Source organism: Paenibacillus sabuli (assembly GCF_014705605.1).
Taxonomy (GTDB): domain Bacteria; phylum Bacillota; class Bacilli; order Paenibacillales; family Paenibacillaceae; genus Paenibacillus_D; species Paenibacillus_D sabuli.
In genome coordinates this window covers 54,285-111,955 of sequence record NZ_JACXIZ010000012.1, presented here as the reverse complement: position 1 = coordinate 111,955, position 57,671 = coordinate 54,285, and the positions used below count along the sequence as shown (strand labels likewise).

At 60.7% G+C, this 57,671-nt stretch carries 51 protein-coding genes (2 of these 51 cut by a window edge); 34 read left to right on the top strand and 17 right to left on the bottom strand.

Annotated features, from left to right (window positions below; all coding sequences use genetic code 11):
- The 5 genes from IDH44_RS06330 to IDH44_RS06310 form a co-directional block, all read right to left on the bottom strand.
- On the bottom strand, positions 1-4,266 hold the 5' portion of the coding sequence (locus IDH44_RS06330; protein WP_190915808.1) for a family 16 glycoside hydrolase. 897 nt of this gene lie to the left of the window's left edge; 4,266 of the gene's 5,163 nt are visible here — the first part of the coding sequence; the start codon lies at positions 4,264-4,266; its stop codon lies off the left edge, out of view.
- A 311-nt stretch (positions 4,267-4,577) separates the two neighbouring features.
- The gene (glpK, locus tag IDH44_RS06325) at positions 4,578-6,068 is read right to left on the bottom strand and encodes a glycerol kinase GlpK (RefSeq protein ID WP_190915807.1); all 1,491 of its coding nucleotides are present in this window, start codon (positions 6,066-6,068) and stop codon (positions 4,578-4,580) included.
- Between the two features lie 22 nt (positions 6,069-6,090).
- Entirely contained in the window at positions 6,091-6,651 is a 561-nt protein-coding gene (locus tag IDH44_RS06320) for a glycerol-3-phosphate responsive antiterminator (protein ID WP_190915966.1), read from the bottom strand.
- Positions 6,652-6,785: 134 nt separating this feature from the next.
- Positions 6,786-7,484, bottom strand: a complete 699-nt coding sequence (locus IDH44_RS06315) for a cytochrome c biogenesis CcdA family protein (RefSeq protein ID WP_190915805.1) — start codon at positions 7,482-7,484, stop codon at positions 6,786-6,788.
- Positions 7,481-8,029 carry a TlpA family protein disulfide reductase gene (locus tag IDH44_RS06310; RefSeq protein ID WP_190915803.1) on the bottom strand — a complete coding sequence of 183 codons (549 nt, stop codon included), beginning with the start codon at positions 8,027-8,029 and terminating at the stop codon, positions 7,481-7,483. Before IDH44_RS06310 ends, IDH44_RS06315 begins: the two co-directional genes overlap by 4 nt.
- A gap of 280 nt (positions 8,030-8,309) precedes the next feature.
- Between IDH44_RS06310 and IDH44_RS26945 the strand changes: the two genes are divergently transcribed.
- From IDH44_RS26945 to IDH44_RS06300, 3 genes are all read left to right on the top strand, one after another.
- Positions 8,310-8,432 carry a hypothetical protein gene (locus IDH44_RS26945; protein WP_263364364.1) on the top strand — a complete coding sequence of 41 codons (123 nt, stop codon included), beginning with the start codon at positions 8,310-8,312 and terminating at the stop codon, positions 8,430-8,432.
- A gap of 145 nt (positions 8,433-8,577) precedes the next feature.
- Positions 8,578-8,865, top strand: a complete 288-nt coding sequence (locus IDH44_RS06305; protein WP_190915801.1) for a GNAT family N-acetyltransferase — start codon at positions 8,578-8,580, stop codon at positions 8,863-8,865.
- Positions 8,866-9,026: 161 nt separating this feature from the next.
- Positions 9,027-9,227 carry a cold-shock protein gene (locus IDH44_RS06300; protein ID WP_190915800.1) on the top strand — a complete coding sequence of 67 codons (201 nt, stop codon included), beginning with the start codon at positions 9,027-9,029 and terminating at the stop codon, positions 9,225-9,227.
- 192 nt (positions 9,228-9,419) lie between these two features.
- On the opposite strand, the gene IDH44_RS06295 is transcribed toward IDH44_RS06300, so the two are convergent.
- Positions 9,420-10,400 carry a J domain-containing protein gene (locus tag IDH44_RS06295; RefSeq protein ID WP_190915799.1) on the bottom strand — a complete coding sequence of 327 codons (981 nt, stop codon included), beginning with the start codon at positions 10,398-10,400 and terminating at the stop codon, positions 9,420-9,422.
- 269 nt (positions 10,401-10,669) lie between these two features.
- On the opposite strand from IDH44_RS06295, the gene hprK reads away from it, so the two are divergent.
- Positions 10,670-11,587, top strand: coding sequence for an HPr(Ser) kinase/phosphatase (gene hprK, locus IDH44_RS06290; protein ID WP_190915798.1), 918 nt, complete (start codon positions 10,670-10,672; stop codon positions 11,585-11,587).
- Positions 11,588-12,463: 876 nt separating this feature from the next.
- Here hprK and IDH44_RS06285 read toward each other — a convergent pair.
- Positions 12,464-13,159 carry a hypothetical protein gene (locus IDH44_RS06285; protein WP_190915797.1) on the bottom strand — a complete coding sequence of 232 codons (696 nt, stop codon included), beginning with the start codon at positions 13,157-13,159 and terminating at the stop codon, positions 12,464-12,466.
- 565 nt (positions 13,160-13,724) lie between these two features.
- On the opposite strand from IDH44_RS06285, the gene IDH44_RS06280 reads away from it, so the two are divergent.
- The 6 genes from IDH44_RS06280 to IDH44_RS06255 all read left to right on the top strand — a co-directional run bounded on the left by IDH44_RS06280 (position 13,725) and on the right by IDH44_RS06255 (position 18,891).
- On the top strand, positions 13,725-15,224 hold the full coding sequence (locus tag IDH44_RS06280) for an IMP dehydrogenase (protein ID WP_190915796.1): 1,500 nt from the start codon (positions 13,725-13,727) through the stop codon (positions 15,222-15,224).
- 174 nt (positions 15,225-15,398) lie between these two features.
- Positions 15,399-15,584, top strand: a complete 186-nt coding sequence (locus tag IDH44_RS06275) for a cold-shock protein (protein WP_190915795.1) — start codon at positions 15,399-15,401, stop codon at positions 15,582-15,584.
- 107 nt (positions 15,585-15,691) lie between these two features.
- Positions 15,692-16,180: a translation initiation factor IF-3 gene (infC, locus tag IDH44_RS06270; RefSeq protein ID WP_190915794.1), complete on the top strand. Its 489-nt coding sequence runs from the start codon at positions 15,692-15,694 to the stop codon at positions 16,178-16,180.
- A gap of 169 nt (positions 16,181-16,349) precedes the next feature.
- Positions 16,350-17,096: a glycerophosphodiester phosphodiesterase gene (locus IDH44_RS06265; RefSeq protein WP_190915792.1), complete on the top strand. Its 747-nt coding sequence runs from the start codon at positions 16,350-16,352 to the stop codon at positions 17,094-17,096.
- Positions 17,097-17,107: 11 nt separating this feature from the next.
- Positions 17,108-18,301 carry an SLC45 family MFS transporter gene (locus IDH44_RS06260; protein WP_190915790.1) on the top strand — a complete coding sequence of 398 codons (1,194 nt, stop codon included), beginning with the start codon at positions 17,108-17,110 and terminating at the stop codon, positions 18,299-18,301.
- Positions 18,302-18,513: 212 nt separating this feature from the next.
- A complete protein-coding gene (locus IDH44_RS06255) occupies positions 18,514-18,891 on the top strand; it encodes a hypothetical protein (RefSeq protein ID WP_190915788.1) in 378 nt (125 codons plus the stop codon).
- 230 nt (positions 18,892-19,121) lie between these two features.
- On the opposite strand, the gene IDH44_RS06250 is transcribed toward IDH44_RS06255, so the two are convergent.
- Both IDH44_RS06250 and IDH44_RS06245 read right to left on the bottom strand, forming a co-directional pair.
- Positions 19,122-19,550 carry a VOC family protein gene (locus IDH44_RS06250; RefSeq protein WP_190915786.1) on the bottom strand — a complete coding sequence of 143 codons (429 nt, stop codon included), beginning with the start codon at positions 19,548-19,550 and terminating at the stop codon, positions 19,122-19,124.
- A gap of 38 nt (positions 19,551-19,588) precedes the next feature.
- Complete coding sequence (locus IDH44_RS06245) at positions 19,589-20,521, bottom strand: EamA family transporter (RefSeq protein WP_190915784.1); 933 nt, start codon at positions 20,519-20,521, stop codon at positions 19,589-19,591.
- A gap of 346 nt (positions 20,522-20,867) precedes the next feature.
- Here IDH44_RS06245 and IDH44_RS06240 point away from each other — a divergent pair, with 346 nt between their 5' ends.
- The 6 genes from IDH44_RS06240 (at position 20,868) to queF (ending at position 25,227) form a co-directional block, all read left to right on the top strand.
- Entirely contained in the window at positions 20,868-21,275 is a 408-nt protein-coding gene (locus tag IDH44_RS06240; protein ID WP_190915783.1) for a GntR family transcriptional regulator, read from the top strand.
- Positions 21,268-22,359: a DUF5808 domain-containing protein gene (locus IDH44_RS06235; RefSeq protein WP_190915781.1), complete on the top strand. Its 1,092-nt coding sequence runs from the start codon at positions 21,268-21,270 to the stop codon at positions 22,357-22,359. The genes IDH44_RS06240 and IDH44_RS06235 overlap by 8 nt, the downstream gene beginning before the upstream one ends.
- 257 nt (positions 22,360-22,616) lie before the next feature.
- Complete coding sequence (gene queC / locus IDH44_RS06230; protein ID WP_190915778.1) at positions 22,617-23,309, top strand: 7-cyano-7-deazaguanine synthase QueC; 693 nt, start codon at positions 22,617-22,619, stop codon at positions 23,307-23,309.
- Entirely contained in the window at positions 23,306-23,752 is a 447-nt protein-coding gene (gene queD, locus IDH44_RS06225) for a 6-carboxytetrahydropterin synthase QueD (protein WP_190915776.1), read from the top strand. Before queC ends, queD begins: the two co-directional genes overlap by 4 nt.
- On the top strand, positions 23,749-24,636 hold the full coding sequence (gene queE / locus IDH44_RS06220; RefSeq protein ID WP_223869422.1) for a 7-carboxy-7-deazaguanine synthase QueE: 888 nt from the start codon (positions 23,749-23,751) through the stop codon (positions 24,634-24,636). Before queD ends, queE begins: the two co-directional genes overlap by 4 nt.
- Positions 24,637-24,729: 93 nt before the next feature.
- The gene (gene queF, locus IDH44_RS06215; protein WP_190915774.1) at positions 24,730-25,227 is read left to right on the top strand and encodes a preQ(1) synthase; all 498 of its coding nucleotides are present in this window, start codon (positions 24,730-24,732) and stop codon (positions 25,225-25,227) included.
- 670 nt (positions 25,228-25,897) lie between these two features.
- Here queF and IDH44_RS06210 read toward each other — a convergent pair.
- Entirely contained in the window at positions 25,898-26,878 is a 981-nt protein-coding gene (locus tag IDH44_RS06210; protein WP_190915772.1) for an aldo/keto reductase, read from the bottom strand.
- A 27-nt stretch (positions 26,879-26,905) separates the two neighbouring features.
- The gene (locus IDH44_RS06205) at positions 26,906-27,802 is read right to left on the bottom strand and encodes an aldo/keto reductase (RefSeq protein ID WP_190915770.1); all 897 of its coding nucleotides are present in this window, start codon (positions 27,800-27,802) and stop codon (positions 26,906-26,908) included.
- Positions 27,803-27,988: 186 nt separating this feature from the next.
- On the opposite strand from IDH44_RS06205, the gene IDH44_RS06200 reads away from it, so the two are divergent.
- Positions 27,989-28,939 carry an aldo/keto reductase gene (locus IDH44_RS06200; protein WP_190915749.1) on the top strand — a complete coding sequence of 317 codons (951 nt, stop codon included), beginning with the start codon at positions 27,989-27,991 and terminating at the stop codon, positions 28,937-28,939.
- A gap of 482 nt (positions 28,940-29,421) precedes the next feature.
- Here the strand turns inward: IDH44_RS06200 and IDH44_RS06195 are convergent, their stop codons facing one another.
- The 4 genes from IDH44_RS06195 to IDH44_RS06180 all read right to left on the bottom strand — a co-directional run bounded on the left by IDH44_RS06195 (position 29,422) and on the right by IDH44_RS06180 (position 33,182).
- Positions 29,422-30,336 (bottom strand): AraC family transcriptional regulator, encoded by a 915-nt coding sequence (locus IDH44_RS06195; protein WP_317890124.1) that lies wholly within the window; start codon positions 30,334-30,336, stop codon positions 29,422-29,424.
- Positions 30,297-31,367, bottom strand: coding sequence for a Gfo/Idh/MocA family protein (locus IDH44_RS06190; protein WP_190915747.1), 1,071 nt, complete (start codon positions 31,365-31,367; stop codon positions 30,297-30,299). Before IDH44_RS06190 ends, IDH44_RS06195 begins: the two co-directional genes overlap by 40 nt.
- An 87-nt stretch (positions 31,368-31,454) precedes the next feature.
- The gene (locus IDH44_RS06185) at positions 31,455-32,618 is read right to left on the bottom strand and encodes a Gfo/Idh/MocA family protein (protein ID WP_190915744.1); all 1,164 of its coding nucleotides are present in this window, start codon (positions 32,616-32,618) and stop codon (positions 31,455-31,457) included.
- 240 nt (positions 32,619-32,858) lie between these two features.
- Positions 32,859-33,182, bottom strand: coding sequence for a LytTR family transcriptional regulator DNA-binding domain-containing protein (locus IDH44_RS06180; RefSeq protein WP_190915743.1), 324 nt, complete (start codon positions 33,180-33,182; stop codon positions 32,859-32,861).
- 198 nt (positions 33,183-33,380) lie between these two features.
- On the opposite strand from IDH44_RS06180, the gene IDH44_RS06175 reads away from it, so the two are divergent.
- The 8 genes from IDH44_RS06175 (at position 33,381) to IDH44_RS06140 (ending at position 45,044) form a co-directional block, all read left to right on the top strand.
- Positions 33,381-34,817, top strand: coding sequence for a PDZ domain-containing protein (locus tag IDH44_RS06175; RefSeq protein ID WP_190915741.1), 1,437 nt, complete (start codon positions 33,381-33,383; stop codon positions 34,815-34,817).
- 65 nt (positions 34,818-34,882) lie between these two features.
- A complete protein-coding gene (locus IDH44_RS06170) occupies positions 34,883-36,730 on the top strand; it encodes an LTA synthase family protein (RefSeq protein ID WP_190915739.1) in 1,848 nt (615 codons plus the stop codon).
- A gap of 246 nt (positions 36,731-36,976) precedes the next feature.
- Entirely contained in the window at positions 36,977-38,845 is a 1,869-nt protein-coding gene (locus IDH44_RS06165) for an LTA synthase family protein (protein ID WP_397326748.1), read from the top strand.
- A gap of 402 nt (positions 38,846-39,247) precedes the next feature.
- Complete coding sequence (ftsE, locus tag IDH44_RS06160; RefSeq protein WP_317890123.1) at positions 39,248-39,934, top strand: cell division ATP-binding protein FtsE; 687 nt, start codon at positions 39,248-39,250, stop codon at positions 39,932-39,934.
- Positions 39,924-40,838, top strand: a complete 915-nt coding sequence (gene ftsX, locus IDH44_RS06155; RefSeq protein ID WP_190915735.1) for a permease-like cell division protein FtsX — start codon at positions 39,924-39,926, stop codon at positions 40,836-40,838. Before ftsE ends, ftsX begins: the two co-directional genes overlap by 11 nt.
- Positions 40,839-40,849: 11 nt before the next feature.
- The gene (locus IDH44_RS06150) at positions 40,850-42,028 is read left to right on the top strand and encodes a murein hydrolase activator EnvC family protein (protein ID WP_190915733.1); all 1,179 of its coding nucleotides are present in this window, start codon (positions 40,850-40,852) and stop codon (positions 42,026-42,028) included.
- A gap of 101 nt (positions 42,029-42,129) precedes the next feature.
- Entirely contained in the window at positions 42,130-43,599 is a 1,470-nt protein-coding gene (locus IDH44_RS06145) for a S41 family peptidase (protein WP_190915732.1), read from the top strand.
- A 170-nt stretch (positions 43,600-43,769) separates the two neighbouring features.
- Complete coding sequence (locus IDH44_RS06140) at positions 43,770-45,044, top strand: PDZ domain-containing protein (protein WP_223869433.1); 1,275 nt, start codon at positions 43,770-43,772, stop codon at positions 45,042-45,044.
- Between the two features lies 1 nt (position 45,045).
- Here IDH44_RS06140 and IDH44_RS06135 read toward each other — a convergent pair whose 3' ends face one another.
- Positions 45,046-45,909, bottom strand: a complete 864-nt coding sequence (locus IDH44_RS06135) for an aldose epimerase family protein (protein ID WP_190915728.1) — start codon at positions 45,907-45,909, stop codon at positions 45,046-45,048.
- A 15-nt stretch (positions 45,910-45,924) separates the two neighbouring features.
- The gene (locus IDH44_RS06130; protein WP_190915726.1) at positions 45,925-46,821 is read right to left on the bottom strand and encodes a helix-turn-helix domain-containing protein; all 897 of its coding nucleotides are present in this window, start codon (positions 46,819-46,821) and stop codon (positions 45,925-45,927) included.
- A gap of 149 nt (positions 46,822-46,970) precedes the next feature.
- Here IDH44_RS06130 and IDH44_RS06125 point away from each other — a divergent pair, with 149 nt between their 5' ends.
- The 9 genes from IDH44_RS06125 to radA form a co-directional block, all read left to right on the top strand.
- On the top strand, positions 46,971-47,831 hold the full coding sequence (locus IDH44_RS06125; RefSeq protein ID WP_190915724.1) for a sugar phosphate isomerase/epimerase family protein: 861 nt from the start codon (positions 46,971-46,973) through the stop codon (positions 47,829-47,831).
- Complete coding sequence (locus tag IDH44_RS06120) at positions 47,824-48,837, top strand: Gfo/Idh/MocA family protein (RefSeq protein ID WP_190915723.1); 1,014 nt, start codon at positions 47,824-47,826, stop codon at positions 48,835-48,837. The genes IDH44_RS06125 and IDH44_RS06120 overlap by 8 nt, the downstream gene beginning before the upstream one ends.
- Positions 48,838-48,936: 99 nt before the next feature.
- Complete coding sequence (locus IDH44_RS06115) at positions 48,937-50,580, top strand: helix-turn-helix domain-containing protein (RefSeq protein WP_190915721.1); 1,644 nt, start codon at positions 48,937-48,939, stop codon at positions 50,578-50,580.
- A 98-nt stretch (positions 50,581-50,678) separates the two neighbouring features.
- Positions 50,679-51,671 carry an iron-siderophore ABC transporter substrate-binding protein gene (locus tag IDH44_RS06110; protein ID WP_190915719.1) on the top strand — a complete coding sequence of 331 codons (993 nt, stop codon included), beginning with the start codon at positions 50,679-50,681 and terminating at the stop codon, positions 51,669-51,671.
- Positions 51,672-51,689: 18 nt separating this feature from the next.
- Positions 51,690-52,730: an NAD(P)/FAD-dependent oxidoreductase gene (locus IDH44_RS06105; protein ID WP_190915717.1), complete on the top strand. Its 1,041-nt coding sequence runs from the start codon at positions 51,690-51,692 to the stop codon at positions 52,728-52,730.
- 225 nt (positions 52,731-52,955) lie between these two features.
- Complete coding sequence (locus IDH44_RS06100) at positions 52,956-53,126, top strand: hypothetical protein (protein ID WP_190915715.1); 171 nt, start codon at positions 52,956-52,958, stop codon at positions 53,124-53,126.
- Between the two features lie 169 nt (positions 53,127-53,295).
- The gene (gene nagZ / locus IDH44_RS06095; RefSeq protein ID WP_190915713.1) at positions 53,296-54,702 is read left to right on the top strand and encodes a beta-N-acetylhexosaminidase; all 1,407 of its coding nucleotides are present in this window, start codon (positions 53,296-53,298) and stop codon (positions 54,700-54,702) included.
- A gap of 68 nt (positions 54,703-54,770) precedes the next feature.
- The gene (locus tag IDH44_RS06090) at positions 54,771-56,339 is read left to right on the top strand and encodes an ATP-binding protein (protein ID WP_190915711.1); all 1,569 of its coding nucleotides are present in this window, start codon (positions 54,771-54,773) and stop codon (positions 56,337-56,339) included.
- A 94-nt stretch (positions 56,340-56,433) separates the two neighbouring features.
- On the top strand, positions 56,434-57,671 hold the 5' portion of the coding sequence (gene radA / locus IDH44_RS06085; RefSeq protein ID WP_190915709.1) for a DNA repair protein RadA. 130 nt of this gene lie beyond the right edge of the window; only the first 1,238 of its 1,368 coding nucleotides appear in the window; its start codon is at positions 56,434-56,436; the stop codon falls past the right edge of the window.

Below are 57,671 nucleotides of genomic sequence, written 5' to 3'. Positions count from 1 at the left end.
CGTAATATGGAGCTTGATGTCCTCCAAGGCCGTCCCCATCTGCTGGGACACGGCATCCATATTGATTTGTGCCGCTGCCAGCGTATAAGTGGCCTTATCCGTTTTGATCTGCAGCCGCGTATCCTTTGCTTTCAAGAGCTTCATCAGCTGTCCGGACAATTCCACGACGATCTTGTCGGATTGGGCAAGCACGGGAATGGTGATGGTTGCGCCGTCGCCTTCCCGGGATATCCTCTGCTCCAGACGGGCTGGATCGATGGTAACGGTTGTGACGCGATTGCCATTCTCCATCGTCGTGGCTTCCGTACTGAGGCCGGTTACCGAATGTCCGCTGCCAGTATTGCCTGTTGGCGGCGGAGATGGGGTTTCTCCACTGTTGTCGTCCTCGGCAGTGACGGTTAATACGGCCGTTTTCGTATCGGTTGCGACGTCTAGCCAAGCGGCCCCGTCCCAGCTTTGCTTCTGGAACGTAGCCTCTATGAGGTACTGTCCTTCCGCAGAAGGGGTATAGCTGGAGGCGTAGACCTGCTCGGTTACTGTGAATGTCCCGGATTTTCCAGCTTCGGAAGAGCTCCATCCGACGGGATAATACCGCTCCTCGCCTTGCACAGTCCCGCTCTCATTTTGTCTGTCGCCTGCTGCCGTAATCGTCACCGTATCGCCTGCCGTTACACTGCTGCGATCCAGGTTAACGGTGTTTTTGGACGCATCGGCCGTTGCCGGAGACGGGGTTTCTCCGCCGTTGTCGTCCTCGGCAGTGACGGTCAATTCGGCCGTTTTCGTATCGGTTGTGACGTCCAGCCAAGCGGATCCGTCCCAGATTTGCTTCTGGAACGTAACGTCTATGAGGTACTGTCCTTCTGCTGAAGCGGTCAAGCTGGAAGCGTACACCTGCTCGGTTACCGTGAAATCCCCAGATTGTCCAAGCTCATTAGAGCTCCATTCAACGGGATAATACCGCTCCTCGTTCAGCACCGTTCCGCTTTCATTCTGCCTGTCGCCGGCTGCCGTAATCGTTACCGTATCGCCTGTCGTTACACTGCTGCGATCCAGGGTTACGGTGTTTTTGGACGGATCGGCGGTAGGGACCTCCGATTGTGCTTGCTTAATACCTGTAACGAGAATATTGCGGTAGGCCGTATTTACAGATGTTGTCCGCAAGCCGATCGAGCCGGTTGCCCATTCGTTTACGGGATTGGTCCATTCCAGCTGCAATTCTCCATCCAGATAACCCTTTATCGAATTTTCGTATACCAGCACTTTCAAGGTATACCATTGTTTCGAAGCAGCCGAGATGGCCGAGCTGGATAAGAGCGTCATGGCTCCGTCCACGGATTGGTATAGCTCCAATTTGTTGTTGTTTGCATTGAGCCGATACATATAGAAATTTTGGTCATCCTGTACTCTGAAGAGAAGACCCGCATTGGCATTTTTGATGTGCACTCTCACATCGGCTTCATAGGAATAATCCGTCCATGCCTCGCCCGATGTATGGAGCAGCACTGCCGACGCATCTGCTTTTTGAACCAGAATATTCGAGTCTTCTTCCGTTTCAACCCGCCAGCTGCCGGAGCTGGACGTCCAGTCTGCAGAGATCCCGTCCGCAAAATCATCGCTGTAAAGCACGTTGTCCGGATCGGATTCGACGGGCAATTCTTCCGCCTCTATAATATGAATCGTAAAGCTTTTTTCATAAGAAAGTCCGCCTGAATCTGTGCTTCTCACCCGGATGCTGTAGCTGTCTTTGGTTTCGTAATCCAGCGCAGTCCGGAGAATCAGCGAGTTCCCAAGCACGGGAATGGAGAAGCTTCCATTGTCGGTATCTCCCTCTCCGGCTACCAGCGTATAGGTAAAGGTATCCTGTTCGTCGGGGTCCGCTGTGGAGAAGGTTCCAACAAAGCTGCCTTCCGCCGTATTCTCCACGACGAGGTCATTGGAGAGCATCAGATCGGTCGGCGCCAGATTGATTTTGGTAACGAGGACATCGTCATACTTCACATTGGCCGAGGTCGTTCGGAATCCGATGCCTCCAGTTGTCAGTTCTTCGATCGGGTTCGTCCAACTCGTCATTAAATTACCGTCTACATAAGCTTCGATTGTATTGCCATGAACGGCCACTTTAATCGTATACCACTGCTTGCTCGGCGTAAACGCAGTGTCGGCATCCTCTATGCGAGTCAAGGTGCCGTCAACGGCTTTAAACAGCTCCAGCCGGTTGTCTTTCGCATTGATGCGGTACATATAATAATTGTCTTCATCCGTCACCCTGAAGAGCAGGCCTGCATTCTCTTTGCCGTTCGCCAAGTGAGGATGCGTTCTGGCTTCAACGTTGTAATCGGTCCAGGCAGCGCCTTCTTTGGCAATCAGGAGCGAGGTGTTGGTCCGATTCCCGCTGGACAGAACGTTTTCGCCATCATTCGTCACGGCCCATTGATCCTCAGGTCGGAGTACCCATTTATCCAGCGTTCCGTCTTCGAAATCATCGCTGAAGATAGGGGGAGTCGTATTGACGAAGGCTACGCCGCGCACATTTTCATTCCGCACGGATGCTTTCAGGTCGCTCAGGCTTTTCGCAAGTTCACCTTTTACATATACATCCGTAAAGGTCAAGCCATCCACCCATCCGCCGCGGGTTGGATTTCCTTGAATTTGGGAGGTGCCTCCCGTCTGGCGGACATTAATATTTTTGAACAGAATATTTTTTACATCGCCGGATGTGACGGTGGAAACCCTGAACCAATAATTTCCGAACTGGTTAATGCCGACCCGTTCGATATCAATATTCTCAAACGTCACATTTTGCGCGTATCCTTCCTCCGGAAGCGGATTGCTTGTATAGGCATGATCGACAAGCAGCGCCCGGGCGCTTTGATACACATACGAGTTCTGAATGGTTATGTCGATTTGGGGCGTGGCTATGCCCATGCCCAGCTTGAAAGCCGCGCATCTCGACCAGGCAAGCGCGTCGTCAAACACGACATCCTCCAAATGCTCAATTGCGCCTGGCCAATCCTTGGACATGCCCTTTTGCGGCCAGGTTTTGGTGGAGTAGGTATCATCGTCAGAGATCGCGATGGCATGCTTGACCAATACGTTCTGACTTTCGTTAATATCGATGGCGTCGTCTTCAAGCATGCGAAGATCCTGATAGCCCTTGTAGTTCGTGATGGTCACGTTGTCGGAACGCACCACCAGGAACGCCCAGAAACCGCCGTCGCGCAAGGTCAGGCCATCAAACGTAAAGTTGCTGGTTGCAATCGGAACCAACAGGTTGTTGACGAAGCCTTCCCCTTGGTTATGCGTTGGCGGGGCATCCGTCATTTTGCGACTTCGCATCTCCACCCCTTTGCCATCGATGGTACCGCGTCCCCGCATGATGATATTCTCGGAGTCAACTTCCGTACGGATAAAGTAGGTCCCATCCCGCGAGAGCGAATCCTTGCGGAAATCATTCCGGTAATCCTCGCCCCTGCCTGTGCCGACAATGACAGCGCCTCCGGCCAGGTAGAAGTCGACATTGCTCTTCAAGGTCAGATTGCTGGAGGTGTAGACGCCGGCTGGAATATACACAATTCCTCCCCCGGCATCATGAGCATCGTCAATGGCAGCTTGAATCGCATCCGATGTAATTGTGGCCCCCGTATAGTCCGCATTGTACGGTGCGCCCGTCACATCGTATACGTCGTCTGCGGTCGGATCGGGAATGTTCGTCTCCAGCGGATCGGCCGCAATGACGAGTCTTTTCCTGATTTTCGCGGGATCGCTTTCATCTACCTTTTCATTCGGATCTTCATTAATATCCACGATCACGTAGGTAGAGCTAGAAAGCGTAAACGTCAGCTTATTCCCATCAACCGTGCCTTGGATATTCTTGGCAAGCGGACTGATCGAATAGGAGGTGATCGGTTCGTTCGCAGTGATCTCAATGGTGACCGTTCCATCGAAAGAAAATTGAGCGTAGTCATATTCAGGCTTGTATTGAATGACAGGAACCGACTCATTGCCCGCTTTCAATGTATAGACGCTGGATGGCGTATAAATTGAGGGCATAGGATAGTTCTGAATGGTGGCCGCCTCGCCATTCGGTTCAATCAAAGTCTCGGCTGCAGCGACTGTACCGGCTGCTTGCGGCATGAAACCAGGGAGCATGAGTGCGAAGACGAGTAGACTACTCAAAACTTTTTTCATAAAAAAATTGACCTCCACAAAATCCATATTCTTTCGTAAAGACTGCATTGACCCTGATGGTGAAAGCGTTATCAACATAAAGCAATTCACCTACATGGTTGGCCCCCTCTCAAAATAATGATTTATTCATTATAATCTCTGTCCCGGCAGAGAGGAGTGTGGCAATCTCACTCTCAAGGGATAAAAATGCAAGGTAAACCCAAAAATCAGGTATTTGATTTTCTAGTAAAAGGGAAATGATCATACAAAGAGGTTTTATTTTTAGGAGGGGTACGAAAAAAGGGTGGGGATCAGCGGGCGAATGAGCGAGGTGACTTTAAAAAGCATATGCAACAGAAGGAGCGCTGGCAAATGGGGAAATTCGCCCCTTCTGTTCCCGCCTGCCCAAACTATTTAAACGCCATCGTGGCCTGAACCGCCTTCGTCCAGCCCGCATACTGCCGCCTCACGGCGTCGGACTCGGCGGAGGGCGTGAAGCGGCGGTCCAGCTGCCAGGCGGCGCGAATCGCATTGCGGCCCGGCCAATAGCCGACGGCGAGCCCGGCCAGATAGGCTGCGCCGAGCGCAGTCGTCTCCTGGACGACCGGCCGCTCCACGGCTGCGCCGAGCAGGTCGCTCTGGAACTGCATCAGCAGCGTGTTGGCCACTGCGCCGCCGTCGACGCGCAGGCTCTGCATCGTCAGCCCGGATTCCTCCTCCATCACCCGCAGCACATCCTTGGTCTGATAGGCGAGCGATTCCAGCGTCGCCCGGATGAGATGCTCCTTGGTCGTGCCGCGCGTCAGGCCGAAGATCGCGCCGCGCGCATCCGCATCCCAATAGGGCGTGCCCAGGCCGACGAAGGCCGGCACGACATAGACGCCCTCTGACGAAGCAATACGCGCGGCGTACGTCTCGCTGTCCGCGCTGGACTTGATCATCCGCAGGCCGTCGCGCAGCCACTGGATGGCGGAGCCGGCTACGAACACGCTGCCTTCCAGCGCGTATTCGACGCCGCCATCCGTGCCGAGGGCGATCGTCGTGAGCAGCCCGTGCTCGCTCCTTACCGCTCCCGTACCGGTATGGAGGAGCATGAAGCAGCCCGTGCCGTACGTGTTTTTGGCCATGCCGCGGTCAAAGCAAGCCTGGCCGAAAAGCGCGGCCTGCTGATCGCCTGCGCACCCGGCGATCGGGACCTGTACGCCGAAGAAGTGGTGGGCCACCGTGCGGCCGTACACCTCGGAGCTGGGGCGCACCTCGGGCAGCATCGCCGCCGGGATCTCAAGCAGCTCGAGCAGGTCCTCGTCCCATTTCAGATCATGGATGTTGTACAGCATCGTCCGCGATGCGTTGGTGCAGTCGGTCACATGGCGTGCGCCGCCGGTCAGCTTCCAGATGAGCCAGCTGTCGATGGTGCCCAGCAGCAGCTCGCCGCGGGCGGCGCGCTCCCGTGCGCCCTCCGTCTGATCGAGCAGCCACTTCGCCTTCGTGCCGGAGAAGTACGGGTCGATCAGCAGCCCCGTTTTGTCGCGGATCATCGCCTCGTGGCCGTCCGCCCGGAGCTGCTCGCAGATCGGCGCCGTCTGACGCGACTGCCAGACGAGGGCGCGGTGAATCGGACGACCGCTCTCGCGCTCCCAGATGACCGTCGTCTCGCGCTGATTGGTGATGCCGATGGCCTCGACCTGCTGCGGCGTCACCGCCGCTTCCGACAGCACCGCGGCCATGACACCGAGCACGGAGACCCAGATCTCCTCCGCGTCGTGCTCCACCCAGCCGGGACGGGGGTAATATTGCCGAATTTCCTGCTGTGCGGCGTGCACCGGCAGCCCCTTGCGGTCGAACAGGATCGCGCGTGTGCTGGTCGTGCCCTGGTCGATGGACAGGATATACGTTTTCATAGCTATGGCCTCCATTTCGCGTTCACTCCGGCGCAACCTGCTTCCACAGCTCGGCGCGCGAGGTCGTCACGGCTTCGGCCCCGGCGCCGAGCGCCTGGTTGACCTCCTCGACGGTGCGAATCAATCCGCCGGCGAAGATCGGGATGCCGGTGCGCTGACGCACCTCGGCGATGATATGCGGCATGACTCCGGGCAGCACCTCGATATAATCGGGTTGGGTCCGCTCCAGCAGCTTGTAGCTTTTTTCGAGCGCCTGCGAATCGAGCAGGAACAACCGCTGAATGGCGATGAGCCCGTTTTGCTTCGTCTTGGCGATGACGCTGGCGCGCGTCGAGATCAGCCCGGCGGGCCGGATGATCTGACACAGGAATTCGGCGGCGTATTCGTCGTTTTTGAGTCCGCCGATCAGATCGGCATGCAACAGGATGCGCTTGCCCCCGGCCCGGACCATCTCCACGATGGGCCGGATCTGGCTGATGTGGCTCTCCAGCAAGACGAGACAGCCGTAGGGCAGCGCCATCAGCCGCTCCAGATCCTTCATGCTGCGCACGGCAGGCAGGATGCGCTGGTTGTCGAATGCGATGCGAATGCACCTCCTGGCGCGAAAAACCCACACCAATGCAAGCCTGATGCTCAGGATGCAATTGGTGTGGGTTCTCCGCTTCTCCATCACGTGTATGAACTTGGTTCTATTATAGAGAAGTCGGCGCTCCAGCGTCAACCGACAATTCGCTGGAACCAGATATTGATGTCCGTAATCTTGTCCAGGTATAGCAGAACCGCGATGACGAGCAGCAGCGCGCCGCCGATCTTCATCAGCACGTCGCTGTACTTGAGAATCCAGCGCAGCCGTCCGATGAAGTAGGCCATCAGCATGAACGGAATGCCGAACCCGAGGGCGTATGCGGTCACATTGGCGAAGGTCTGGCCGGGATAGAGCGCGCTGGCATACATGATCGATCCGAAGATCGGTCCGATGCAAGGCGTCCAGCCGGCGGCGAAGACGATACCGGCCACGACCGAGCTGAGCTTGCCGCGCCGCTTCGTCTGCAGGTTCAGCTTGAACTGCTTCATCAGGATCTGAGGCTGAAAAATGCCGAGCAGGAACAAGCCCATCGTCCCGATGAACACGGCGCCGAGCATCCGGATCAGATCCTGATACCGGTAGAAGACGTTGCCGAGCAGGCTGGCCGAATAGCCCAGCACATAATAGATAAAGGAAAATCCGAGCAAAAACAGCAGGGAGTTCAGCGTGATGGCCCGCGCCAGCCGCTTTTTGTCCGACTGCTCCAGCTCCTTGATTGAAATGCCGGTAATGTAGGAGATAAAGGAGGGATACAGCGGCAGCGTGCATGGCGAGACGAATGCCAGCAGTCCCCCGGCAAAAGCCAGGCCGAGCGTCACCGATTCATTCATAAGTCGCCGTCCTCCTCCGCCGCATCCGACCAGGTCCGCACCCAGCGCTCGGCCGTCTCAAAGTCGATCTCCGCTCCTTGCTCGCGCACAATGCCCTGGCGGTCGACAAGCAGGTTAAGCGGATAGGCGTTAATATTGTAAAGCTTGGTGACCTCGCCTTCGCGGTCCATCAGGATCGTATAGGTCAGATTGAGCTCGTCGACGAACTCGCGAGCGTAGCGCTCCTTGTCCAGACTGGTGGCATTGACGCCGATGACCTGCACGCGATCGCCGTACTGCGCATGCAGTTGCTGCAGATCGGGCGCTTCATTGTAGCAGGGCTGGCACCAGGATGCCCAAAAGTTGATCAGGGTCAGCTTGCCGGTCTCGCCGCCGACCTCGACTGGACGATCGCCCAGATCGGGCAGCTCAAAGTCCGGCACGAGCGAGCCGACGACCGGCGCGCTGACGACCGTCCCATCGGCATCGCTTGCGATCAACTGGTCGTACAGGATATAGCCCGAGACCAGCACCAGCAGGCCGAGTATAATCCAGTTGCGTTTCATCGTCATATTCCTTTCGGCGGCTGGGCTAACGCCGGCAGCCGGGTGGGAGTAGGCTCATGGACCGATCATTGTATTCAGCGTATCAAATGCCGCCCTTAATGACAATTGTGTTCACGTAAACGTGCGATTATTGTCACGGCCGACAACGGCATAGCGGCGATGTCCGACCATGCAGGCGGAGCGAAGGCGGGCGGTTGTACGAAGCGAGCCGCCGGGGTATGATAAGAGGTGGCAGGACACGCACGACGCAGGATGCGTGCGACGACGGGAGGGATGACAGATGGGCGTACCGGTGGGCGTGTGGATTGCGGCAGGCGTCATATTGATTCTACTGACCTGGATGACGATCTGGGTGACCAATAAGGCATACTCCAAGCGCTGGGAGGATTCGGACGAGTCTTGAGTTTTTGACGCCGACCGTTTGAGAGACCTTGCGCCGTGTTATAAAAGAATAGAGACAATGCTTGCCTGTCACAGGCGGCGACGGCCGCTTGGTGTCTAGCGTAAGCATAGCTCTGACAATCCAGGCATTCGAGGAGTGATGGGCCATGGCGCAGATCCGATCGGTCGCTAGCGGTTATGTCATGGAAGAGAACGGTCAGGTGGTGGGGCAGGTCGAGGTCGATGCGCATGACGACGGAGTCCTGGAAATCACCCATACGTATGTGAAGGAACGGGTGCGCGGACGGGGGCTCGGCGAGCAATTGATCGAATGCGTCGTACGACAGGCGCGCCGTAACGGGCGTGCCATTGTCCCCTCCTGCCCGTATGCGCTGGCGCTGTTCGAGCGCAAGGCGAGCTATCGCGACGTCTGGCAGCAACGGGCCCATGCATAATTTGCCAACATACCGGATAGACTAGAAGAGGTCCGGCTGCGTCGCATTTGCCCGTTGCAGAGTACTGCTGAACGGAATCAGCAGTATTGTGCAATGGGTGAATTTATGTGTTATGCATGAACGAAGCTCAGAATTACGCAAGGAAATGGAGGTGCAGATCGATGCAAGAAGGAACAGTCAAGTGGTTCAACCCGGAAAAGGGCTTTGGCTTCATTGAAGTGGAGGAAGGCAAGGACGTATTCGTCCATTTCAGCGCCATCACGGGGGAAGGTTTCAAAACCCTCGACGAGGGCCAGCGCGTGGAATTCAACATTGTCGACGGCAGCCGCGGCCCGCAAGCCGAAAATGTCGTGAAGCTGTAAGCGGAAAATGAAGTGTCATGATGCGCCACTGTCCTTTGCCGGGCAGCGCAGCGCAGGTGACGCTACGAGAAATTTCAAACCTAACGCTCTTGCCGCACCGGGCAAGAGCGTTTTTTTTGACGAGTCGGCGCCGATGCCGGCTGAGCCCGCTTCCGGGCCGGTCTTGGCGGCGCACCCTGATGGGCGCTCCCGCTACTCCTGCGCGCCTTCGTCCGAAGCGGATGCCTCTGGATCGGAAGGCTCGGGGCGCGGCTGCGGCGGCGCGTCCTCGAGCATGCGCTCGATGAAGCGTACGGCATTGTCTGGCCGCTGCGCGTCGATCCGGATGCCGACGACCATATCCTGGTAGATGAGCGGCAGATCCTCGGCATGCGGACTATTCGTCAGGTCGATCGCATACACATGCTCCTCGGGCACATCCTCGGTCGAGGTCCGCAGCGCGGCTTCTTCATTGTCCAGGAGCGGTCGGAAGCGCTCCTCGTACGCTTCGTCGATCGGCCGCAGCAGCCCCTGCTGCACGAGACTGGTATAGCTGTTGCGATCCAGGATGTAGACGTCTTTTTTCTCGGAGATGAGCATTAGCACAGCTTTCTGTACCGCTGCCATGTCCATCTCGCTGCGCGTCTCGATCGGCACGTACGTCAGGTCGACGGTAAGGCGCTGCCAGTCCGGAAAATAGTCGAGCAGCGCCTGCTCCAGCGGCGCGGTCTCTTGGCCGCCGTCCTCGGAGTAGAACTGGCCGTGCAGCATGACCGACACGTCGATCGGCGGCAGCGCGGCTTCGCGCTCCTTCTCCGCCTGACGGTCGAGGTAACTGTTAATGCCGAAGCCGATCAGCACGAGGATGACGACCGCTCCGAGCAGATGATATTTGTAATAGGAGAAGAAGTGATCCGTTTTTTGCGCCACGCCGGCCATTTTTCGGTATTTGCCGTACTCCTGACGGTTGTAGGCTTCCGCGGCCTGTTGGTCCTCGTGGGCGAGAATATGCTTGTAAGCGGCGTTGACCGCCGCAAAGTCGATTCGCTCCTCGCCGGGCGGCAGCTCCCCGTCGGACTTAGCCTCCTGCGCGCGATGCTTGCGCACCAGCAGCATGTAGCGCTTCTCCACCTCGGCCTTGTCCGCCGTCTCCAGCAGCCCGAGGCGCTCGTACGCTTGCTTCAATTCATCCAATCGTTGTCACCTCTATCGTGAAATGAAAAAAATGAGTCCGGCTTTCCTATTATTTATTTTACTGTATCGCATGGCAATGAGCAAACGCTTCCGGGGCCATCGGGCCGCTTTGTGCGCCGTCTTGGCCAAGTTGCAATCGATTTGCCACATTTGCCACATTTGCGGGCAGGGAATCGGCGCCCGGCGTGGAAATAGGTAATTCGGTGCCTGACGGGCTGCCGCCGCTCAGCGGCGCAAGCCGAATGTTCAGGCAGAGGAGGAGCAGCACTATGAAAACGATCGATGTCAAGCAGGTGGCCGACGTATTTGGACTGGAGGTCCTGGCCGGCAGCACGCAGATGCATCGCACCATCACCAAGTCGCGGGCCTACCGCCCCGGTTTGGAGTTCGTCGGCTACTTCGACTTCTTTCCGCAGGCGCATGTACAGGTGCTCGGCAAAAAGGAAATCACCTATCTGCACAAGCTGACCGAGCTGGAACGCAATCACCATATCGGCAACATTGTCAAATACCATCCGCCCTGCTTCGTCGTGACGGCCGGACAGGACGGCTTGAAATATCTGACCCGCTACTGCGAGGAGGAGGGCATCCCGCTGCTGCGCACGACCTCGCCCACGAGCGCCTTCCTGGCGCGACTCGACGCGTATCTGACGAAGAGCCTGGCGCCGGAGATGAGCGTGCACGGCGTCTGCGTCAACGTCTCGGGCATTGGCATCCTGCTGCGCGGCAAATCGGGAGTCGGCAAGAGCGAGACTGCCCATACGCTGATCCGGCGCGGGCATCGGCTCGTTGCAGACGACGTCGTCGTGCTCAAAAAGCTGAGCCCGCAGACGATCCTCGGCACGCACGACGAAAAGACGCGCGAGTTCCTCGCATTGCGCAGCGTTGGCCTGGTGAACGTCGTCCGCCTCTACGGCCGCAAGGCATTCCAGGACGAAACGCGAATCACGCTCGATATTGAGTTGACGAAGTGGAAGGACGACGCCCTGAACAACGAGCTCGAACTGGAGCCGGAATTCACCGATTATATGGACGTCAAAATTCCGCATATCGAAATTCAGCTCCAGCCCGGCCGCGACGTCGCCGGGCTGATCGAGGCCGCGGCCAACAACTGGTACTTGCGCCAGCAGGGCTACAGCGCTGCCGAGGACTTCATGAAGCGGCTGGAGGGCGACTTCGAGCAGTAGCGGGTGTGCCTACACGCTCTAGCAAAGGGCGGAAGCATGCCTCCGACGCAGCGGGACGGGAGGCGAGTGGGGTGTGCAGCCTCGGGAGCCTCGGCGAACGGCGGCCTGGAAGAGCGGGGGAGCGCGCCCCGGCGCGAGATGTGTGCGGGGTGAGCTCGGCAGGACGGACGGCGTGAGGAGTGTGCGGGGCGAGCTCGGCAGGACGGGCGGCGTGAGGAGTGTGCGGGGCGAGCTCGGCAGGACGGGCGGCGTGAGATGTGTGCGGGGCGAGCTCGGCAGGACGGGCGGCGTGAGGAGTGCGCGAGGCGAGCTCGGCAGGACGGACGGCGTGAGGAGTGTGCGGGGCGAGCCGCGTAAGGCGTCGTGCTTTTGGCGTGAGGACAACACCGAAAGTGCAGGCCGAACTGCAAAAATGCAGTTCGGCATCGATGCGACGTACATCCCGGGCAGGCGAACTGCATATGTGCAGTTATTTTGCACGAATTCGGCGCTTTTCGTGAATTTTATCTAAAATTAACTGTACTTTTACAGTTCATATGAGAAAAAAGCCGAAACGCCACAAATTAAACTGCACTTTTACATTTCAGAGCGGCCAAGGCAGCAGACAGAATAGCATGAAAAGCAGATAAAGTAGCAAGCAAATAAAGTAGCGGATAGAGTTGCTTCAAGCGACGCCCCTTGTCCCGACGCTGGCCGCGACTCGGCTTGAGGGAGAATGAGACAATTTTCGTGTGCATCCTCCATTGGAGAGCGCAGAATCTCTCTCGGAACGGGCAACGTACAAGACCATTCTCGTTCTCGCACCCGCGGGAAGCAACTGCTGACTACGACAACACAGCTTGTCTACGACAACACAGCTTGTCTACGACAGCACAGCTACAGCCTGTCGAACGCCTGAATGGCGTCGATGGAGGGCGTATATGAGCAAATGCGCGTGCCTTGCTTCGGTCGACTGGGGCGCATATGTCCGCTGGCACACAGCTGCTGCAAGCAGCGCACGGCGGTACGGTGATTGACCGCGAGCTGCAGCTCCACGTCGCGCGGACGCACGGCCCGTCCGAGGCGGTGCGCGAGCAAGAGCGTTTCCCTCTGTATGAGGCTTTGCGCGTTCATTAGCGGCTGCTCGGGCAGATAGCGGCTGATGAAGAGCCGGATCAGCGATTGGACAGCCTCGGGGCGGTGTGCAAGATCGTCATAGGCGATCGAGACGACCCGGAAGCCGAGCGCTTGCAAGAAGGTCTCGCGATTCAATTCCTCGCAGTAGCGGCGGCGGTCCATCTCCCGCACATGCGGGCCGTACCCTTTGATCTCCCAGATGACCTTCCACTGTCCTGGCAGCCAGGCGAAGTCCGCATAGTAAGGGCGTCCGCGCCAATCGAGCACTTCATATTCGGGGTGAAGGTCGTCAAGGCTGCGACGTATTGGCCACCAGATCGTCTCCAAAAACAACTGCTCCCCGTGTCCGTGTCCTCGCGCCAACCGGTCACGGCGCTCCCCGGTTCGCCGGGTCAAGTGGTGTTCGAGCCAGACGCTGTGCGCCTGTTCGTACGCAGTGCCGATGGATGCTTGCATCGTCATACCCTCCAGTTCCAATGTCAGAATGACAGCGATGTCGCCAGCCGCAACCGAGCAGTTGCGAGAAGTCGGCCAGGCGCAAATCGTCAGCCAGGCGCGAATAGCAGCCCGACGCAAATCGTCAGCCAGGCGCAAAAAGCCGGTCAGACGCAAAAAACGCCCCCGTCATCCGCATCGGAATGATCAGGGGCGTGCTTCGCCGCTGTATGGCAAAAGTATACGCGAAGTGAGGCGGCAGCGCAATGTCCAAATTCTATTGCGTTGTGCGAGGACCGGCCTAGTGCGCTGTGCGAAGACCGGCCTAGGCGAGCGATCGGAGCAGCGGCGGACAGCGAGGCGAGTCCGTGAATGGCGCAAAGTCCGCTCCAATCGATAGATGCTGCCGGGCTGCGAATGCACTCGGTTTCGCGGAGGGGGAATGAAGGGGGAGCGGAGCGCGCACGGCGGGGCGTGGAGGGGACGCGCGCGACGGCCGCATTGACACCTTGCATGGGACTCCCTATAATGGGCTTTAACATTCATTAGGTTGACCATACTTTTCCCGACCAAGGAGGCAAGCGGAGTGGCCCACTATTACAATGAACCGTCACGCACCTTTAGCGAGTATCTGCTCGTTCCGAACCTGACGACGAAGGACTGCATGCCGTCGAAGGTATCGCTGCGGACGCCGATTTCCAAGTTCAAGCGCGGGGAGCGCGCGAAGGTTGAATTGAATATTCCCTTTGCCTCGGCGGTGATGCAGGCGGTATCCGATCATAATATGGCGGTGGCGCTGGCGCAGTGCGGAGGCATTTCTTTCATATTCGGCTCCCAATCCGTCGAATCGCAGGCGGAGATGATCCGCAAGGCCAAGAACTACAAGTCCGGCTTCGTCGTCAGCCGCTCCAATCTGACGCCCGAGCATACGCTGCAGGACGTGCTGGACCTGCGCGAGCGCAACGGCCACTCCACGGCGGCGATTACGGACGACGGCACGCCGACAGGCAAGCTGCTCGGCATCGTCACGAGCCGCGACTACCGCGTCAGCCGCGATTCGCCGGACAAGAAGGTGGGCGAATTCATGACGCCGTTCCCCTCGATCATCCACGGCCATGCGGGCATCACGCTGTCCGAGGCCAACAACATGATCTGGGACAACAAGCTCAACTGTCTGCCGATCGTCGACGATCGGCAGAACCTGGTGCATCTCGTGTTCCGCAAGGACTACGATCGGCACAAGGAAAATCCCGGCGAGCTGCTGGACACCAACAAGAGCTACATCGTCGGCGCCGGCATCAATAGCCGCGACTACGAGACCCGCGTGCCGGCGCTCGTCGAGGCGGGCGCGGACATCCTGTGCGTCGACTCCTCGGACGGCTACAGCGAGTGGCAGAGCGAGACGGTGCGCTACGTCAAGTCCACCTGCGACGTGCCGGTCGGTGCGGGCAACGTCGTCGATCGCGAGGGCTTCCTCTACCTGGTCGAGGCGGGCGCGGACTTCGTCAAGGTCGGCATCGGCGGCGGCTCGATCTGCATCACGCGCGAGCAGAAGGGGATCGGCCGCGGCCAGGCCTCGGCGCTGATCGAGGTCGTAGAGGCGCGGGACGAATACTACGCCAGCACGGGCATCTACATCCCGATCTGCTCGGACGGCGGCATCGTGCACGATTACCATATCACGCTGGCGCTGGCGATGGGCGCGGACTTCGTCATGATGGGCCGCTACTTCGCCCGCTTCGACGAGAGCCCGACCAAGAAGCTACGCATCGGCAACAATTACGTCAAGGAATTCTGGGGCGAGGGCTCCAACCGCGCCCGCAACTGGGAGCGTTACGACATGGGCGGCAAGCAGAGCCTCGTGTTCGAGGAAGGCGTGGATTCGTACGTGCCGTACGCCGGCAGCCTGCGCGAGAACATGGACAAGACGCTCAGCAAGATCAAATCGACGATGTGCAATTGCGGCTCGATGACGATCGCCGAGCTGCAGCAAAAAGCGCGAATTACCGTCGTTTCGGCGACCAGTCTGGTCGAGGGCGGGGCGCATGATGTCATCCTCAAGGAAAGCAGTCTGTCGGGGGAATAGGAAAAATAGTACTAAATCCTAAGATCTTGGATATAATAAGGTACGGGCATCTATAGTCTCCTGCTCGGAATCCGGCTTGGTCTGCCGTCATATCGCGGCAAGGCCGCCCCGGATTCTTCGGAACGAACCTTGCTTGGCCTGCTTTAGGCCAGGCTGTGTGGAGGAGGGGTAAAGATGTATTATTCCAAGAAAAACGTGGAGCCTACGCCGGAGGAGGAAACGGCCGTCTGGTCCTGCAGCAGCGAAGGCTGTACGTGCTGGATGCGCGACGACTTCTCTTTTCAGACCCGGCCACTCTGTCCGATCTGCGACTCCCCGATGATCGAGGGATCGAAGCTGCTTCCTGTGCTCAAGCCGTGAATACGGCTTGTCCTGCCCGACCCGAGCGCCCGGCTCTGCTGCTTTTTAGCGGCAGGCCGGGCGCTCGGTCGTATTTTTGTCTACATCATGAGAGGAGTAAGTCTATCATGTCTATCATGAATGAAAAGATACGCGCCGCCGAGGTGAAGCTCGCCGGTCTGGATGGGGAAGACCTGGGCGTCGTCAGCCGCGAGCAAGCGCTCGCGCTCGCGAGAGAAGCCAAGGCGGATCTGGTCTGCACCTCGCTGATGAGCAGTCCGCCGCCGTGCGCGCTCGTGCCGCGCGGCCAGGCCAAGAGCCGGGCGGCGCAGGAGAAGCGCCAGGCCGCTGCCGCAAGCGGCAAGCTGAAATACAAGGAGCTGCGGCTCGGCACGCAGATCGGCGAGCACGACTACGACACGAAGCGCCGTCAGGCGGCCAAGCAGCTCGGCAGCGGCGGCGGGGTGACGCTGGTCGTCCCGCTGCGCGGCAAGGAGGGACCGCAGGCCAAGGCGCTGCTCGAGCGGCTGCTCGGCGATCTGCGGGAGGCAGGACGGCCGACGAGCGGTATCCAGCTCAGCGGCAAGCAGGCGATGGTGCAGGTGGCGCCGCACTGAGGGGGCGACGCCCACCGTTCGTGCCATCGGGCATCGCAGGCGCTGCGGCGCGCCGCTTTTTAAAAAAAACTTTAAGATAGAAGCGCTCCCCGCCGCCCGGGAATGCGGTATAATCGAGGCAACGGCGCGCGACTGGCGCCGTCTATCCAGGAGAGGGAGTGCGCGATTCATGAGCAGCGTCATCAATTTCGCCCATCGGGGGGCGTCGGCCGTCTGTCCCGAGAATACGATGGAAGCGTTCACGGAGGCGGTCCGCTTAGGGGCGACCGGCATCGAGACGGATGTGCAGATGACTGCCGATGGACGGCTCGTGCTGATTCACGACGAGAAGCTCGACCGCACGACCTCGGGCCGCGGCTTGGTCAAGGATATCGCGCTGGACGAGCTGAGCAGGCTCGACGCAGGGGCTTGGCGGGACGAAGCCTTCGCGGGCGCGCGCGTGCCGCTGCTGGAGGAACTGCTGGAGCTGGCGGCGGCGCAGCGGCTGCAGCTCAACCTGGAGCTGAAGAACGGCATCGTCCGCTATCCCGGACTGGAAGAGGCCGTGCTCGGAGCCGTGCGGCAATACGGCCTGCAGGAGCAGGTGGTCATCTCCAGCTTCAATCATTATTCGCTGGTCGCCTGCAAGCAGATCGATCCGGCCGTGCGCACGGGCGCGCTCTATGGCGAAGGGCTGTTCGAGCCGTGGGCGTACGCCCGGCGCATCGGCGCCGACGCGCTGCATGCGCATCATTATGCAGTGCTGCCGGAATGGGTGACAGCCGCCCGGGCGCATGGCGTCGTCTATCATCCGTATACCGTCAACGACCCGGCCCGCATGGACTGGCTGGTGGAGGCGGGCGTGGCGGGCATCATTACCGACGTGCCGGACGTGCTGGCCGGTCTGCTGCGCACGCGCACAGCCGCGTCGCAATGATGGCAGAGCGCATGTCGTGGAAGCGCACATGGCTGCTCGGGGCGGGGTTCTTCAGCATCAGCATGACGTGGGCGCTGTACAATGCGTTCGTGCCCTTCTTCCTCGACGACTTCCTGTCGAGCACGGCGCTGATCGGCTTCATGATGACGCTCGACAATTACTTCGCGCTGTTCCTGCAGCCGTGGATCGGCAACCGCAGCGACCGCACGGCGACGCGCTTCGGACGGCGCATGCCGTATCTGCTGCTCGGGATGCCGCTGGCGGCGCTGTTCGTCGTGCTGATCCCGCTGCATACGAGCTTCCTGATGCTGGTGCTGTTCATGGTGCTGATGAACCTGGCGATGAGCCTGTACCGCTCGCCGACGATCGCGCTCATGCCCGATCTGACGCCTGAGCGACAGCGCACCAAGGCCAACGGCATCATCAACTTCATGGGAGGCGTCGCGGCGATCATCGCATTCGGGGCCGGCTCGGTGCTCTATGCCGCGCATCCGGCGGCGCCGTTCGTGCTGGCGGGCGTCGTCACGCTGCTGGCGCTGCTGATCCTGCGGGCGACGATCCGCGAGCGCCGCGATGCGCTCGTGCCGCCGGCCGAGGCGGGGACGCGCATCCGGCTGCGCGGCGAGCTGGATCGCACGACCGTGCTGCTGCTGGCTGCGATCTTCTGCTGGTTCGTGGCGTATCAGGGCGTGGAGGCGCTGTTCACGCTGTACGGCAAGCATCATCTCGGCCTGAGCGAGAGCGCGTCGTCGTTCTCGTTGACGTTCTTCTCGCTGTTCTTCGTGCTGTTCGCGCTGCCGAGCGGCTGGCTCGGCACCCGCTACGGGCAGAAGCGCGTCATCGGGCTCGGCATCGCCGGGCTGTTCCTGGTGTTCGGGGCGATCCCGCTGGCCGATGGCGTGACGTCGCTGCGCATCCTGCTGGCGCTCGGCGGCCTGTGCTGGTCCTGCATCAACATCAATTCGTATCCGCTCATTGTCGCCACCGGCAGCGACCGCAGCATCGGCACGCGCACCGGGCTCTACTACCTCGTGTCGTCGCTGGCGGCGATCAGCTCGCCGCCGCTGCTCGGACTGGCGATCGACGGCTTCGGCTACGTCTCGCTGTTCGTCTGCGCGTCTGCGGCGATGCTGCTGGCGCTCGGCTTCCTGCTGGCGGTGCGGGCGCCGGGTGAGCGTCGGACAGATGTGGGGGCAGAGGGGTAGCGCGGGCGACGCGCCCGAAGGGGCTCGATGAGCATCGCCAAGGAGCCGGCGGCCCAGCTCCGAGAAGTCACTGCAGTGGGACTGGATCGTCAAGCGCGGCTCGTGAGAAGTCGCGCTTTTTTGGCGATGGATACGGTAGTGCGAGATTCCTTGCGGAGAATGTGACCAAAGGGCGGGCGCATGCGTGTTCATAGCAAAGGGGGAGGTCCGATATGAGCGAGGAGATACAGATCGGGCGCGGGCCGAGCGGTCGCGACGTGCAGACGGCCTATCGGCGCTACGGCGCGATGCTGCTGCGCATCGCCGTAGTCTGTCTGGGCAGCCGCGTCGACGCCGAGGAAGCGGTGCTGGATCGCATCGTGCCCGATCCGGAGCTGACGGAGCGGCTGGAACGGCGCCTGCGCGAGCGGGAGCAAGCCAAGGACGGCCGTAGCCGGCGGCGCCGAATCTCCGGCTCCTGTAGGTCAGCCGCGCCGCCCATAGATTGCGCTCATGTAGTCGGACGGGGCGACGCCGGTCGTCTTGCGGAGGACGCGGCTATAGCGAGCAAAAGAAAAGCCTCCAAATTGGAAGCCTGTGGTATACTATGATGGTCTTGCGATAACCTCGTAATTCTGTCGCTGTGATACAAGGAAGGGACCCTCTCGGTTCACCGCCATTGGGTCCCTTCACTCAACACCGGAGGGGATGCCTCGCGGTTGGTACACTGGGAGCTGTTGGCACAGCTCCCTTTTTCTATTTTAAGAAAAGCATAGGTGTTTTAGACGTGCAATCGTCTAAGCCATTCTTTCGACTTTTGCCGTTTTGTTCTCTATCAGATTTACTCGGCAAGCCTGCCGCCCGCACTCTTCACCTGCGGCGACTCGGGATCGAGCTGCATGAATTCGATGCGATTGCCGTCGGGATCGCGGGCCCAGCACTGCCAGTTGCGGTCCTTGCCCTGCTGTGGCAGGGCGTCGAGCGTCACGCCGCGCTCGCGCAGATGGGCGGCGATCTGCTGGATGTCCTCGACCTCCAGGCACAGGTGGTTGAAGCCGATCTGCCGCGGCTGCGGCTCGGGCCGATGCTGGCCGCCATAGAACAGCTCGATGAATTGCAGCCCCGCCACCTGAATGTAGACGATCCACGGCTTGTCCGCGTTGTCCTTGAGCTCGAACGCTTGCTTGAAGCCGAGCACGCCGCAGTAGAAGTCGAGCGAGCGCTCCATATCCTCCACCACGTAGGCGGTATGTCCAATTCCCTTGATCATCGCTTACACGCTCCCTTATCCATAATATGAGACCGCCGCTACGCCACGAGCTCGAACAGGCGCAGCAGCACGAGGCCGACGATGGCCGTCGCCATGCCGCCGATCTCCAGACGGCCGAAGCGTTCCTTGAGCACGACCCGGCTGTACAGCAGAATAATCAGCACGTTGAGGGCGACGACGGCGGAGACGAGCCCGGTGATGCCGACTGCGAAGGCGTTGATGATGACGATCATGCCGACGGCATTGGTCGTGCCGATCAGCATGCCGGTGAAGAAGGTGCGCCGCGGCGTCCAGCGCCGCGCGGGCGCAGGATTGGCGCTGTCGCTACTCGCTTCGCCGAGGACCGCGTCTGCGGCGGGCGCGCGCATGCGGCGGCTCCGGGCGCGGCGCAGATCCAGCAGCCAGCTGCCGCCGAACCAGAGGCAGCCGGTGACGAACATGCATACGAGCGTCGGGAACAGCTCGGCCTCGAGCCGGGTCGACAGCTTGCCCGCCATGTCGTTGAAGCCGAAGAACAGCATCGCCAGCAGGCCCCACTGCGCGCCCTGCAGATTGCGCAGGCTCAGATCGTTGGAGTAGCGCACGAGCAGGATGCCGGCCACGATCAGCGCGAAGGCGCCGAGCTGCCACACATTGATCGCTTCGCCCCAGACGACATAGGCGAGCAGCAGCACGACGACCGGCGGCAGACCCGTGAGAATGGCGATCAGTGACGCCTTGCCGACGGCAAAGCCCTTGAAAATACAGGCATTGGCCACGAAGGAGAACGTGCCCATCAGCACCCCGGCGAGCGCCGTCGTCTCCCAGGGCTGGCGCAGCAGCAGCGCGGGGACGAGGCAAAGGACTGCGCCGCCGGCGAACACGCCGAGCAGCATCAGGTTGCGCTCGAGCCCTTGCTTGGACGCCCAGTGATACAGCACCCCGCGAAAGCCGAAGCAGACGGCCGCGAGCAGGGCGTAGATTAACCACATATGGATGCAAACTCCCTTGTGTAAAGCAGACTCTCTTCATCCTACGGCCCGGCGCGCGATCCGTCAAGGCAAGCTTGCCGCGCAGCGTCCTTGCTCTGGCAGGCGTCCCGATCAACGCGGCCGTGTTCTCTTATTCGCAATGGGACGGACAGAAACGCCCAATCGGTGCAGGAGGTTGCGTATCAATGTGTCATCTGTTATATTATAACTATAACAAATAAAAATTTGTTAATGGTCAAGGGATGGCAGGCATGAACGCAGGCATGAACGCAGGCCGATCAGCAAAGCACTTACAGAAGTGGGGCAAGTGGGGCAAGTGGGCAAGTGGAGGGAAGGAGTGGGGCAGATGTTCGTAGAGCTCGATCTGCAATCGGAGACGCCAATCTATACGCAGCTGGCGGATCAACTGCTGGCCGGGATCGCGTCGGGCGCACTGCGGCCGGGCGATCCGCTACCGTCCGTACGCAGCCTGGCGGCCGATCTGGGCATCAACCTGCATACGGTCAACAAGGCGTATCAGGTGCTCAAGCAGGAGGGGTTCCTGCAGGTGCATCGCAAGCGAGGCGTCGTGATCAACCCGGACGGCATGCCGGGGGTGACGGCGGCATTCCAGGACCGCTTGCGGCATCAACTGCGTGGCATGGCCGCCGAGGCCGCCGTGCGCGGCATGTCGCAGGAGGAGCTGGCGGAGCTGTGCCGGTCGGTATACGACGAGATCAGGCAATCTGGAGAGGGAGGGAATCGGGATGAATGATGGAATGTGGCTCTGGCTGGCGTTGGTCGATCTGGTGATACTGACCGCCTTCGCGATGCTCGGCATCTGGCAGCGGCGTATCCTGCTCGGCGTGTATGTGCCTCCGGCGCATCGCGGCGACGCCGAGGTCGTGGCGATGCGCCGCAGCTATGTATGGACCGTGGTAGCCGTGCTGGCACTGGTCGCCGCAGCGGGCAGCGTCGCGCTATGGCTTCTGCCGGAGGCGCTGGAGACGGTGCTGGCGGGCACGTTTTCACTCCAGTTCGTAGCCGCCATTGCAGTGTACGGGCGCTTCCATCACCGGGCCCGCGCGCTCAAGGCGCAGGCCGAGTGGGGCGGACCGTCGCAGCCGGCGCGGCGCGTGGCGAGTCTGACCTACCGCCGCGAGCTGGGGCAGCCCGGACTGCGCTGGTATGCCGTGCATCTCGGCGTTGTCGCGGTCAGCGTTGTTGCAGCGGCGCTGATGTGGGACCGCATTCCGGAGGTTTTTGCGATACACTTCAATGTGCGCGGCGAAGCGGACGGCTGGTCCGAGCGGACGGTGCAGGGCGTATTCGGCCAGAATCTGGTCCAACTGGTGTTGATCGCGATCTTCGCCGGCACCGCTACTGCGATCGGACGCATGCGTCAGCAGCTGGACCCGGACGACCCGCAGCGCTCGCTCGCCAAGCGCAAGCAGTACAATCGCCTGTCCGCTTATTTCCTGTGGGCGCTGTCGCTGCTGGTCACGCTGTTCCTGAGCCTGCTGCAGGGCATGACGCTCTACGGCTGGCCGCAGCGCTGGGCGCTCGGCCTGGGCCTGGCTCTGCCGCTGGTCATCCTGATCGCGGTCGGCCTCTTCCTCTACCAGCTGCGGAGCAAGGGGCTGGAGTCGATCGGCGACGAGCAGGCGCAGGCGGACCGCTACTGGCGGCTGGGCGGACTGGTCTACTACAATCCTGCGGATCCCGCGCTCCTCGTGGAGAAGCGCGTCGGCGTCGGCATGACGGTCAACTTCGCGCGGCCGCTCAGCTGGCTGCTGCTCGGAGCGGTGCTGGCGGTGGCCTCGGGAACTGCCCTCATCGCGATCCTGACGAGCGGTTAATAGACTGGTTCGCGCTGGCGATTACGGACAGAATTTGCCATAGCCAGACCGCGGCCGGGGCGATTCATGCTGCATCTGCGCGTGCATGGCAATCCGGACTCGGCTGTGGTATAATCGCAAGCAATGGCATACATGCCGCACGTCCGCCGCGAAGCGGGTGCGGGAGAGGTTATTAGCGACCCTCTATAAAAAACTAAGGAAGAATCGGCCTCCTCCTTGGGGTGCCGATTTTTCCCTTTCTTAAGGAGTGATCGACCATGGCGGAGCAAGCCCTCTTGCAGCCGCACAAGCAGCAGGAAAAAGCGGTCGTCGTATTCAGCGGCGGCCAGGACAGCACGACGTGCCTGTACTGGGCGCTGGAGCGCTTCGCGCACGTCGAGGCAGTGACCTTCAATTACGGCCAGCGGCACAGCCGCGAGCTGGAGTGCGCGGCCGAGATCGCCGCCGAGCTCGGCGTGCCCCATCATATGCTGGACATGGCGCTATTGAACCAGCTCGCCCCGAGCGCGCTGACGCGCCAAGACATCGCCGTCGAAGCGAAGGAGGACGGGCCGCCGAGCACCTTCGTCGACGGGCGCAATCTGCTGTTCCTCTCGTTCGCGGCAGTGCTGGCCAAGCAGCTCGGCGCGAGGCATATCGTGACCGGCGTGTGCGAGACCGACTTCAGCGGCTACCCCGATTGCCGCGATACGTTCATCAAGTCGCTCAATGTCACATTGACGCTGGCGATGGACTATCCGTTCGTCATCGACACGCCGCTGATGTGGCTGGACAAGGCCGAGACGTGGGCGCTGGCGGACCGCCTCGGCGCCTTCGAATTCGTGCGCACGCGCACGCTCACCTGCTACCACGGCATCGTCGGCGACGGCTGCGGCGCGTGTCCGGCCTGCGTGCTGCGGGCCCGCGGTCTGCAGCGCTATCTGGCTGCGAAGGGAGAGGAAGGCGCATGATGCAGCAGATCTACCCGGTGACCGCGCACCCGTATGCCTACGAGCTGAACAAGGATTTTCACTTTGCCGCCGCCCACTACATCCCGAGCGATCAGGCCGGCAAGTGCCGATACGTGCACGGGCATACGTATTTCGCCAATGTGACGGTGGCCGGCGATGCGCTCGACGAATCCGGCTTCCTCGTCAACTTCGCGGACCTCAAGCGGCTCATCCACGACCGCTTCGACCATACGACGCTCAACGACGACGAGGTGTTCGACGACGTCGATCCGCATCGCTTCCCGACGACGGAAGCGACGGCGCGCATCATCGCCGAGCTCGTGCAGGCGCATCTGGACACGCTGCCTCAGCACCCGCGCTGCATCCAGGTGTACCTGCGGGAGACGCCGAGCAGCTACGTCGTCTACCGTCCGCGGCAGGCGGACGCAGGAGCGCAGCGATGACTGAGCGGCGGGGGCAGGAACAAGCGGCGATGCACAGATCGGGTGCGACTGCGCATGCCTCGAACGGATCAAGAGCAAGCGAGCCGGATGCGCATAGCGCCAACGGCGCACGGGCAGTGGATGTCACACTCGCCAACAATGCCCGCTCCACCGGGCAGGAGCGCTTCCCCGTGCTCGAGATCTTCGGCCCGACGGTGCAGGGCGAGGGGCGCGTCATCGGGCGCAAGACACTGTTCGTCCGCACGGCGGGCTGCGACTATGCCTGCGCCTGGTGCGATTCGGCCTTCACCTGGGACGGCTCCGCCAAGGACGAGATCGAGCGGCTGGACGCCGCGCAGATCGTGGAGCGGCTGGCGGAGCTCGGCGGCGAAGCCTTCGCGCATGTCACGCTCTCCGGGGGCAATCCGGCGCTGCTGCCCGGGCTGGGCGAGCTGATCGATGTGCTCCATGCCCGCGGCGCCGAGGTGGCGCTCGAGACCCAGGGCAGCCGCTGGCAGGACTGGTTCGTGCGGATCGACCAATTGACGCTCTCGCCCAAGCCGCCGAGCTCGGGCATGGAGACCGACTGGGCGCGACTCGACGACATCCTCTCGCGGCTCGAAGGCGGGGGCGGGGGCGGCGAGTGGAGCCTCAAGGTTGTCGTCTTCGACGAGATCGACCTGGACTACGCGATCCGGGTGCACGAGCGCTACCCGGACGTGTCGTTCTATGTGCAGCCGGGCAACGCCGACCTGACCGAGCCCGAGCCTGCACGCATGCTGAGCACGCTCGCTGTCCAGTACGAGGCGCTCGTGCAGCGCATCATGGACGAGCCGCGTCTGCAGCGCGTCAGCGTGCTGCCGCAGCTTCACACGTGGCTGTGGGGCAACAAGCGCGGCGTCTGATTGCAGCGTCCGCGTTGCGGCACGCAGCCGGATTCCGGTACGCGGCCGCATCGCGGCGCAGCAGCATTCACGACATCAAGGGAGGGACCGCCGATGAGCGGAAGATCGCAGGAGGAATTGCACGGCGTGACCCATCTGGGCAGCCAGGGCACCTCTTACACGTACAATTATGATCCGGCGCTGCTGGAGGCGTTTGACAACAAGCACCCCGGCCGCGACTACTTCGTCAAGTTCAATTGTCCGGAGTTCACGAGCCTCTGTCCGATGACCGGACAGCCGGACTTTGCCACGCTCTACATCTCCTATATCCCGGATCGGCGGATGGTGGAGAGCAAGGCGCTCAAGCTGTACCTGTTCAGCTTCCGCAACCACGGCGACTTCCACGAAGACTGCGTCAACATCATCATGAACGACCTGATCGCGCTCATGGAGCCGCGCTATATCGAGGTGTGGGGCAAGTTCACGCCGCGCGGCGGCATCTCCATCGACCCGTACTGCAATTGGGGCCGGCCGGGCACCAAGTACGAGGCGATGGCCGAGCATCGGCTGATGAACCACGACCTCTATCCGGAGAAGGTTGATAACCGCTAGGGCCGACAGCCGACGCGATGAAGCTACGATCCGTCAGTCGCCTGCGCCGCAGTCGATCATACGCAATTCAACGTATCGAGAATGTTGTATCGAGTATATCTAGTGTATAGAAAAGCTTGCCGGCCTGGCGGGGCCCGCAAGCTTATTTTGTCTGGTCGAAGCAGGAGGGAGGGGCGGCCGGCGCCGGGGCGTGACGCGTCAAGCATCAAGGCAACTAGCGTCATGCGTCCAGCATAGCAAGTGATGCGCCGACATAGCGAGTGATGCGCTGGCCTAATGGACATGACAGACGCTTAGCGTCGTTTTTTGGCTCCCTTCCAGGTGTAACGGTCATCAGGAGCGCTTAGCGGGGGTGATGGGCTGTGGATGTGGCCGAAATGACCGCTAAGCGTCGCTGGTGTCCATTACAGCATCGGCCGGCTTTTCGCCGATCGCACGGACAGAGCCGGAAACTGTCTCCAAGCGCCATATGCCATAAGCCAAGCGCCAAGCGCCGAACGCCATAAGAACGCCATAAGCCAAGCGCCGCGCGGCGGGACCCGGGGAGGCTCCCGCCGCGCCGCTCGCTTTAAAGGCGTTTAGCTTTTACGGCGTTAACCGTTGATGCCGTTAAGCTGCGATCCGGCATACGGGCCCGCCGCTGCCTCCGCAGATGCCCCGGCCTGTCTCGTCAAGGCATCTTGGTCAAGCCGCGCGAGCTGAGGTACAGCATGTACCACTCCTCGCGGCTCAGCGCTACCTGCTCGGCCTGGGCGCATGCGCGGATACGGTCGGGATTGGCGGTGCCGATGACCGGCTGTATGGCCGACGGGTGCCGCAGCAGCCAGGCGAGCACGATCGCTTCCGGCGCCGTCTCCTTCTCGCGCGCCAGCGTCCGCACCAGCTCGGCCGTGCGCACGACCCGCTCCGGCTGTCCGCCCAGGTCGCGGCCGCTCAGCAGCCCCTTGGCCAGCGGGCCCCAGGCTTGCAACTGGACGCCCTTCATTCGGCAGTGCTCCATTAGCCCCTCCGGGAAGACGCTGTCCCGGGCTTCTGCCTGATTGATGTGCACGCCCGTGTCGACGAATCCGGTCTGCAGTAGGCTCATCTCCATCTGATTGACGATCAAGGGCTCGTCGCAATACGTCTGGAGCAGCTGCATCTGAGCGGCGCTCATGTTGGAGACGCCGAAGTAGCGCACCTTGCCTGCGGTCTTGAGACGGTGGATCGCCTCGGCGACCTCCTCCGGGTCCAGTAGCGGATCGGGACGATGCAGCAGCAGGATGTCCAGATACGCGGTGCCGAGCCGCTCCAGGCTGCTCTCTACGCTGCCGACGATATGGCCGCCGGAGAAGTCGTAGCGGTGGGGGGCTCGATCGCCGCCGGGGAAGCGGATGCCGCACTTGGATTGCAGCACGATCTGCTCGCGCAGCCCGGGCTGCTCCTTGAGCGCGTGTCCGAAGACGCGCTCGGCTTTGCCGTGCTTGTAGACATCCGCGTGATCATACAGTGTGATGCCGCATTCGAGCGCCGCCTCTACGGTCTCGCGGCCCTGCCGCAATTGTTCCGCCGTGATCGGTTCATCGTTCCAGCCGCCTCCGAGCGACATACAGCCCAGCGCCAGCCGGCTATCGGAGATGCCGCGTCGCTGCAAGGGCAGTACAGTAGTCATAGTCGGGTGTGCTCCTCTCGCATGGTCTCAAGTCTGGCCGACCCAGTCGGCCTCGGCGACGTCGCGCCAGCGCGTGCGCATCTGCTCCAGCTCGCCTGCGGTGAGCGGACCGGCCTCCAGCAGCCGCGCATTGGCCGACCAGCGGTCCGGATTGCTCGTGCCGACGATCGCGCAATGCACGCCCGGGATCGACAGTGTGAAGCGCAGCGCCGTCCCGATCGATTCGGCGAGAGGCCGCTCCAGGAACGAATACTTCAGCTGCTGCAGCCGCTCCCAGTAAGGCTGGACATACCCGTTGTCGGGCTTGGCGTCATGCTGCCAGACGGCATTGGCGATCGGCCGCTTCACGACGACGCCCATGCCCGCCGCTGCGGCCAGCGGCAGCGTCAGCTCCGCCGCCTGCTGGTCGGCGATATTCAGCGAGGTCTCCAGCGAGTCGAACAGCCCGCTCTGCACGGCGTAGCGGGCTGCCATGCCGTCGCCGCTGTAGCCGATATAGCGCGTCTTGCCCGCCTGCTTGGCCTGCTGCAGCACCTCGATTACTTCGCCGCGCCGCAGCAGCTCCTCGGAGCAACTGTGCAGGTGAATGACATCCACACGGTCGGTGCGCAACCGCTGCAGGCTGCGGTCGATGCTGCGCGTCAGCATCGCCGGCTCCCAGTCCGGGTCCTCGAAGCCCGCAGCATGTCCGCATTTGGTGAACAGGTAATAATCGTCACGCCGATGCCCGACCGTCTGGCCGATCAGCTCCTCGCTGTTGCCGTAGCACTCCGCAGTGTCGATGACGTTGAGACCGGCGTCGAGCGCACTGCCGAGCAGCCGGTCGGCCTCTGCCGCGCTGACGCCCTGGAAGCCGATCTCGGCCCCGCCGAAACCGAGCGCGGCCACCTCCATGCCGGTCTTGCCGTAGGTGCGTTTTTCCATTTTTTTCGCCTCCTTGTTCCGCGTATGCCTGCTTTTATCTATACCCTTCCCATTATAGGGATAACCGGGACGAAATGTAAGCACTTACTTCAAGTATACCTGGTATACCTGCTTTCCGTTGTATTCATGGTCGGATTGGTTAATTATAATGGAGGATAATGACGAACCGAGGGAGTGTGGAAGGATATGAAGTATCGCAAGCTCGGCAAGAACGGGCCGGACATCTCGGTCATCGGCTTCGGTTCCTGGGCGATCGGCGGGTCCGGGTGGGCCAGCAGTTGGGGCGCGCAGGACGATCTCAAGTCGCAGGAGAGCGTGCGCGCCGCCCTTGATGCCGGCGTGACCTTTTATGATACGGCCGCGGTCTATGGACTCGGCCACTCGGAGGTCGTGCTGGGCCAGGCGCTGGGTACGGATCGGAGCCGCGTCGTGCTGGCGACCAAGTGCGGACTCGTCTGGGGCGAGCAAGGGAAGATCTCCAAGAACGGGACTTACGATTCCGTGTTGCGCGAGGCGGAGGCTTCGCTGAAGCGGCTCGGCACCGACTATATCGATCTCTACCAGATGCACTGGCCGGATACGGATAGCGGCGCACCGGCCGAGGAGACGATGCGGGCGATGGAGAAGCTGGTCCAGGACGGCAAGGTACGCTATGTCGGGGTCAGCAATTACAATGTCGAACAGCTGCAAGCCTCGCTCACAGTGCGCCATGTCGACGCGCTGCAGCCGCCGTACTCGATCCTGCGGCCGGCGGTGGAGGAGCAGGTGCTGCCCTTCTGCCAGGAACAGGGGATCGGCGTGGTCGCATACAGCCCGCTGACGTCAGGCCTGCTCTCGGGCAAGTACAGCTACGACACCACGTTCGATGAAGACGACTGGCGCTCCCGCTCCAAGGCGCACACCGGCGATGGGCTGCGTGCCAATGTCGATCGCGTGGAGCGGCTGGGGGCCATCGCGGAGCGCTACGGCATCACGATGCCGCAGCTCGCGGTCGCCTACGTCCTGGCGCACCCGGCGCTGACGAGCGCGATCGTCGGCGTGCGCAAGCCGGATCATATCCTGGGGGTGCTGCCGGCTGCCGAGGCGGAGCTGAGCGAGGAGACGCTGGACGAGATTAGGCGAATCGCGGTCAGCTAGGCGCGCGCTCGAGGGGGCGTCGAGGACATGATGCTACTGGATGAGTGGTGCGCCGCGGCTTGCGTGGTGCGCGGAAGCCAAAAAAAGCCGCTGACGGACATGTTGTCCGCCAGCGGCTTTTTAGCGAATACGACCAATACGACAGGCCGAGCTTGACACTCTAACGGACATCAGAGGCGCTTAGCGGGCCTGTATGGACCATTTGGAAGTGTAACGGACACGAGAGACGCTTGGCGCACCAAACGTGGCAAGTTTTAGTGACTTTAGGCTTCTAAGCGTCGCTCATGACCGTTAGAGCCGGCCGGGTGCGCGAAATAGCTTCTAAGGACCTCTGGTGTCCGTTAGCGTCGTGTCATCGCCGCGCCAGCCCGCCATGAATCGCCTGAATCACTCGAATTGCCCAATTGCCCCAATCGTCCCGACCGCCCTACCATCGCAGTTCATGGCACCGGGCCGCTACTCCGTCCGCTGCCTGCGATTCGCTACTCCGCCTGCTGCCGCTGGTGGCGGCGGTACTGCTCGGGCGTGACGCCCAGATGCTGCTTGAACATGCGGCTGAAGTGGGCGAGATGCTTGAAGCCGACGCGGAAGGCGACCTCCGTCACCGACAGCTGCGGCTCGAACAGGAACAGGATGCGGGCCTGATTGATTCGGCGCCGGTAGACGAATTCGAAGATCGTGATGCCCGTCACGTCCTTGAAGATCTTCGCCAGGTACGACTTGCTCAAGTGGATATGACGCTGCAGCGTCTCCAGATTGAGATCGTCGGCGTAGTGCGCTTCGAGATACGAGATCATCTCCTGCACGGTCCTCTCCTTGTCGGAGGGCAGGTCGGGCCGCTCCCGCAGCGGCTGCAGGCACTGCTCGTAGATGAAGTGCAGCAGATCGGCGAAGGCCAGACGCATCCGGTTGTCCCCGATGCGATCCCGGCGCTGCTGCTGCCTGTGCATGAAGGCGAGGATGCGCTCGGCCTCTTCCTTCTCCGCGCCGCGCAGGCGCAGCCGATGGTTGCGCAGCTCCTGGAAGGGCTGCAGCACATTGACCGCATACGGCGACTCGAGGTACGGCGCGAGTCCCGCCGGCTCGAAATGGATCGTCGTGCGCACGTACGGATAAGCCGGGTCGGTATGGGGGCAGTGCAGCGTCATGCCGTACATGACGATCAGATCGCCCGGCGCCAGTACGAAGATCTTGTCGCCGATCAGATAGGTGCACTTGCCTTCGTGAAAGTAGTACACCTCATAGTACGAATGCGAGTGCAGCGTGCCGCGCGGAATCGGCCGCGCGGAGCGGTAGGCGTACCCGAGCATGCCGCGATGATCCAGCAAGGCGGGCAGCGCCCATCCCGACTCCGACGCTACTCGATGCGGATCGCTTGCTCTTGCGCCCGCAGACACAGCTCGCCCGCCTTGAATGCATGCGCCTGCGTCATCGCGATCTCGGTCCGATTGAGGCAGTCGAGGATCAGCTCGCCGAAGAACGGATAGCCGACCTTGCCCTGCAGATCGATCTCGCGCTCGCCTTCGCCGTTGACCAGGAACAGCTTGTTGCCGCCGCCGCGCGCCACGTCGACGTACTTGCGCATCTCGATATATCCGTCGGTCCCGAGCAGCAGTGTGCGGCCGTCGCCCCAAGTGGAAAGGCCGGACGGCGTAAGCCAGTCGACGCGGAAGTAGTTGGTCGCGCCGTTGTCGGCCCGCAGCGTCGCATCGCCATAGTCCTCGAGCTCGGGATAATCCTTGCTGTTGTAGTTGGCGACCTTGCTATGCAGTACTTGCGCATCGGATGCGCCGCTGTAGAACAGGAACTGCTCGATCTGATGGCTGCCGATGTCGCACAGGATGCCGCCGTATTGCTCCTTCTCGAAGAACCAGCCCGGGCGGCTCGGCGCGTTGAGCCGGTGAGGTCCAAGGCCGAACACCTGCACGACGCGGCCGATTGCGCCGTCCTGGACGAGCTGTCCGGCGAACACGGCGCATTCCACATGCAGACGCTCGCTGTAGTAGACCATATACTTGCGTCCGGTCGCCGCCGCCGTCGCCTTCGCTTCCTCGAGCTGGGCGAGCGTGGTGAACGGCGTCTTGTCGGTGAAGTAATCCTTGCCGTGCTGCATCACCTTCACGCCGAGCGGTCCGCGCAGATTCGGGATCGCCGCCGCCGCTACGAGCCGCACCTCGGGATCCTGCAGGATCTCCTGCTCGGAGGAGGCGACCGCCACGCCGGGGAATTTGTCGCAGAATTGGCGGACCTTCTCCGGATCGGGATCGTATACCCACTTCAGCGTCGCGCCGGCCTCGGTCAGGCCGTTGCACATGCCGTAGATATGCCCGTGATCGAGCGCCATCGCCGCGAAGCTGAACTCGCCGCTTTCCACGACTGCGTTCGGCTTGCCCTGGGGCGCGTAATTCATGCCGTCCTTGTTGCTCATTCGAATGCTTCCTCCTTTAATTGCACGTGCTTAGAAAATGTTCGGCCACTCTGGCGCTTTTTCACCACACATATAGCTCTCTATAAATCAGTGCGTGCCTTTGACCTCGAGCGTCTGGTAGTCGTCGGCTTTTTTATTCGACTGCGAGGCCGCAATCTGCTCCTGCAGCTTCGTGTAGAACAGGTCCTCGTTGATCGGCAGATCGACCCAATTGTCCGTCCAGGTCGACAGCAGCATCGCATTGGAGAGCGTCAGCCCCTTGATGCCTTCTTCGCCCGGCGCCAGCAGCGGTGTGCCGTTCGCAATGGCGTTGACCCAGTCCTGGGTGATGCCCTTGTGCCCCGGGTTGCCGCCCTTGACCGGAACGTCGCACTTCCAGCACTCCGGCTGGCCGAAGCCGCCCTTGAAGGTCTCGTTGAATTCCGTCTCGGAGACGCGCGTCCGCCAGAATTTGATCTGATCGTCCTCGACGACGATTTTGCCGCGCTCGCCGGTGATCTCGAAGCGGTTGGTGCCCGGCGTCTCGTAGGTCGACGTCACGAACAGGCCGGTCGCGCCGTTCTCGTATTCGACGTAGGCGGTGACGTCGTTCTCGACCTCGATGTTGCGGTGCTTGCCGAAGGCGCAGAAGGCGCGCACGCGCGTCGGCATCATGCCGGTCGTCCATTGCCACAGGTCGAGCTGATGCGGGTCCTGATTGATCAGCACGCCGCCGCCTTCGCCGGCCCAGGTCGCGCGCCAGCCGCCGGAATCATAGTAGCTCTGCGGGCGGTACCAGTTGGTAATGATCCAGTTCGTGCGGCGCACTTCGCCGAGCTCGCCGGAGGCAATCAGGTCCTTCAGCTTGGCGTACAGCGGGTTCGTGCGCTGGTTGTACATGATGCCGAATACCTTGTCGCTCTTGGCGGCGGCTTCGTTCATCTCGCGCACCTGGCGGGTATAGACGCCGGCCGGTTTCTCGATCAGCACATGCATGCCGAGCTCGAGCGCCTTGGCTGCTTGCTCCGGATGGGCATAGTGCGGGGTGCAGATGAGCACGCCGTCAATCGTGCCGGAGGCGATCATCTCCTCCATCGTCTCGAAGCGAGCGACGTGCTCGCCGAGCTCTTCCTTGGCCCAGGCGAGTTGATCTTCGCGCGGATCTGCAACCGCTACCAATTCGCCGCCTTTCACTTCATTTTTGATCAAATATCTGGCGTGTCCGGTCCCCATATTGCCGAGGCCGACAATGCCGATGCGTACATTTGCCATTTCGGTACACCCTTTCGTATTTGGTTGGGATTGCCCCGTTTACAGGGGTTGTGCTCCTCCAATTTTACCATGCGCTCGGGCTCGCGGGCTTTACTTGTGTTATCCGATCTTTTCATTTGATTTGACTGTCAGTGTACTGCTGGGGAGGAGGAGTGGCCGGCGAGGCCTGTCAAAAAGCCCCGTCCGCAGCGGCGAACGGGGCTTTTGCAAGTCGTAGCGGGCCAATGGCTGCGAATGCGATCAGCCAGGCATCATGCTGCGGACCAGCTGCTGCTTGCGGCGCGAGAGCGGGATCGACTTGCAGTCGTCCCTTTTCGAGCCGAAGTACAGATGATCGTCGCCGATCTCGGCGACCTTGGCGACATTGACATAACAGTCGGATTTGACCTTGACGAATCCGCTCTCTTCAATCAGCTTGCCGAGCTGCTCGGCGGACATTCGTTTCTTTATGTGATAATGCCGTCCGTGAAAGCTGACCTGATGATGCGCTCCGACTTTGAAAAAAAGAATGTCCGTCTTGACCTCGAATTCGTACACGTTCTTGGTTTCCAACGCTACACCCATTGTTTCAAGCCCCCCTGCACAAGAGTAAGAATTTAAAATGCACCAACCTTGTTAGCGCTTACATTATAACATAGGTCGGTTGTCCCTGAAAAGCCTTTTTTCTAATCTCTTTAATTTTTGCTAAAATAACAAGCAATATGCTGGAAATGCCGGCAAAGCGAACGTAAAATAAATGCACAACGATTGGGGGCGAGCCGAATGCCGCGATGGCAGCGAATGTATGGATACGGGATGACGCTGGTCATCGCGCTCTGCGTGCTGGCCCAGCTCATCTGGCTGCCGGATCCGATTCGGATCGGGAGCTGGTACTGGATCGATCTGCTGGATGTGCTCGTCTACGCGCTGCTCGGTCCGCCCGTGCTGTGGTTCCTGGGGGCGTATCTGGGCTTCCGGGCGGCGCGGAGGGAGACCAAGGCGCTGCTGGGGCGTCCGCGCCGCAGACGGCGCATACGCGGCTATAGCCTGCTGCTCTTCGCGGATGTGATGCGGCGCGGCATGATCATGGCGGCATCGGCGGGCGCGGTGCTGGTTATCGCCTTGATGCTGATCGAGATGAAGCTGAGCCTCTCGCTGCTGCTCGCAGCCGGTGTGCTGCTCGGCGGGACCTGGCTGCTGGCCGTATGGGATATGGCATCGCGCGAGCGCGAGATCCGCGGCGGCGTTCCTTGGCGGAGCCTGCTACAGCTCGGAGCTTCGGCGACGTTGCTGGCGCTGCTGTTCTGGCCGACCTCCTCTCTGGTGACCTACCCCGGATTGACGATGAATATGAACCGCTATGCCCTGGTGGAGGGCGGCACGCCCAAGGGCGAGATCACCGGCGTGCTCGTCTTCGACCGCCCGGCATTCCCGGCGGACTGGCTGTATGCGGAGCTGTTCCCTCATTATGTATTTCGTCCGATTGCGGGGCTGGGCATGTCGCTCGGCTCGTATGAGACGCTCGTGCGCGACATGAAGCGCGAGGCCGACGAGCTCGGTGCGGCGGTCGCGTTCGAGGCGGCTGGAGTGGGCCAAGGGGCGGTGTCCTACGGCGCGAGAGTGACCCAGGTCCAGGTCGGAGGTCCGGCCTACGGTCAGCTCCATCCCGGCGATGTCATCGTCGAGCTCAACGGTCTGCCGGTCGCGACGGTGCTCGATCTGACGGACCGGATGCGGCTCGTGCTGCCCGGAGAGACGGCCAGCGTCACGATTCAGCGCGGCGGCGGCCGCCAGACGTTCGAGCTGGAGACCGTGCAGCACCCGAGCGACGAATCGCGAGCGGCGGTCGGCATTGAGGTGGTCAATGCGCTTCAGCTTGATTTGCCGCGCGACGTGGTTTTCGGCTCGTATTTCGCCCACGAGGGCGGTCCTTCGCACGGGGCCGCGCTCGCCCTGACCCTGACCGACCAGCTCACGCCGGGCGGGGTCACCTACGGCAATCGCGTCGTCGTCACCGGCACGATTGCCGCAGACGGGGCGATCGGCCGGATCGGCGGCATCCGGCAGAAGGCGTTTGCGGCCGAGCGTACCGGAGCCAATGTGTTTTTTGTGCCGCGCGGCCAGGAGCTCGCCGCACAGGAGGGGGCGCGCTATCTGACGATCGTACCGGTCGACAATCTCGCCCAGATCCTGGAGTGGCTGAAGCAGCATCCGCGGTGAATAGGCGGGAGAGCCGCCGCAATGGGAATACTAGGGGAATCAAGAGGGAAAGGGGCGATTGCGGGATGGGTGTACAACCGTCATTGACAAGGCAGGCGCTGACGGCGCCTTTTGTATGGTTCTCGGCGCTGATGCTGATTAAGATTGCATTGGCTTGGAGCGTGATCGCCGGCGGCAGCGCCAGCGCGATGCTGACCGACATGCTGTCGGTATGGGTGATCTTTTGTCTGATCGAGACGTTCGCCAGGCGGCGCAAGCTGCTTTATTATATGATGGTCAATGTCCTGCTGACGACGCTTTTTTTCGCCGCCATCATGTACTACAAGTATTATGGCGTCATTGTGACGTATCACGCGCTGATGCAGGTAAATCAGGTAACCGAGGTGAAGGATAGCGTATTTACCTTGATTGATCCGCAATACATGTTGATCTTTATCGATATTCTCGTGCTGGCGGTGCTGCTATTTGCGCGGCGGCGCAAGCTCGGCCGGACAGGCGTGGTCCGTCTGCCGCGTCGCTTCGCGGTGCCGGGGCTGGTGCTGCTGCTCGTCGTCTGCCTCGGCAATGTCTGGCCCCATCGGGCGAGCATGAACGAGCTGGTGCAGGCTGAGGAGATGGGGCTGCTGAATTACGAGGCCTACACGATGCTCAAGGACAAGGACGAGGCGCTGGAGCCGCTGGCGGAGATTACGCCGGCCGCAGTACGCGAGGCCAAGGGCATCAAGGAGCCGGACGAGCCGCTCATGCGGGGCGCGGCGGCCGGTCGCCATGTCATCGTCGTGCAGCTCGAATCATTTCAGGCGCTGCTGCTCGGCAGAGAGCTGGCCGGGACGGCGCTGACGCCGAATATGAACGCGCTGCTGGAGGAAGCGGACTACTTCTCGAGCTTTTATCAGCAGGTCGGCCAGGGCAACACGTCGGATGCGGAATACGTCGTCAATACGTCGCTCTACATTCCGCAGCGCGGCGCCGCTTCCCAGATTTACGGCGACAAGCGACTGCCCAGCCTGCCGCGGCTGCTCGGAGCGCACGGCTATGCGTCGGCCACCTTTCACACGAATGACGTGCATTTTTGGAATCGGGACCAGCTGTACCGGGCGCTCGGATTCGATCGGTATTACGATCAGGCCTTCTTCGGCGACGAGGATACGATCTCGTTCGGGGCCTCGGACGAGGTGCTCTACCGCAAGACCGCGGCTGAGCTGGCCCGTCTCGACGCGGAGGGCGAGTCTTTGTACGCCCACATCATCGCGGTGACGGCGCATCATCCGTTCCGCCTGCCGCAGCGCAAGCTGACGCTGGAGCTCCCCGCAGCCTATCGCGATACGCTGCCCGGCGATTACCTGCAGGCGCAGCATTACGCGGATGAGGCCTTCGGGCAGTTCGTCGCGGCGCTCAAGCAGAACGGGCTATGGGAGCGCAGTGTCATCGTCGTATACGGCGACCATCTCGGGCTGCCGATGCATGCCCTGGACGACGACGATTTGGATTTGCTGGAGGAATTGCTGGGCCGGCCGTATACGTACGCGGATATGCTCAACGTGCCGCTGGCGATCGTCATCCCGGGCTTGACGGAGACCGGCCGAGTGCTCCCCCAGCCCGGAGGACAGAGCGATATCCTCCCGACACTGGCCAATCTGCTCGGCGTGGATGCGGACGAACAAGTGCATATGGGGCAGGATCTGTACAATCATGAGACGAATCTGCTGCCGCAGCGCTATTATCTGCCCTCCGGCTCGTTTGTGACCGGCGAAGCGATCTTCATCCCCGGCAGCGGCTTCGACGACGGCGAGGTCTATCCGGCGATCGGCGGACCGCCGGCGACGCCTCCGACGGACGCGCAATACGAGCGCGCCTTGCGCTTGCTGCATCTTTCCGACAGTTACGTCAGGCAGCTTCCCGCGCATGATTAAAAACCGAAATTGCGGGTAATAGAAAGAGAAATTTAATAAAACCGCAACATTTCGAGGGCTGGCGCCGTTTATTACATGCTAGCGCCACGCCGCGCCTTTTGACATGCGGCCTCGGACGTTGCATAATGAGACTCTGTAAATTGAAAAACAACGATGGAAATATACAGAAAACTGGACGGCTGCCGTCGACGGCCGGCCTGTTTTCGTTGTGGAAAGAAGGGGATTTTATTGCATTTTCGAGAAGCTTTGCGGAGCTTGCAGACTCGACCGTTCATTTTTTTCTCGCTGATCTTGCTCGTCAAAAGCTATTTGGCCTATCTCGTTATTTTTGACAGCGGGCTGTCCTTGACGCCGCTGTTAACCGAGATCCCGTTCATCTGGCTGCTGTTCTGCCTGATCGAGTGGTTTGCCACCAAGCGCAAGCTAGTCTACTACCTGGTTGCCAATTTGTTGTTGACCGGCATTTTCTTTGCGGCCATTATGTACTACAAATATTATGGCGTCATCGTGACCTACCATGCGCTGGATCAGGTCAATCAGGTGACGGCGGTCAAGAACAGCGTTTTCTCCCTAATGGACCCGTACTACCTGCTTATTTTCACCGACATTCTCGTCATCGGGTACTTGCTGGTGCGCAGCAAGAAGCTGACGACGTGGAAACGATTTGCGACGCGGCGCGAGCATCGCGGCGTAGTCATGGCCCTGTTCGTCGTATCGCTGGTGCTGTGCTTCGTCAATGTTCTGCCGAACCGGGCCAGCATGAACGAGATCAAAAAAGCCGAGGACATGGGCATTCTCAACTATGAAGCCTACACCATCTTGTCCAAGGACAAGTTCGATCCGATCCCGCGCGAATCGATTACGCAGCAGGCGATCGATACGGAGAAAGGGCATGCCGCCCCGCAGGAGCCGTCCGATCTGAACTATTACGCGGCGGCGCAAGGCAAAAATTTGATTATTATTCAAATGGAGTCGTTCCAAAACTTCCTGATCGGTCTGGAGATCGACGGTCAGGAAATCACGCCCAACATGAATGAATTGATGCAAAAGAACTTCTACTTTCCGAACTTCTACCAGCAGGTCGGGCAAGGCAACACGTCCGATGCCGAGTTCGTCGTCAACACGTCGTTCTATATTCCGCCGCGCGGCGCGGCCTCCGGCGTCTACGCCGGCAAGGCGCTGCCGAGTCTGCCGAAGCTGCTCAAGGGTCACGGCTACGACACGGCTACCTTCCACACCAATGTCGTAGAGTTCTGGAACCGCGGCGAGATGTATCAGGCGCTTGGTTTTGACCGCTATTACGACGCCGAATTTTTCGGCACGGAGGACACCGTGTTTTTTGGCGCATCGGACGAGGTGCTGTACGACAAGACAATCGACGAGCTGGAGCGCATGAACGCGCAGGATCGTCCGTTCTACAGCCAGGTCATTTCGATGACGGCCCATCACCCGTTCACCATTCCGGCGAAAAAGCAGCGCATCGAGCTGCCTGACCGGTACAAGGACACCTTTGTCGGCGATTATATTGTGTCTCAGAATTATGCCGACGATGCGCTTGGCGATTTTATCGACGACCTCAAGGCGAAGGGCATCTGGGACGACAGCCTGGTTGTTATCTACGGGGATCATCTCGGTCTCCCGATCTACTCGCTGGACCGCAAGGACAAGGCGCTCATGGAAGAGATCTACGGCCATGAATACGGCTATACGGATATGATCAACATTCCGCTCGGCGTTATTTCGGAAGGCATGACTTACCCGGCGATCTTTGAACAGATCGGCGGTCAGGTGGATGTGCTGCCGACGGTCGCGAATCTACTCGGCATCTCGCTCGAGCACCATCTGCACTTCGGGCAGGATATCATCAACGAGACGTACAATCTGTTGCCGCAGCGCTATTATCTGCCGTCGGGCTCGTTCGTCAGCGAAGAATCCCTGTTCATGCCGGGCAGCGGCTACGAGGACGGCACGCAATACCCGCTCAGCGGCGACGGCGGGATGAACCAGGGCGCGTCCGAGGACGAATATGAGCGCGCTTTGCGCCTTCTTCACCTTTCCGACAGCTACGTCAGCCAGCTGCGCGACCGCTCGCCTGCCAAGCCTGCAGCCGAGTAAGATTTGTTGACAGGCGCCCAGCCGGTTCCGACCGGCCGGGCGCCTTGTTGTGTGTACGGGTCGTGCTCCTCGCTGATGCGGCGCGTGTCCGATCAGGAGGTCCGGGCGGCCTCTTGCCATCCGGCGCTCAGCTCGGCCAAGCCCCAGACGATGGTCACCGTCAGCAAAATGGCGATTGCGACAATGAAGAGGGCATGAAGCTTCTTCATCTGGTCACCTCCGATCATGAAACCCCTTCCATTGTATGCGGGAATCTGTCGGCACTTTCATCGTACACGAATTTGGATGCGCTTTCAATTAAAATGAGAATTATTAGAATACTGTCGAATTTACGAGTTAGAAAAGGAATCGCGCCGCTCCTGTCGAATAGGAATATGCTGACTATCTACAGGATGTGATACTGTGATTGAAATGCAAGACGTTTGGAAGACCTATGCCAAGGGCGCGCACGCGCTGCGAGGCATTTCCGTAATTATAGATCGCAACGAGTTCGTCTACCTCGTCGGGCCCTCCGGAGCGGGCAAGTCCACCTTTATGAAGCTGATCTACCGCGAAGAGGTGCCGACGAAGGGGCAAATCTCGGTAAACGGTTTTAATATCGGCAAATTAAAGCCCCGAAAAATCCCTTTTGTCAGACGCAATATCGGTGTGATTTTCCAGGATTTTCGGCTCCTGCCGCAGTTGACGGCGTATGAGAACGTCGCGTTCGCGATGGAGGTGGTCGAAGCGCCTCGCCGGATTATAAAAAAGCGGACGATGGAGGTGCTGGAACTGGTCGGGCTGCGCTACAAGCACGGCAGCCTGCCCGCACACCTGTCCGGAGGGGAGCAGCAGCGCGTCGCGATCGCCCGGGCGATCGTGAACAACCCGGCGGTCATCGTCGCGGACGAACCGACCGGCAATCTCGACCCCGAGACGTCCTGGGGCATCATGAGCCTGCTGGAGGAGATCAACTTTCGCGGCACGACGATTGTCATGGCGACGCATAATCGCGAGATCGTTAACCGCCTCCGCAAGCGCGTCATCGCCATCGAGGACGGCCTGATCGCACGCGATGAAGCCAGGGGGGAGTACGGCTATGAGATTTAGCACGTTGCTGCGTCATATCCGCGAAGGCTTCAAGAGCTTGCTGCGCAACGGGTGGATGACGTTCGCATCGGTCAGCTCGATCTGCATCTCCTTGTTCATCCTTGGCGTCTTCCTGTTCCTCGCGCTCAATGTCAATTCGCTGGCCGATCAGATCAAGAGCACCGTGCAAGTACGAGCCTTCCTCCAGCTGAATATGGAGCAGACGGAGATCGACGCGCTGCGCAATCGGATCGGCAGCATAGAGGAGGTCAGCTCGATCACCTTCGTCTCGAAGGAAGAGGGCCTGGAGTTGCTGCGGGAGAGCCTGGGCGAGGATGGTCAGGGTCTGCTGGAGGGCTTCGACGAGGTGAACAATCCGCTCCCCGACGCCTTCAATATCGAGGCCGTCGATCCGGAGCTGGTGCCGGAGATCGCGCGCAAGATCGAGGCGATCAATACGCCGGACGAGCAGCCGATCTACAGCGTCAAGTACGGTCAGGGCACGGTGGAGAGCCTGTTCAAGGTCATGGAGACGGTGCGCTGGTTCGGGCTGGGCCTCGTCGGACTGCTCGCGTTGACGGCGATGTTTTTGATCGCCAATACGATCAAGACGACGATCATTGCGCGGCGCCGCGAGATCGGCATCATGAAGCTGGTCGGCGCGACCAATACGTTTATCCGCTGGCCGTTTTTTATCGAGGGCGTATTGATCGGCCTGATCGGGTCGGGCATTACGACCGGCATTCTTATCGCCGGGTACGCACAGCTGGTCAAGGTGTCGCAATTCGAGCTCGGCCTGATGATGATCCGGCTCGTCACGCTGCAGGAATCCTGGCTCATCGTGGCGGTGCTGTTGATTACGATGGGGACGCTGATCGGCGTCTGGGGCAGTACGATATCGATTCGAAAGTACTTGAAAGTGTAGGTGAACGATGGATGAACAGACGCGCCCTTGCGCTCGTAACGGTCCTGCTGCTGGTCTGCGTCGTATTCCGGCCGATCAGCGGACAAGCCGCCTCTACGGTGGAGGAGATCGATCAGCAGATTAGCCGGGTCAAAAACGAAATGCGCTCGGCCTTAAACGAAAAAGCGTCGGCCGAGGCCGAAATGGAGACAATTCAGCAGGAACGGGAAGCTACGCAGGAGTCGCTGAATCTGGTCATGGATCAAATCAACGAGGTCGCGGTCAACATGCAAAACGTCAGCATCAAAATAGCCGACACTGAGCTCGCGCTCCAGGAGGCCGGGCGCAATCTGGAGGACACGGAGGCGCGCATCGAGCAGCGCGACGAGCTGCTGCAGTCGCGGGTGCGGCTGCTGTATACGAGCGGCTTCGTGTCGTATATGGACGTGCTGCTGAGCTCGACCAGCTTTGCCGATTTTCTGACCCGCACGGATGCGCTCCAGGCTATCCTGCATCAGGACAAGGATATCCTGGCCGAGCACAAGCGCGACAAGGAGCTCCAAATCGTCCAGCAGCAGGAGATCGAGGACAAGATGGCGGAGGTTACTGCGCTGTATGGTCGACTCGAGGCGTACAGCATGCAGCTGATGGAGAAGGAGAAGCAGAAGGAAGTCATGATTCTGAATTACGACAAGCGTACGGAGGAATTGGAGCACGTCTCCGAGGAGCAGGAAGCGCTGGTCATGCAGCTGGCACGCAAAAACGCCGATCTGGAAAAGGAAAAGGTACGGGTGCAGTCGGTGTACAGCGGCGGCAAAATGCTGCTGCCGATCGGCCAAGGCTATCGCATCAGCTCGAGCTTCGGCCCGCGCACGCACCCAATCACCGGCGTCAAGGGCAAGATGCATACCGGCACGGATTTTGCCGCGCCGCAGGGTACGCCAATCTATGCCGCCGAGGCTGGCACTGTCATCGTCGCGCAGGTGACGAGCGGCTATGGCAACACGGTCATTATCGACCACGGCAATGGCATCTGGACGTTGTATGCTCACATTCGCAACGGCGGCATCAAAGTCGAGAGCGGAGAACAGGTCAAGCGCGGACAAAAAATTGCCGAGGTCGGCACGACAGGCAACTCGACAGGGCCTCATCTGCACTTTGAGGTGCGCGAGAACGAAAAACCGGTCGACCCGATGGGGTATTTGCGTTAACTACCGGGTAAATAATTCCTGGTAGCTTGTCATATACTAGCGGAGGCTAACAGGTGCGGGAATCGTGCCTTGGCAACAGGCTTGAAAAGGGCGGTGAACGCATGAAATTCAACGGACGTACAGTGGTGGCCTTCATCCTGCTGTCGGTGACGGCAACGGTGCTGATCACCTTGACGGCAGCGGATCGGTCGGTCATCGCCGATCTGGTCAGCCGTGCGGGCTTGGCGACGACGCCCTCGGCCATGCAGGGAAGCACGCTCACCGGCGAAGAGGAGGACAAGCTGGAGGCGGTCTTATCCCTGATCGAGAACAAATATTACAAGGAAGTCGAGCGCGACGACTTGATGGACGGCGCGATCAACGGTATGATCGGCGCGCTGGAGGACCCGTATTCCACGTACATGGAAGGCAGCGTGGCGGAACACTTCTCGGAATCGATCGAGGGCTCGTTCAGCGGCATCGGCGCCGAGGTGACGATGGAGGGCGGCAATATCACGATCGTATCGCCGATCAAAAATTCGCCGGCCGAGAAGGCGGGCCTGCTGCCCAAGGATGTGCTGATCGCGGTCAACGGCGAAAGCCTGGAAGGGCTGGCACTCAACGAAGCCGTAGCCAAAATTCGCGGTCCCAGAGGGACGAAGGCCAATGTTACGGTCAGGCGCCCCGGCGTATCGGAACCGATCGAGCTGGTCATCGTGCGCGATGACATCGACGTCGAGACAGTGTATGCCAAAATGCTGGACGGCGGCATCGGAAGCATCGAGATTCGCCAATTCTCCATGAATACCGGCACCCGCTTCCTGGAGGAGCTGGAGACGCTCGAGGAGCAGGGTCTGAAGGGGCTGATCATCGATGTACGGGGCAATCCGGGCGGGGTGCTGCCGGTCGTCGTCTCGATCGCGGAGCCGTTCGTGCCGAAGGGCGAGCCGATCGTCCAGGTCGAGGATCGCAGCGGCAATGCCGAGCAGACGCTGTCCAAGGGAGCCGGGCGCGACTATCCGCTCGTCGTGCTGGTCAACGGCGGCAGCGCCAGCGCCTCCGAGGTGCTGGCAGGTGCGCTCCGCGAGCGCGCCGATGCCACGATCGTCGGCGAGACCACCTTCGGCAAAGGAACGGTGCAGGTCAGCTACAACAAGGCGCTTGGCGACGACAGCCTGGTCAAGATGACGATTGCAAAGTGGCTCACGCCGGACGGCAATTGGATTCACGAGAAAGGCATTCGTCCCGATGTCGAGGCGCCGCCGCCGGATTATTACACGGCTCCGCGTCTGGCCAAGGATACGACGCTAAAGCCGGACACGGTCGGCGAGCAGGTCAAAAGCATGCAAATGATGCTGGAGGGGCTCGGCTACGATCCGGGACGCAAGGACGGCTATTACAGCGAGCAGACCGCCGATGCGGTCGCCAAGCTCCAGGCCGACGAGGGCCTGCCGGAAACGGGCGAGCTGACGCCGGAGACGGCCGAGAAGCTGGAGTCGCGCCTCGTGGCCTACATCCGCGACGATGCCAACGATACGCAGATGGACGAAGCGGTCCGCGTGCTCAAGGAACAAATTGCCGGAGGCGCATAGCGGCAGGAATCGCGGCCGCGGCCGTCGAATACGTAGAAGGCTGGGCACTGTCGCAGGCTGCGGCAACGGCCCGGCCTTCTTTTGCAATCAAATCATGGCATAAATGTGCCGCATCTGCCGTCTGCTGGCAGCAGGACGGCTGAATTGGGGGAGAGCGACAAGTGGACAATATGGCCGAGCTCGGGCGCCAGGCTGTCGAGGCGCTGCTGCAGCTGCTCCTACAGCCGCTAAGTTATGTTGCTGTGCTGGTCCTGGCCCTGTATTATATGCGTCAGACCCGAATCGAACGGCGCTTGTTCCAGATGAAGCTGCAAGCCTGGCCGCTGCTCCTGCTGCGCCTCCTGGGGGGCGGGCTGGCGGTCGGTCTGCTCGTCTCATGCGCGGCCGTCCTGCTCGGTATACGGATCACGCCGGATACGCTCTACTGGGTATGGGGGGCGGGGCTGCTGCTGTCGCTGATCCGGGTGCGATTCCTGTGTATCGTCTACGCCGCCGGGTTGGTCGGTCTGCTGCAGTGGATCGCCGGCTGGCTCGCCTGGGAGACCTGGCCGTCACCGCTGGAGGGCGTTGCGGCTTCGCTGGCTCGCGTAGAGCCTGGCTCGCTGCTGCTGCTGGCCGCGGTCCTGCATCTGGGCGAAGCGATCCTGCTGCGCGTGCAGGGCGAGCGGCTGTCCAGTCCGCGGCTGCTGGCCGGCAAGCGCGGCAAGCTGATCGGGGCCTACCGGCTCCAGGGGCTGTGGCCGGTACCGCTGCTGCTCTTGACGCCGGCGCTGGAAGCGGGCGCAGGGGCGGCATTGCCGTGGACGCCGCTGCTGGGAGGCGCGGAGAGCGCCGGCGGTTGGCTGCTGCTGGGCTTGCCGGCGGTCATCGGCTACGGCAGCTGGACACGCGCCCAGCTGCCCGGGCAGCTGGCGCGCCGCGCCGCACGGGGCGCACTGCTCTATAGCGTGCTGCTCGGCGGGCTCGCGGCGGCGGCGCTCTGGTGGGCGCCGCTCACCGCGCTGGCGGCGCTGGCCGCCCCGCTGCTGCACGAAGCGCTGGCGCGCCGGGGGCGGCGCGGGGAGGATGCCCGGCTGCGCTACATGCACGACGAGCGCGGGCTGTGCGTACTGGGCGTCGTGCCGGGCACGCCGGCCGCACAGCTCGGCATCACGGCCGGCGAGCGCTTGCACAAGGTCAACGGCATCCGCGTGCGGACGCGCCAAGAGCTGTATGAAGCGCTTCATGCCAATTCGGCTTTCTGCAAGCTGGAGGTGCTCAACCACGAGCAGGAGCTCAAGTTTTTGCAGCGCGCGCGCTTCGACGGCGAGCCGCATCAGCTCGGCATCATTTTGGCGCCGGACGAGCGCGACGAGCGCTACGCCCTGGAGCGGGGGGCTTCCCTGCTCGATCTCGTCGCGCGCCGCCGCGCGACGCGTCATCGCAGCGACGAAGCGGCCCTTTGAGTTAACTGCAGCCGATCGTCATCCAGGCCTCGAGGGTCTCGCCAGCAGGCACCTCGGGCAGCTCCTGTCGCCGATTGAGCTCGCCGGTGAGCGCCATCCAGGGCTCGACGCAGACGAACGGCTTGCCTTCGACCGACCACAAGACGACATAGCGAAAATGGTCGCTATAGGCCATGTGCACCGTGCATTGCTCGCTCAGCGAGAAGGCAATGCGCGGTGCTTTTGCGTCCAGCAGCGCGACCGATTCGACGAGTCCGCCTAGGTCGATCGGACCGTCGAGCGTCTTGGTCTCGCCGTCGTTGTAGTCGAGGTAGCGGGTGGCGTCGGTGGCGCAGGCGATCGTTTTGTCCGTCTTGGCGAAATACGGGTGGAAGCCGGCATACATCGGCATCGGCTGCGCGGAGCGGTTCGCATACCGCTGTTCGATGCGCAGCGCGCCGTCCTGCAAAATATAAGTGAATTCCAGCTCAAAATCGAACGGATAGTGACGCAGCGTTTCCTCGTCGCTGCTGAGACGCAGCGTGATGGCGGCCGCGCCCTCGGTACGCGTATGCATGACCTCCCAAGGCTTGATGCGGGCGACCCCGTGGTTCGGCATCTCGTAAGACGCGCCCTCCCATGCATAACGCTTGTCCTCCAATTGACCGCAGATCGGAAACAAAATCGGATTGCCGCCGCGGATATTAGCGTTCGGGTCGAGCAGGGTAGCCTCGTCCAAATAAAAAAGCGATTTGCCGCCAAGGATCAGCGAAGTGGCAATGCCGCCGCGCGCCGGGCAGACGGTCACGGCGGATTGGGTGGCGGGCTCGCGCAGCTCGTACATCGTGTACGTCTGCTCGAAGGTCCGTACTTCATAATGGTTCATGTTTTCAGGGCTCCTTTATCGTACTTTGGATTGGATGGAATGCAAATATTCGGTGGGCGACATGCCGGTGGCGGTGCGGAATTGACGCGAGAAGCTATGGACGCTGCCGTACTGCAGTCTGGCCGCGATTTCGGTAAAGGTAAGCCTGCCCTCGCGAATGAGCTGACGTGCTTTTTGCTGCTTCAAGTTCCGGAAATAGCGCATAATGCTCTGTCCCGTCTGCGCTTTAAACAGCGCCAAGGCGTGATTTTTACTCAAGTTAAACGTATGGCACACCGCGTCCAGCTTCAGATCCTCCTCGACCCGCTCTTCGAGCAGCGCAATTATTTTACGGACCAGACTTTCTTCGCCCAAGTGCCGCACCGTCCCCGAGCGCCGTTCTGCTTTGCCGGCGGCCTGGCCGCTGTGCAGCAGATCGAGCAGCAGCATTTCCAGGTGAATTTTGAAGAGCTGCTCCGCGCCGAGCGGCGCATCGGCCCTGCGGGTCAGCTTGTGGTCGAACGGCTCGTCGAAGGGCGGCTTGAAGGCATCGTAGCCATGCTGCATCATCTGTGCGAGCATCTCCCGCTGCCGTGCGCCGAGGGTGACGAGCCGGCGCTCGAAGAAGTGGGCGGCCTCGGACGCGCACTCGAACGCCACCACGACGACATTGGGCGCGGTGCCGCTGATGGCCCACAGGCTATGGAATTCATCGGGCCTGTGAAAGATCATGTCGCCCTGCTTGAGCCGGTAGCCTTCGCCGTCGGCATACACACCGAGCTCCCCCTTGTCGACATAACACATCTCCCAAAAATCATGCTGTTCGCCGTCAAAGACGTAGGTCGGCGCGAATTCGAAGTAGTGCAGCGAGATTAGCCGTTTGATCGCGAGCGGCTCGCCTAGGGTCATGCGCGGAAACAAATCGGCGCTCACGTGACCGCCTCCTCCTTTGCGCTTTGCTCCATTATATCATGTTAGGGATTTCTGCTACATCTTGCGTGACTTGTGCTAAAGATTGCGCACACCGGAGGGCGCTACAATAGGGGGGACAGGACGAAAGCACGAAAAAGGAGGAGCCGCAGATGAAGAAAGGCATTAACATTTGGTCCTTCGCGGAAGGACAGTCGGTGGAGGCGTGCATGGAGCTGGCCCGCAGCGCTGGCTACGACGGCATCGAGCTGGCGCTCGGCGAGCAGGGGGAGCTCGGGATGGAAACGACCGAGTCCGGAGCGGGCGAGATTCGGCGGCGCGCTGCCGAGATCGGCATCGAGCTGGCCGGTCTGGCGACCGGGTTGTATTGGGACTACGCCTTTACCTCCGAAGATGCGGCGACGCGCCGGCGGGCGAGCGAGATCGCGCGCCGCCAGATCGAGCTTGCCGCATGGCTGGAAGCGAAGACGATTCTGGTCATCCCCGGCGCGGTCGGGGTCGATTTTATGCCCGGCAGCGAGGTCGTCCGCTACGACACGGCTTATGACCGCGCGCTCGAAGCGGTCTCGGAGCTTGCTGAGCATGCGGAGCGTCATGGCGTGCGGCTGGCGCTGGAGAATGTCTGGAATAAATTTTTACTGTCTCCGCTGGAGTTTCGCGATTTTGTCGACAAGGTCGGTAGCCCCGGCGTCGGCGTATATCTCGATGTGGGCAACGTCGTCGCGACGGGGTACCCCGAGCATTGGATCGATATTTTGGATCATCGCATTTTCCAAGTGCACTTCAAGGATTATCGCCGTCAAGCGGGCGGACTGCACGGCTTTGTCGATCTGCTTGCCGGCGACGTGGATTATCCGCAGGTGATGCAGCGGCTCGGCGCGATCGGCTACGACGGCTACGCCGTGGCGGAGATGCTGCCGCCGTATACGCATCATTCGGATCAAATTATCTACAATACGGCTGCGGCCATGCAGGCCATTATGGAGCCGAAGGAGGGCAACGCTCATGATTAAAATCGGTCTGGTCGGCGCAGGATTCATGGGGCGCATGCACGCCAAGTGCTACGAGGCGCTGCGCGAGCGGGGCGGCTTCGAGGTAGTGGCGGTCGCCGATCTAAATACGGCGCAGGCGGCCGAGCTGGCCGAGCCGCTGGGCGCTGCGGTCTTCGCTTCGGCCGAGGAGATGATGGCCCAGGCGGACATCAACACGGTCGACATCTGCCTGCCGACGTTTTTGCACGCCGAGCTGGCGCTGCAGGCGATGGACAAGGGCATGAATCTGTTCATCGAGAAGCCCGTCTGCCGCAACAGCGAGGAGGCGGCGCGCCTGCTGCGCAAGCAGGAGGAGACCGGAGCCGCGGTGATGATCGGGCAGTGTATTCGTTTTTGGCCGGAGTACACGGAGCTGCGGCGCATCTATGAGGCAGGACGCTACGGCAAGCTGACCTCGGCTGTGTTCACAAGGCGGAGCCCGCATCCCGACTGGGTATGGGAGCAGTGGCTGGACGACGAGGCGAAGAGCGGCTCGGCGGCGCTGGACCTGCACATCCATGACGTCGATTATGTGCGCGCCTTGCTGGGGGAGCCCCAGCGCATCAGCACCGAGCTCGTCCGGGATCGCGGCGCGAATGTCCATATTCATAGTCTGTACCGCTACGGCGACGTCGTCGTCGGGCTCGAGGGCGGCTGGGATTACCCGCCATCCTTTCCGTTGGAGATGGCCTTCACTGTGCAGTTCGAGCAAGCGACAGTCGTCTTCAGCTCGAACGCCGCGCCCACGCTCCGCGTCTTTACGGCGAGCGGCGAGGTGCTGGAGCCGGAGCTGGAGCAGCCGGATCTGAGCGGCGCTGCATCCGGCGATAGCGGCGGCAATATCAGCAGCCTCGGCGGGTACTACAATGAATTGCGCTATTTTATCGATCGCTTGTCGAGCGGCGAGCCGATTGCCGAATCGACGCTGGCCGACGGCTGCGCGTCTCTGGCGCTGCTGGAGAGAGCGCTGGCTGCGGCCGAGCGGTAACCGGTGCGAGGGAGCGACGCAGACGCGCGCACTCAAACGGCGGGCTTCGTGTATAATCGACTAAAAGGATTGTACACAACGTAAAAGGGGAACGTCAGGATGAGGAATGAACGTTTGCAAAATGCCGGATATGCCACTGGCCGCGGCGCGCTTGAGCTTGCCGTTGCCGGCTGGAGCGATCTGAGCGTTAAGCTGTGGGATCTGCGCCGCGCCTGCTTCGATGAAGAATCGCCTGGGCCGGATGAGACGACGCGCTCGGAGCGCTACATGTTAAACGTATTTTATCCGAACGATGGTGCCAGCGTCCGATGCGGCATCAACGGCGAGCGATTGGAACGCCGTCAGCCTTTTTCCGTGGTCTGCGAGCCTGGAGACGAAGTGTGCTTCGGCTTCTCCGGCGGCTGTACAGTGTGGACCTTTTTCTTTCAGGCCGACTGGGCCTCCTCGGCGGGGCCCGCGCCGCATCTGCGCTTGCCTGAGCAACGTCTGGTTATTCCGCATCTCGATCGGGATGTGCAACGCCTCTGCCTGTCCTTGAGTACGCACTGGAATGGAGACGAATTGGATCGGTTTCGCTGCCAGGCGTTGTTTCAGGAATTGCTCTACGTATTGCTGCGTCAGACGCATGAGACGGTCAAGCTCGATCCCCGAATGGCGATTGAGGAGACACGGCGCTATATGGACCGGCACTTTGCCGTCAAGCTGTCAATTGAACATCTGGCTCGCCGCACAGGCACGAGCGAGGGGTATTTTATGCAGCTTTTTAGAAAGGTCTACGGGTGCAGCCCGCTGGATTACATCGCCGAGCGACGCCTCGAGGAGGCACAGCGCTGGTTGCGCCGCGCGCCGAACATGCCGGTTCGCGATGTCTCGCGTACGGTAGGCTACGAGGACGAGGGTTACTTCAGCCGCAGATTCAAGCAAAAACTGGGCATTACGCCCAGCGCATACCGAACGAGCAACCATTACAGAGCTGTGGCGTTGAATTATCATACAATCGGGTATTTGCTCGCGTTGCAGATCATTCCGAGCGGAGCGCGTCTGGATCCCAGGTATGTACGGGAGTATCACGACCGATACGCGGACGATGTGGCGGTTCGTTTGGATCATTTGCAGGATCCGGGCATTGTGTTGCAAACATTGGCCAGGCACGAACCGGACCTGATTGTGGTTCGAGAAAATATCGGATCGCATCAGATTGCGGAGCTGAAGCGTCTTGCGCCTGTCCTTGTGCTGCCATGGCACGATACCGTGCATTGGCGAACCATGTTTCGTCTCGCCGCGACTTTTTTGCATAAGGAAACACAAGCGGAGCGTTGGCTGCAGCAATACGATCGACGAGCCGAACACGTGCGTCGTCGCATTCCGGCGGCGGTTCGCCGCGAATCGTTGCTGATTGTAGGCGCGACTGACCAAGGCATGGTCTTGGTTGGGCGGCGGCATGCGGGCAGCGTCATGTACGAGGACCTGGGCTTCGCTCCGGCCTTTACGCCGCCTACGGCGCTGCATCCGATGCAGCCGGAGCAATTGGCATCGATTGACGCGGATCGTATTTTACTTATTGCCGACAGCGGGACGGCCGCTCGTCACGACTTGCAGACGTTATACCGCAGTTCTGCATGGCGCACGCTTCGCGCCGTGCACAGTCGCAAGGTTCATCGTGTGGACAGGGGCTTGTGGTTTGAGTATACGCCGCATGCGCATTTATGGGTCTTGCAAGCGGCAGCCGCGCTTTTCAGCTAAGTATTGTCCCATAACCTGATACGGATTCTCCATGGCTTTCATTGAACGCCGCATTTATAATTGATATTGATTATCATTATGAATTGATGGAGGTCATCATGAATTACAACGGTATCAAATGGTGGACATGTTTGATTTGTCTGTGCAGCCTCGTCCTTGTCACCGCCTGCGGCGGGACGAGCCCGTCGCAATCCTCACAATCCGAATCGGACCATGCATCGCCGACGTCCGACTCTGCGGAAAGCCATTCCGACCAACCGATCATGTATACGGACGATTACGGGCGGGAAGTGAAGATTACCGGCAAGCCGCAGCGGATTCTTGGCGTTTACTTAGAAGACCCGCTTGTGGCGCTCGGCTTGACACCGCTGCTCCAATTTAATTTTGGCGGAGCCGGCGCAGCTTATTTACAGCGCTATATTGCGGACGTGCCGCTGGCCGGCAGCACGCCGATGCCGGCTCCGGAGCGGGTGCTGGAGCTCGATCCGGATTTGATTATCACGCATTCCCTCGTGCTGGCAGCCGACAAGATTGAGCCTTATGCCAAAATTGCGCCGACGTATGCCATTGATGCCTCCACGAGCGGGTGGAAGGACATTTTATTGACGATCGGAACCTTGGTCGGAGAATCGGAGAAGGCGCAGCAACTGCTCGAGACGTATGACCAATCGCTGAGCGATGCGCGCGAGCGTCTGCAGCGGCAGGTAGGAACGGACACGTTCGCGCTCGTGCGGATTGCCAATGACAAGGATATTCGTCTCTATCGGACCGACGATCCGTTCAGCGGCGAGCTGCTGTACGACGACCTCGGCTTGAAGCCGGCTGCGCTGGTCGAGACGTTGCCGGAGGACGGCAACATCTCCATCTCTATGGAGGTTATCCCGCAACTCACTGCCGACCATATTATTCTTGTCATCAATGATAACGGCAAGGCGCAGGCCGAGGAATTGTTGGCAAGTCCGCTGTGGCAAGGCCTCCCCGCCTACCAGAACGACCAAATTTACGAGGTTGACGCCTCGTTGTGGCTTTCCCTGGGCTATATTGCCAACACCGGCAAGATCGAAGACTTGCTGGCGCGGACCGCCGAGTAGGCGAGAGGGGGGATCGCTATGCCCAGTGATGAGTTGTATGACATGACGATTATCGGGGGCGGACCTGCCGGTATGTATGCCGCTTTTTACGGCGGCATGCGGGATATGAAGATCAAGCTTGTTGAAGCCCAAAATGCGCTTGGCGGTTTTTTGCATACGTACCCGGAAAAAATGATTTGGGACGTAGGCGGCATTCCGCCGATCCGGTGCGAAAAATTGATCGGCTGGTTGTCCGAGCAGGCAGTCGTTTTTCAGCCAACGGTGTTGTTTAATCAACGTATTGTGCATGTCGATCGTTTGTCCGACGACACGCTTGAACTGAAGACGGCGTCCGGGGAAAGACACTATACGCGGACCATTGTAGTGGCGGTCGGCCGTGGCGTCACATCGCTTCAAAAGCTGGAGATTGAAGGGGCAAATCGCTACGAGTTGACGAATCTATATTATACCGTACAAAATCTTTCCCAATTTGCCGGCAAACGCATCCTCATCTCGGGGGGCGGCAATTCGGCCGTAGATTGGGCTAACGCCTTGTCCGAAGTAGCGGAGCGAGTGACGGTCGTACACCGAAAACCTGAGTTCACGGCAATGGAACGGCATGTCGCCGACATGCGGGCGGCGACGAAGGTTCGCACGCCCTATCAAGTAGAGGCGCTGCACGGAGAACGCGACCTGATTCATGCTGTCACGATTCGCAACGTGGAAGACGGGTCTACGGAGCTGCATGATGTCGATGCCGTGGTGGTCAACCACGGGTACAGCCGCGATACCGGTATTCTAAAAAGCTGGGGTTTCGAGCTGGGCGAATGGGGCTTGAACGTGAGCGAGCGGGCTGAGACCAACATTCCGGGTATTTTTGCCGCCGGCGACTGCGCCGCTTATGGCAGCAAGGTGCGCTTGATTGCCGGAGCCTTTACGGATGCGGTATTGGCGGTCAACAGCGCCAAGCGGTACCTGGACCCGGAAGCGCCGCCCTCGGCTTACGTCTCCTCCCACAATGATCGATTCAAGTCGCGCAATCGCGTGCTGACGCAGGTTAAGAATCAAAACGAGCGCTGAGAAAAGGAGCGCTTGGCGCACCGAAACGCACAACCCGAAAGCTCCTTCCGCACAGCAGCTTCACGAGCCTCAGCTCGAGAAGCTGCTGTATTTGCGTTTGTAATAGCCGTGCCCGTATCGCGAGTGACGCGGATGGTGGCTATGACGCGGCGGATAAGGCGGCGGGTTGGTTTCTCCCGTTCTTCCTGCTATGCTTGAATGAATGCAAATGAGGTGAAGCGGCGCATGCGCGAGCCTCGGCCGGCAAGCGATCTGTACGGCGTCGGGCACCTGCTGCTGTTCCTGCTGTATGCCGGGTACGAGGAGCCGGCCGCAGGCAAGACGGGAGCGCCAGGCCAGGAGCCTGAGCCGGGCTGGGACGAAGAGCTCGAGCTGAGCGCGGGACGCCCGAGCTGATCAAGCGCCTGCTCGGCGAGGCGCCTTTTGCGAATGCGAATGCGGTGGCGGCGGCGATCGCCGAATTGCCGTCTGTTCTGAATGGATCGGTGCAGGATTCGGGAAGCATGTAGAGACATCCGTCAGACCGACACCCACAATTTGCGATAAGCGATCGGAGGTAAAAAGTATGAAAAGACGCAGCAACGCACGGCTTTGCATTATCGTGCTAATGATAGCTATGGCGGCCTTGTGCGCCGCATGTACGCGTGCGGAGACCCCGGACGGCAATGCCCCGATTGGCGATGACCCGGGTAGCAATGCCGGGCAGCCGGATACGAATCCATCCCCCGTGCACGACAACAATCAGAGCGGCAATATGGAGGAGCCGACCGGCAATACGGAAGAATCGAGCGGCGAGGCGCCAGGGGATGACGCGCAGCCGCCCGCCCAAGAGGGAGGCGCGACGAACCAGCCGCACGGCGAAGCGGAGGCGGACCGCATCCTATCCGCGATGCAGGTGGAGGACAAGCTGGGGCAGCTGCTGCTCGTCGGCATGGAGGGCGAGCAAATGAACGAGCAAACCGCTGCCATGATTCGCGAGGAACACATCGGCGGCCTGATCCTGTATGGGCCCAACGTCGTCAGCGCTGCGCAGACAGCCGCCCTGACCCGCTCGTTGCAGGAGGCGAATCAGGACAATCCGCTGCCGCTATGGATCAGCGTAGATGAGGAGGGCGGACGCGTCAGCCGACTGCCGGACGCGATCGGCAAGCTGCCAGCGGCCCGAGAGATCGGCGGAGCCGAAGACCCCGCCTGGACGCGTCGGCTGGGCGCGGCGCTCGGTCAGACGCTGGGCGCGCTCGGATTGAACATGGACTTCGCGCCGGTGCTGGATGTGGACAGCAATCCGGACAATCCGGTGATCGGCGACCGCTCTTATGGCACTGATCCGGACGAGGTCGCCGCGCAAGGCATCGCCATGATGGAAGGCCTGCACGAGGCAGGAGTAGCGGCGGTGGTCAAGCATTTTCCGGGCCATGGCGATACGGCGACCGATTCGCATCTCGGCTTGCCGGTGCTGACCCATGATATGGATCGGCTCCGGCGCGTGGAGCTCGCGCCGTTCGCCCGGGCGATTGCCCAAGGCGCCGACGCAGTGATGGTCGCGCACCTGCTGCTGCCGGCCCTGGACGACACGTATCCTTCTTCTCTTTCGCCGCGTATTATCGGCGAGCTGTTGCGTGAGGATATGGGCTTTGAGGGCGTCGTCATTACGGACGATATGACGATGGGGGCGATCGGGCAGTACGGCGAGATCGGAGAGGCAGCCGTTCAGGCGCTGATCGCTGGAGCGGATCTGGTCCTGGTCGGGCACGGCGCCGAGCTGCAGCGACAGGTGTTGGCGGCGCTGGAGCAGGCCTATGCGGACGGCACGCTGACCGATGCGATGCTGGAGGACAAGCTGAAGCGCATTATTGCACTGAAGCAAAACTATGCTCGGACCGGTGTCGCCCCTGCTGCCGATCCGGATACCGAAGCACTGGCAGAGCGGCTGCGGGCTGCATTGGCGACGCGCGACGCGGCTGTGGATTGAGGCAGCCCCCTATTGTACAATAGGGGCAGCACCTTACATGGCCGACACCCGGCGGAAAGGGATTATTCATGGCGTTTTCCAAAGTTTTCTTCACCAATATCAGTCTGCTGATTACGTTCGGCTACATCTTTAATCTAGGTTATAAATATGCATTTCTTCACGCCCCCATGCAGGTGAAGATGCGGTTTTCCGTTCCGCTGTTTATTTTTGCAGGGTGGTTCACCATGCTGTTCGGCTTGCAGCTGACAGACACCATTTTATTCGACTTGCGGTTCGTACCGCTCATTTTTGCGGCTCTCGTCTACCGCAACCCGCTGCCGCTGCTGGTCGTTGGCATCGGGATCGGGGTTGGCCGATTTATCGTCGGCGGCTTCAATGCGGCGTCGACGGCGGGGTTTTTGAATATGGCGATTTTGGGCGTGGCTGCTGCCGTCATGGCTTACGGATTTGCCAGGCGCGAGACGCTTTCTTTTCGCAGTCGCGCGGCGATTTCCATTGTGGTGATTAATACGCTGAATGTCGCCAATATCGCTTGGTTTGGCATCCTTCCAACACGTGCCTACCTGTTGGAAATCGCCGTCATTACGTATCCGCTCGGACTGGCGCTCAGCGCGTTTTTCATTTTTATTATCCGGGATTTTTACAAGGAGCAAAAGCGGGTTGTCGATTTGCGCAATATGAATATCATTTTGCGCCGTCAGACGCGCGAGCTGCGCGAGGCGAAACGGGAGCTCGAGGGCAAGGCGCATGAGCTGGCGCTGGCCTCGCAATACAAGTCGGAATTTTTGGCCAATATGTCGCACGAGCTAAAAACGCCGCTGAACAGCATTATTCTGCTGTCCCAGATGATCCGCGAAATCCGTGAGGAGAAGAATGAGGCCGGCGAAGAAGCGGAAGGCCGATATGCCGATATTATCAACTCCGCGGGTCACCAACTGCTGCACCTGATCAACGACATTCTCGATCTGTCCAAGGTCGAAGCCGGCAAAATGGAGATTGTGGTAGAACCCGTCTCGGTAAGCGGCATGCTGCAATCGATCGTCGACCAATTCGAGCCGGTTGCCGACAGCAAAAAGCTGGCCTTTCGGCTTGATATGGCGTCGGACGTGCCGGAAATGCTCTATACCGACGAGATGCGCGCGACCCAAATTATCAAAAATTTGCTGGCCAATGCTTTTAAGTTCACGGAAAGCGGTACGATCTCCTTGATCATACGGCGTCACGTGCACGGCCCTGACGGCGTCGCGGAGGAAAAAGATTCCGCTCGCCCGCGCAAGCCGCAGCAGCTTGTACGGGGACGGCAGCGGCGCTGGGGCGTCAAACGGCGCGTTTCACAGGGCAGCGGCGCGTCGCACGACGCGCGGCGATCAGTCGATAATCGCGGCTGGATTGCTTTTGCGGTGCACGATACGGGAATCGGCATCGACGAGACCAAGCAGTACCAGATTTTCGAAGCGTTCCGTCAAGCGGACGGCGCCACCAATCGCAAATACGGCGGCACCGGGCTCGGCCTGTCGATCAGCCTCCAGCTGGCCGGTCTGCTCGGCGGCACGCTAACCTTGAAGAGCAGCCAGGGAAAAGGGAGTTTATTTACATTGTGGCTGCCGGTGCGCGAGTCGCCGGAACTGCAGCAGTAGGTAATTGGACGTGTTTTTACGGCGTGGGACTTTATCGGTCCATCCGAAAATGGTAAACTTTGAATGGGTCTGTCATCCCGAAAAGGAGCCGAGAATGGCTAAAATAAAGATTAAGTTCATCTGCACCGATTGCGGCACTGAGGCGCCGAAGTGGCTGGGCAAGTGTCCGGGCTGCGGCGCCTGGAATACGATGGTCGAAGAAAAAGAAACGGTCGTACGGACGCAAGGGGTCGGCCTCGGTCAGATTGAGAAGAAAGAAAAACCTGTTCCTATCATATCTATACAAGGGGAGCAGGAGCCGCGGATCGAAACGAAAATGGTCGAACTGAATCGGGTGCTCGGCGGCGGCGTCGTACCGGGCTCGCTCGTGCTGGTCGGCGGAGACCCGGGGATCGGCAAATCGACGTTGCTGCTGCAAGCCTCGCATGCGCTGGCCTCCAAAGGGCTCAAGGTGCTCTATATATCCGGCGAGGAATCCGTACGGCAGACGAGGCTGCGCGCCGACCGTCTCGGCGCGTTGGCCGAGACGCTGTATGTCCTATGCGAGACCAGCGTCAGCGCGATCGGCGAGGCCATCGACGCGGTACAGCCCGACTTTCTCGTCATTGACTCGATCCAGACAGTGTACGCGCCGTCGATTGAGTCCGCGCCGGGCAGCGTCGCTCAGGTCCGCGAGTGCACGGCGCATTTCATGCGGGTGGCCAAGGTGCGCGGGATCGCGACGGTGCTGGTCGGTCACGTGACCAAGGAAGGCGCCATCGCCGGGCCGCGCCTGCTCGAGCATATGGTGGATTGCGTCCTGTATTTCGAGGGCGAGCGCCATCACGCCTATCGCTTGTTGCGAGCCGTCAAAAACCGGTTCGGTTCGACCAACGAAATCGGCATTTTCGAAATGGGCGAAGCGGGTCTGCGCGAGGTCTCCAATCCATCCGAGCTCTTCCTGTCGGAGCGCTCGCTCGGCGTCTCCGGCGCGACCGTCGTGGCGAGCATGGAGGGCACGCGGCCCGTGCTGGTCGAGCTGCAGGCGCTCGTGGCGACGACCAATTTCCCTTCGCCGCGACGCATGTCCGCCGGCATCGATCATCACCGCATGGCGCTGATCATCGCCGTCCTGGAAAAACGGATGGGCATGTTTTTGCAGAATCAGGACGCCTACCTGAATGTCGCCGGGGGCGTCAAGCTCGATGAGCCGGCCGTGGACCTGGCCGCGGCGGTCAGCCTGGCCTCGAGCTTTCGCGACGTTCCGACCAAGCCCGACGATGTCATCTTTGGCGAGATCGGATTGACCGGAGAGGTGCGCGGAGTGGCCAGGGCGGAGCAACGGGTGCGCGA

What these genes read in the sequence shown, in the direction of transcription:
- IDH44_RS06125 (WP_190915724.1), top strand. Translation starts at nt 46,971, where the DNA reads ATGAAGAAAGGCATTAACATTTGGTCCTTCGCGGAAGGACAGTCGGTG.
- IDH44_RS06260 (WP_190915790.1), top strand. Translation starts at nt 17,108, where the DNA reads ATGTCGTGGAAGCGCACATGGCTGCTCGGGGCGGGGTTCTTCAGCATC.
- ftsX (WP_190915735.1), top strand. Translation starts at nt 39,924, where the DNA reads ATGAGATTTAGCACGTTGCTGCGTCATATCCGCGAAGGCTTCAAGAGC.
- IDH44_RS06190 (WP_190915747.1), bottom strand. Translation starts at nt 31,367, where the DNA reads ATGAGCAACAAGGACGGCATGAATTACGCGCCCCAGGGCAAGCCGAAC.
- IDH44_RS06100 (WP_190915715.1), top strand. Translation starts at nt 52,956, where the DNA reads ATGCGCGAGCCTCGGCCGGCAAGCGATCTGTACGGCGTCGGGCACCTG.
- glpK (WP_190915807.1), bottom strand. Translation starts at nt 6,068, where the DNA reads ATGAAAACGTATATCCTGTCCATCGACCAGGGCACGACCAGCACACGC.
- IDH44_RS06275 (WP_190915795.1), top strand. Translation starts at nt 15,399, where the DNA reads ATGTATTATTCCAAGAAAAACGTGGAGCCTACGCCGGAGGAGGAAACG.
- IDH44_RS06285 (WP_190915797.1), bottom strand. Translation starts at nt 13,159, where the DNA reads ATGCAAGCATCCATCGGCACTGCGTACGAACAGGCGCACAGCGTCTGG.
- IDH44_RS06300 (WP_190915800.1), top strand. Translation starts at nt 9,027, where the DNA reads ATGCAAGAAGGAACAGTCAAGTGGTTCAACCCGGAAAAGGGCTTTGGC.
- IDH44_RS06175 (WP_190915741.1), top strand. Translation starts at nt 33,381, where the DNA reads ATGCCGCGATGGCAGCGAATGTATGGATACGGGATGACGCTGGTCATC.
- IDH44_RS06240 (WP_190915783.1), top strand. Translation starts at nt 20,868, where the DNA reads ATGTTCGTAGAGCTCGATCTGCAATCGGAGACGCCAATCTATACGCAG.
- IDH44_RS06145 (WP_190915732.1), top strand. Translation starts at nt 42,130, where the DNA reads ATGAAATTCAACGGACGTACAGTGGTGGCCTTCATCCTGCTGTCGGTG.
- IDH44_RS06245 (WP_190915784.1), bottom strand. Translation starts at nt 20,521, where the DNA reads ATGTGGTTAATCTACGCCCTGCTCGCGGCCGTCTGCTTCGGCTTTCGC.
- IDH44_RS06315 (WP_190915805.1), bottom strand. Translation starts at nt 7,484, where the DNA reads ATGAATGAATCGGTGACGCTCGGCCTGGCTTTTGCCGGGGGACTGCTG.
- IDH44_RS06310 (WP_190915803.1), bottom strand. Translation starts at nt 8,029, where the DNA reads ATGAAACGCAACTGGATTATACTCGGCCTGCTGGTGCTGGTCTCGGGC.
- queD (WP_190915776.1), top strand. Translation starts at nt 23,306, where the DNA reads ATGATGCAGCAGATCTACCCGGTGACCGCGCACCCGTATGCCTACGAG.
- IDH44_RS06140 (WP_223869433.1), top strand. Translation starts at nt 43,770, where the DNA reads ATGGCCGAGCTCGGGCGCCAGGCTGTCGAGGCGCTGCTGCAGCTGCTC.
- infC (WP_190915794.1), top strand. Translation starts at nt 15,692, where the DNA reads ATGTCTATCATGAATGAAAAGATACGCGCCGCCGAGGTGAAGCTCGCC.
- IDH44_RS06150 (WP_190915733.1), top strand. Translation starts at nt 40,850, where the DNA reads ATGAACAGACGCGCCCTTGCGCTCGTAACGGTCCTGCTGCTGGTCTGC.
- IDH44_RS26945 (WP_263364364.1), top strand. Translation starts at nt 8,310, where the DNA reads ATGGGCGTACCGGTGGGCGTGTGGATTGCGGCAGGCGTCATATTGATT.
- IDH44_RS06255 (WP_190915788.1), top strand. Translation starts at nt 18,514, where the DNA reads ATGAGCGAGGAGATACAGATCGGGCGCGGGCCGAGCGGTCGCGACGTG.
- IDH44_RS06205 (WP_190915770.1), bottom strand. Translation starts at nt 27,802, where the DNA reads ATGGAAAAACGCACCTACGGCAAGACCGGCATGGAGGTGGCCGCGCTC.
- nagZ (WP_190915713.1), top strand. Translation starts at nt 53,296, where the DNA reads ATGAAAAGACGCAGCAACGCACGGCTTTGCATTATCGTGCTAATGATA.
- IDH44_RS06250 (WP_190915786.1), bottom strand. Translation starts at nt 19,550, where the DNA reads ATGATCAAGGGAATTGGACATACCGCCTACGTGGTGGAGGATATGGAG.
- IDH44_RS06265 (WP_190915792.1), top strand. Translation starts at nt 16,350, where the DNA reads ATGAGCAGCGTCATCAATTTCGCCCATCGGGGGGCGTCGGCCGTCTGT.
- IDH44_RS06235 (WP_190915781.1), top strand. Translation starts at nt 21,268, where the DNA reads ATGAATGATGGAATGTGGCTCTGGCTGGCGTTGGTCGATCTGGTGATA.
- IDH44_RS06200 (WP_190915749.1), top strand. Translation starts at nt 27,989, where the DNA reads ATGAAGTATCGCAAGCTCGGCAAGAACGGGCCGGACATCTCGGTCATC.
- queF (WP_190915774.1), top strand. Translation starts at nt 24,730, where the DNA reads ATGAGCGGAAGATCGCAGGAGGAATTGCACGGCGTGACCCATCTGGGC.
- IDH44_RS06170 (WP_190915739.1), top strand. Translation starts at nt 34,883, where the DNA reads ATGGGTGTACAACCGTCATTGACAAGGCAGGCGCTGACGGCGCCTTTT.
- IDH44_RS06105 (WP_190915717.1), top strand. Translation starts at nt 51,690, where the DNA reads ATGCCCAGTGATGAGTTGTATGACATGACGATTATCGGGGGCGGACCT.
- IDH44_RS06110 (WP_190915719.1), top strand. Translation starts at nt 50,679, where the DNA reads ATGAATTACAACGGTATCAAATGGTGGACATGTTTGATTTGTCTGTGC.
- hprK (WP_190915798.1), top strand. Translation starts at nt 10,670, where the DNA reads ATGAAAACGATCGATGTCAAGCAGGTGGCCGACGTATTTGGACTGGAG.
- IDH44_RS06185 (WP_190915744.1), bottom strand. Translation starts at nt 32,618, where the DNA reads ATGGCAAATGTACGCATCGGCATTGTCGGCCTCGGCAATATGGGGACC.
- IDH44_RS06135 (WP_190915728.1), bottom strand. Translation starts at nt 45,909, where the DNA reads ATGAACCATTATGAAGTACGGACCTTCGAGCAGACGTACACGATGTAC.
- IDH44_RS06090 (WP_190915711.1), top strand. Translation starts at nt 54,771, where the DNA reads ATGGCGTTTTCCAAAGTTTTCTTCACCAATATCAGTCTGCTGATTACG.
- IDH44_RS06120 (WP_190915723.1), top strand. Translation starts at nt 47,824, where the DNA reads ATGATTAAAATCGGTCTGGTCGGCGCAGGATTCATGGGGCGCATGCAC.
- queC (WP_190915778.1), top strand. Translation starts at nt 22,617, where the DNA reads ATGGCGGAGCAAGCCCTCTTGCAGCCGCACAAGCAGCAGGAAAAAGCG.
- IDH44_RS06210 (WP_190915772.1), bottom strand. Translation starts at nt 26,878, where the DNA reads ATGACTACTGTACTGCCCTTGCAGCGACGCGGCATCTCCGATAGCCGG.
- IDH44_RS06305 (WP_190915801.1), top strand. Translation starts at nt 8,578, where the DNA reads ATGGCGCAGATCCGATCGGTCGCTAGCGGTTATGTCATGGAAGAGAAC.
- IDH44_RS06115 (WP_190915721.1), top strand. Translation starts at nt 48,937, where the DNA reads ATGAGGAATGAACGTTTGCAAAATGCCGGATATGCCACTGGCCGCGGC.
- queE (WP_223869422.1), top strand. Translation starts at nt 23,749, where the DNA reads ATGACTGAGCGGCGGGGGCAGGAACAAGCGGCGATGCACAGATCGGGT.
- IDH44_RS06180 (WP_190915743.1), bottom strand. Translation starts at nt 33,182, where the DNA reads ATGGGTGTAGCGTTGGAAACCAAGAACGTGTACGAATTCGAGGTCAAG.